At 73.8% G+C, this 57,671-nt stretch carries 41 protein-coding genes, 1 tRNA gene and 2 pseudogenes (1 of these 44 running past the window's edge); 18 read left to right on the plus strand and 26 right to left on the minus strand.

Going from position 1 to position 57,671, the window contains the following annotated elements:
- Positions 1–422: 422 nt before the first annotated feature.
- Positions 423–1,934, minus strand: a complete 1,512-nt coding sequence (gene rox / locus LZF96_RS01715) for a rifampin monooxygenase (protein ID WP_233864984.1) — start codon at positions 1,932–1,934, stop codon at positions 423–425.
- A gap of 873 nt (positions 1,935–2,807) precedes the next feature.
- Positions 2,808–5,087, minus strand: a complete 2,280-nt coding sequence (locus LZF96_RS01720) for an MMPL family transporter (protein ID WP_233864986.1) — start codon at positions 5,085–5,087, stop codon at positions 2,808–2,810.
- A 621-nt stretch (positions 5,088–5,708) separates the two neighbouring features.
- Here LZF96_RS01720 and LZF96_RS01725 point away from each other — a divergent pair.
- Together LZF96_RS01725 and LZF96_RS01730 are read left to right on the plus strand one after the other, a co-directional pair.
- Entirely contained in the window at positions 5,709–9,758 is a 4,050-nt protein-coding gene (locus LZF96_RS01725; protein ID WP_233864988.1) for a S41 family peptidase, read from the plus strand.
- A gap of 133 nt (positions 9,759–9,891) precedes the next feature.
- Positions 9,892–10,146 carry a hypothetical protein gene (locus tag LZF96_RS01730; RefSeq protein ID WP_233864989.1) on the plus strand — a complete coding sequence of 85 codons (255 nt, stop codon included), beginning with the start codon at positions 9,892–9,894 and terminating at the stop codon, positions 10,144–10,146.
- Positions 10,147–10,621: 475 nt separating this feature from the next.
- On the opposite strand, the gene LZF96_RS01735 is transcribed toward LZF96_RS01730, so the two are convergent.
- From LZF96_RS01735 to LZF96_RS01745, 3 genes are read right to left on the minus strand one after another with little or no spacing between them, the layout of a single operon-like run.
- Entirely contained in the window at positions 10,622–11,635 is a 1,014-nt protein-coding gene (locus LZF96_RS01735; protein WP_233864991.1) for an SDR family oxidoreductase, read from the minus strand.
- The gene (locus LZF96_RS01740) at positions 11,635–12,762 is read right to left on the minus strand and encodes an alpha/beta fold hydrolase (RefSeq protein WP_233864993.1); all 1,128 of its coding nucleotides are present in this window, start codon (positions 12,760–12,762) and stop codon (positions 11,635–11,637) included. The genes LZF96_RS01735 and LZF96_RS01740 overlap by 1 nt, the downstream gene beginning before the upstream one ends.
- Positions 12,759–14,276, minus strand: a complete 1,518-nt coding sequence (locus LZF96_RS01745) for an NAD(P)/FAD-dependent oxidoreductase (protein ID WP_233864995.1) — start codon at positions 14,274–14,276, stop codon at positions 12,759–12,761. The genes LZF96_RS01740 and LZF96_RS01745 overlap by 4 nt, the downstream gene beginning before the upstream one ends.
- A gap of 101 nt (positions 14,277–14,377) precedes the next feature.
- Here LZF96_RS01745 and LZF96_RS01750 point away from each other — a divergent pair, with 101 nt between their 5' ends.
- Positions 14,378–15,337, plus strand: a complete 960-nt coding sequence (locus LZF96_RS01750; RefSeq protein WP_233864997.1) for a MerR family transcriptional regulator — start codon at positions 14,378–14,380, stop codon at positions 15,335–15,337.
- Between the two features lie 62 nt (positions 15,338–15,399).
- On the opposite strand, the gene LZF96_RS01755 is transcribed toward LZF96_RS01750, so the two are convergent.
- On the minus strand, positions 15,400–16,077 hold the full coding sequence (locus LZF96_RS01755; protein ID WP_233864999.1) for a TetR/AcrR family transcriptional regulator: 678 nt from the start codon (positions 16,075–16,077) through the stop codon (positions 15,400–15,402).
- Between the two features lie 206 nt (positions 16,078–16,283).
- On the opposite strand from LZF96_RS01755, the gene LZF96_RS01760 reads away from it, so the two are divergent.
- Positions 16,284–17,255 (plus strand): ABC transporter permease, encoded by a 972-nt coding sequence (locus LZF96_RS01760; protein WP_233865000.1) that lies wholly within the window; start codon positions 16,284–16,286, stop codon positions 17,253–17,255.
- A 136-nt stretch (positions 17,256–17,391) separates the two neighbouring features.
- On the opposite strand, the gene LZF96_RS01765 is transcribed toward LZF96_RS01760, so the two are convergent.
- Positions 17,392–17,871, minus strand: coding sequence for a GNAT family N-acetyltransferase (locus LZF96_RS01765; RefSeq protein WP_233865002.1), 480 nt, complete (start codon positions 17,869–17,871; stop codon positions 17,392–17,394).
- Between the two features lie 345 nt (positions 17,872–18,216).
- Between LZF96_RS01765 and LZF96_RS01770 the strand changes: the two genes are divergently transcribed.
- Entirely contained in the window at positions 18,217–19,017 is an 801-nt protein-coding gene (locus LZF96_RS01770) for an exodeoxyribonuclease III (protein WP_233865004.1), read from the plus strand.
- 252 nt (positions 19,018–19,269) lie between these two features.
- Here LZF96_RS01770 and LZF96_RS01775 read toward each other — a convergent pair whose 3' ends face one another.
- Together LZF96_RS01775 and LZF96_RS01780 are read right to left on the minus strand one after the other, a co-directional pair.
- Complete coding sequence (locus tag LZF96_RS01775) at positions 19,270–19,533, minus strand: hypothetical protein (protein WP_233865006.1); 264 nt, start codon at positions 19,531–19,533, stop codon at positions 19,270–19,272.
- Between the two features lie 253 nt (positions 19,534–19,786).
- Positions 19,787–21,025 carry an LLM class flavin-dependent oxidoreductase gene (locus LZF96_RS01780; RefSeq protein WP_374203058.1) on the minus strand — a complete coding sequence of 413 codons (1,239 nt, stop codon included), beginning with the start codon at positions 21,023–21,025 and terminating at the stop codon, positions 19,787–19,789.
- A gap of 409 nt (positions 21,026–21,434) precedes the next feature.
- Between LZF96_RS01780 and LZF96_RS01785 the strand changes: the two genes are divergently transcribed.
- The gene (locus LZF96_RS01785) at positions 21,435–21,671 is read left to right on the plus strand and encodes a hypothetical protein (protein WP_143624391.1); all 237 of its coding nucleotides are present in this window, start codon (positions 21,435–21,437) and stop codon (positions 21,669–21,671) included.
- Between the two features lie 840 nt (positions 21,672–22,511).
- On the opposite strand, the gene LZF96_RS01790 is transcribed toward LZF96_RS01785, so the two are convergent.
- From LZF96_RS01790 to LZF96_RS01800, 3 genes are all read right to left on the minus strand, one after another.
- Complete coding sequence (locus LZF96_RS01790) at positions 22,512–22,736, minus strand: hypothetical protein (RefSeq protein ID WP_233865008.1); 225 nt, start codon at positions 22,734–22,736, stop codon at positions 22,512–22,514.
- 218 nt (positions 22,737–22,954) lie between these two features.
- Positions 22,955–23,836, minus strand: coding sequence for an ADP-ribosylglycohydrolase family protein (locus tag LZF96_RS01795; protein WP_233865217.1), 882 nt, complete (start codon positions 23,834–23,836; stop codon positions 22,955–22,957).
- 134 nt (positions 23,837–23,970) lie between these two features.
- Entirely contained in the window at positions 23,971–25,068 is a 1,098-nt protein-coding gene (locus LZF96_RS01800) for a phosphotransferase family protein (protein ID WP_267940324.1), read from the minus strand.
- Positions 25,069–25,274: 206 nt separating this feature from the next.
- Here LZF96_RS01800 and LZF96_RS01805 point away from each other — a divergent pair, with 206 nt between their 5' ends.
- The 4 genes from LZF96_RS01805 (at position 25,275) to LZF96_RS01820 (ending at position 29,924) form a co-directional block, all read left to right on the plus strand.
- Positions 25,275–26,477 carry a hypothetical protein gene (locus LZF96_RS01805; RefSeq protein ID WP_233865010.1) on the plus strand — a complete coding sequence of 401 codons (1,203 nt, stop codon included), beginning with the start codon at positions 25,275–25,277 and terminating at the stop codon, positions 26,475–26,477.
- Between the two features lie 286 nt (positions 26,478–26,763).
- Positions 26,764–27,303: a hemerythrin domain-containing protein gene (locus LZF96_RS01810; protein ID WP_233865221.1), complete on the plus strand. Its 540-nt coding sequence runs from the start codon at positions 26,764–26,766 to the stop codon at positions 27,301–27,303.
- A gap of 288 nt (positions 27,304–27,591) precedes the next feature.
- Positions 27,592–29,466 (plus strand): cytochrome c oxidase subunit I, encoded by a 1,875-nt coding sequence (gene ctaD / locus LZF96_RS01815; RefSeq protein ID WP_374203065.1) that lies wholly within the window; start codon positions 27,592–27,594, stop codon positions 29,464–29,466.
- Positions 29,467–29,483: 17 nt separating this feature from the next.
- Entirely contained in the window at positions 29,484–29,924 is a 441-nt protein-coding gene (locus LZF96_RS01820; protein ID WP_233865012.1) for a hypothetical protein, read from the plus strand.
- A gap of 186 nt (positions 29,925–30,110) precedes the next feature.
- On the opposite strand, the gene LZF96_RS01825 is transcribed toward LZF96_RS01820, so the two are convergent.
- A complete protein-coding gene (locus tag LZF96_RS01825; RefSeq protein ID WP_233865014.1) occupies positions 30,111–31,211 on the minus strand; it encodes a TerC family protein in 1,101 nt (366 codons plus the stop codon).
- Positions 31,212–31,312: 101 nt separating this feature from the next.
- Entirely contained in the window at positions 31,313–32,371 is a 1,059-nt protein-coding gene (locus LZF96_RS01830; protein WP_233865016.1) for a DMT family transporter, read from the minus strand.
- Positions 32,372–32,495: 124 nt separating this feature from the next.
- On the opposite strand from LZF96_RS01830, the gene LZF96_RS01835 reads away from it, so the two are divergent.
- Positions 32,496–33,461, plus strand: a complete 966-nt coding sequence (locus LZF96_RS01835; protein WP_233865018.1) for a LysR family transcriptional regulator — start codon at positions 32,496–32,498, stop codon at positions 33,459–33,461.
- A 45-nt stretch (positions 33,462–33,506) separates the two neighbouring features.
- Here the strand turns inward: LZF96_RS01835 and LZF96_RS01840 are convergent, their stop codons facing one another.
- Positions 33,507–34,520, minus strand: coding sequence for an SDR family NAD(P)-dependent oxidoreductase (locus tag LZF96_RS01840; protein WP_233865020.1), 1,014 nt, complete (start codon positions 34,518–34,520; stop codon positions 33,507–33,509).
- A 93-nt stretch (positions 34,521–34,613) separates the two neighbouring features.
- A complete protein-coding gene (locus LZF96_RS01845) occupies positions 34,614–36,515 on the minus strand; it encodes a hypothetical protein (protein ID WP_233865022.1) in 1,902 nt (633 codons plus the stop codon).
- 223 nt (positions 36,516–36,738) lie between these two features.
- Between LZF96_RS01845 and LZF96_RS01850 the strand changes: the two genes are divergently transcribed.
- Positions 36,739–38,877 carry an ATP-binding domain-containing protein gene (locus LZF96_RS01850; protein ID WP_308294126.1) on the plus strand — a complete coding sequence of 713 codons (2,139 nt, stop codon included), beginning with the start codon at positions 36,739–36,741 and terminating at the stop codon, positions 38,875–38,877.
- Between the two features lie 213 nt (positions 38,878–39,090).
- Here LZF96_RS01850 and LZF96_RS01855 read toward each other — a convergent pair.
- The 7 genes from LZF96_RS01855 to galU all read right to left on the minus strand — a co-directional run bounded on the left by LZF96_RS01855 (position 39,091) and on the right by galU (position 44,999).
- A tRNA-Ala gene (locus LZF96_RS01855) sits at positions 39,091–39,164 on the minus strand.
- A gap of 177 nt (positions 39,165–39,341) precedes the next feature.
- On the minus strand, positions 39,342–40,484 hold the full coding sequence (locus tag LZF96_RS01860) for a hypothetical protein (protein WP_233865024.1): 1,143 nt from the start codon (positions 40,482–40,484) through the stop codon (positions 39,342–39,344).
- A gap of 129 nt (positions 40,485–40,613) precedes the next feature.
- Positions 40,614–41,360, minus strand: coding sequence for a GNAT family N-acetyltransferase (locus LZF96_RS01865; protein ID WP_233865026.1), 747 nt, complete (start codon positions 41,358–41,360; stop codon positions 40,614–40,616).
- Positions 41,357–42,013 (minus strand): molybdenum cofactor biosynthesis protein B, encoded by a 657-nt coding sequence (locus tag LZF96_RS01870; protein WP_233865028.1) that lies wholly within the window; start codon positions 42,011–42,013, stop codon positions 41,357–41,359. The genes LZF96_RS01865 and LZF96_RS01870 overlap by 4 nt, the downstream gene beginning before the upstream one ends.
- On the minus strand, positions 42,010–42,501 hold the full coding sequence (gene moaC, locus LZF96_RS01875; protein ID WP_233865030.1) for a cyclic pyranopterin monophosphate synthase MoaC: 492 nt from the start codon (positions 42,499–42,501) through the stop codon (positions 42,010–42,012). Before moaC ends, LZF96_RS01870 begins: the two co-directional genes overlap by 4 nt.
- Before the next feature lie 238 nt (positions 42,502–42,739).
- A complete protein-coding gene (glp, locus tag LZF96_RS01880; protein ID WP_374203059.1) occupies positions 42,740–44,098 on the minus strand; it encodes a gephyrin-like molybdotransferase Glp in 1,359 nt (452 codons plus the stop codon).
- Entirely contained in the window at positions 44,073–44,999 is a 927-nt protein-coding gene (galU, locus tag LZF96_RS01885) for a UTP--glucose-1-phosphate uridylyltransferase GalU (protein WP_233865034.1), read from the minus strand. The genes glp and galU overlap by 26 nt, the downstream gene beginning before the upstream one ends.
- 318 nt (positions 45,000–45,317) lie before the next feature.
- Between galU and LZF96_RS01890 the strand changes: the two genes are divergently transcribed.
- Positions 45,318–46,079 (plus strand): 5-formyltetrahydrofolate cyclo-ligase, encoded by a 762-nt coding sequence (locus LZF96_RS01890; protein WP_267940326.1) that lies wholly within the window; start codon positions 45,318–45,320, stop codon positions 46,077–46,079.
- Positions 46,080–46,704: 625 nt separating this feature from the next.
- Here LZF96_RS01890 and LZF96_RS01895 read toward each other — a convergent pair.
- Complete coding sequence (locus LZF96_RS01895; RefSeq protein ID WP_233865035.1) at positions 46,705–49,551, minus strand: penicillin acylase family protein; 2,847 nt, start codon at positions 49,549–49,551, stop codon at positions 46,705–46,707.
- Positions 49,552–49,742: 191 nt separating this feature from the next.
- Between LZF96_RS01895 and LZF96_RS01900 the strand changes: the two genes are divergently transcribed.
- The 4 genes and pseudogenes from LZF96_RS01900 to mscL form a co-directional block, all read left to right on the plus strand.
- Entirely contained in the window at positions 49,743–51,323 is a 1,581-nt protein-coding gene (locus LZF96_RS01900; protein WP_233865036.1) for a potassium/proton antiporter, read from the plus strand.
- Positions 51,324–51,533: 210 nt separating this feature from the next.
- Positions 51,534–51,869, plus strand: coding sequence for an FmdB family zinc ribbon protein (locus tag LZF96_RS01905; protein WP_233865037.1), 336 nt, complete (start codon positions 51,534–51,536; stop codon positions 51,867–51,869).
- Positions 51,866–52,696 carry an S-methyl-5'-thioadenosine phosphorylase gene (locus LZF96_RS01910; RefSeq protein WP_233865038.1) on the plus strand — a complete coding sequence of 277 codons (831 nt, stop codon included), beginning with the start codon at positions 51,866–51,868 and terminating at the stop codon, positions 52,694–52,696. Before LZF96_RS01905 ends, LZF96_RS01910 begins: the two co-directional genes overlap by 4 nt.
- Positions 52,697–53,722: 1,026 nt before the next feature.
- A pseudogene (mscL, locus tag LZF96_RS01915) lies at positions 53,723–54,256 on the plus strand (large conductance mechanosensitive channel protein MscL); the annotation flags it as partial.
- A gap of 200 nt (positions 54,257–54,456) precedes the next feature.
- On the opposite strand, the pseudogene LZF96_RS01920 reads toward mscL, so the two are convergent.
- Positions 54,457–54,825: pseudogene (locus tag LZF96_RS01920) on the minus strand (AMP-binding protein); the annotation flags it as partial.
- A 110-nt stretch (positions 54,826–54,935) separates the two neighbouring features.
- On the opposite strand from LZF96_RS01920, the gene LZF96_RS01925 reads away from it, so the two are divergent.
- Positions 54,936–56,093 carry a P1 family peptidase gene (locus LZF96_RS01925; protein WP_233865039.1) on the plus strand — a complete coding sequence of 386 codons (1,158 nt, stop codon included), beginning with the start codon at positions 54,936–54,938 and terminating at the stop codon, positions 56,091–56,093.
- Positions 56,094–56,469: 376 nt separating this feature from the next.
- On the opposite strand, the gene LZF96_RS01930 is transcribed toward LZF96_RS01925, so the two are convergent.
- Positions 56,470–57,671: the 3' portion of a fructose-specific PTS transporter subunit EIIC gene (locus tag LZF96_RS01930; protein ID WP_233865040.1), read on the minus strand. The gene runs 994 nt beyond the window's last position; only the last 1,202 of its 2,196 coding nucleotides appear in the window; its start codon lies off the right edge, out of view — the gene reads right to left on this strand; it ends in the stop codon at positions 56,470–56,472.

Here is a 57,671-nt window from a genome sequence, read left to right on the forward strand (position 1 = left end):
GGGTGGGTGGGCGGGTGGGTTGTTTCCCTCCCCGTACTTGAAAAGAACCGCAGGAAAACCGACCGGCGGAAAACCGCCCGCCGGTGAACCGACCACCGGCCACCACGACACCGGGGCCGGGAAAGGGACGCCCGTACAGCCCTCCGGAGACACCCCGGCGGCCTCCGAAGGGCCGCTGCCGGGGTCGTGCAAAGCCGACGCCACCGACCGCGTCGAGGCGAACGGGGCGGCAGGCCACCGGCCTTCGATCGCGAGGCGTACAGGCAACGCGACACCGTCGAGCGCCGCGCCACCGCATGGAGCGGTGACACGGCACCCCCACCCGCTACGAGAGGACCGCGCCCATCCGTCCGGCGGAACCGCACGTCGCGGGCGTCCTTCCCCTGGTCCACCCGATGATCCGAACGAACCGGCCCGGCACCTCAGTCGGCCCCTTGGCTCCCGGGGCGGCCCACGGCTTGACTCCCGGGGCGGCCCACGGCCGCGCCGAACCACCGGGGCAGCCGGTCGAGCAACTCCTGCTGGTCCTCACCGACCCACGCCACGTGACCGTCCGGCCGCAACAGCACCGCGGGCACGTCCGGTTCCCCGCCGACGTCGACGACGTGGTCGACCCGATCCGCCCAACCCTCCACCGAGAGCCGACCGGTCCGGTCGAGCAGCAGTCCGCGACCGCCGTGCATCAGCCCGTAGAGACGACCGCGCCTCAGCTCCACGTCCCGCATCCTTCGGCCGAGCAGTTCGTGGCCCTCGCCGAAGTCGTAGCGGACCCCGACCCCGGTGATCATTCCGGTCACGTACCGGTTCACCTCCTCGATGTCCATCAGCTTCGAGAACAACTCCCGCAGCGCGGTCGCACCCGGATCGGTCCCCAGCAGCGTGATCTGCGCGCGGGTGTTCTCCAGCACGGCGGCGCCCACCGGGTGCCGTTCGGCGTGGTAGCTGTCCAGCAACCCCTCCGGTGCCCAGCCGTTGACCGCGGCGGCCAACTTCCAGCCGAGGTTGAACGCGTCCTGCACGCCGAGGTTGAGCCCCTGACCGCCGGTCGGCGGGTGGATGTGCGCCGCGTCGCCGGCCAGCAGCACCCGGCCGACCCGGTAACGCTCGGCCTGCCGGGTGGCGTCGCCGAACCGGGACAGCCAACGCGGCGAGTGCGCTCCGAAGTCGGTGCCCGCGAACACCCGCAGCCGCTGCCCGAACTCCTCGATGGTCGGCTCGGCGGTACGGTCCTCGGCCACACCGTCGGCGGGCACGACGACGCGGTACACCCCCTCGTTCCCGTCCACGTCGGGAATGGCGCCGAACCGTGGTTGGGTCCTGCGGACTTCCTCGACGACGGCGGCGACCGTCGCCGGATCCCCGGTCAGCTCCATATCGCCCAACAGTGTCTCGACCTTGGCCGGCTCGCCGGGGAAACCGACGCCGAGCAGCTTGCGCACCGTGCTGCGGCCGCCGTCGCACCCGACGAGGTAGCGCGAGCGCAGGCGCGTACCTCCCCCTCCCCCGGAGGTGGCGTCTTCACCGGCCGGTTCGACGGTCACCCCGTCCTCGTCCCAACTCAGCCCGATCACCTCGTGGCCCCGCCGGATCTCGGCACCGAGTTCGAGGGCACGCTCGGCGAGCAGCCGCTCGGTGACCGGCTGCGGGGTGGCGAGACCATACGGGTGAGCCGTGTCCAGCCGGTCCGGCCACGGCTTGAGGACGCCGCCGAAGAAACCGCCGACCCGGAACTTCTCACTGACGGCGAGGAACCGGTCCAGCAGGCCGCGCTGGTCCAGCATCTCGACGCTGCGCACGTGCAGACCGCGCCCGCGGGAGTGCCCGCTCGGCTCCGTCAACTTCTCCAGCACGACCACCCGCACACCGTGCAGCCGCAACTCGCAGGCCAGCATCAAACCGGTCGGTCCGCCGCCGACCACGATCACATCAATCATGAAACCCCCCACTGAACCCACTGAACGAAATCGGACTTCGGCCAACCCGCGACGCGCGATCTCGCGGCACGCACACCGGCACCTCCGCCGCCGAGTGCCCGCGACCGCACCGCGGGCCCACCGGCGGTTCGACGTGCCCGCGCACCCCATGGGCCGATACATGGGTCATACATGGGTCGACAAAGGCACACGAACTTCTCGAATCCGCCATTTCCACGGATCCCGGCCTTGGCCGGTCATTCTGCGACACCACCCGGGCCTTGCCGCAAGCCCCCGGGTGCGCTATATGTTGAGAGTGGCAAGGAGTCGACGACCTCCTTGCCTTTGCCTTTTGTCGTCCGCTGTGGACGGACGGGCTCCTCCCGAGGCGGGTGTGCCGTACGGAGTGACGCGGGCTCGCCGGTGGGCCCCTCTTCGCGGCGTTCCGACCACCGGCTCTCGCACGTCGCCGGCCATCCATCGGTTCCCGTCGCGGCACGCCGGGCGGGAAGCGGGGGTCACGGGCGGGGCAGCGTGCGGCGATGGCCTCGGGGCCCGGCGGGCGATGAAGAAGCCGGTCCCGACGCCCTCGGCGAGGTGGCGGCGCCCACCCCTCGCGATCGGGCCGCGCGGGCCGTCCCGGTGGACCGCAGCCGAGCGGGCAGCCGCCCGGGGCGGCTCCCGGCGCCTCCGGCACCGTCGGACTTCCCCGGCCACGCCCCGGCGTACGTCGGCCGGGTCGGGCCACGTGAAAAGGGCCGGGCCCCGCACGGGTGATCCGTGCGGGGCCCGGCCCGGAGGTGCCGGCCCGGGACGCCCCGTCGGGGGTCTCGGCACGGCCCGCGCCGGCGGGGTGGCCCCCGGTGGGGCGCAGGGCCCGCCGGCGCCGCCGGTTCAGCCCACCGGCTCCGGCTGCCGTTCCGGCGCCGGCGGTCCGCCGGCGGCCGGCGGGAGGGCGCCGGCGGGGGAGTCGTTGTCCCGCAGGTGCTTCTCCAGGCGGGAACCCTCCACGTCGACGTTGGGCAGAATCCGCTCCAGCCACGCCGGCAGCCACCAGGCCCGCTCCCCCAGCAGCCCCATCACGGCGGGCACCAGGGTCATCCGGACGACGAAGGCGTCCAGCAGGATCGCCACCGCGAGGCCGAAGCCGATCATCTTCACCATCGACTCGCCGGCGGTGATGAAGCCGGAGAAGACGCTGATCATGATGATCGCGGCGGCGGTCACCACCCGGGCGTTGAGGTCGAAGCCGGAGACGACCGACCGCGTCGGGTCCTCCCCGTGGACGTGCGCCTCCCGCATCCGGGTGACGAGGAAGACCTCGTAGTCCATGGCCAGGCCGAAGATCACGCCGATCAGGAAGATCGGCATCATGCTGACGATCGGTCCGGTCTCGGCGACCCCGAACAGGCTCGCGCCCCAGCCCCACTGGAAGACCGCGACCACCGCGCCCAGGGCGGCCAGCACCGACAGCAGGAAGCCCAGCGCCGCCTTCAGCGGAACCAGCAGCGAACGGAAGACCAGCATCAGCAGCACGAACGCCAGGCCGACCACGAGGGCCAGGTACGGGACGAGGGCGTCGTCCAGGACCTTGGTGAAGTCGCTCTCGGCGGCGGTCTGGCCGGTGACCAGCACCTGTGCCCCGGTCTCCTCGACCACCAACGGCGCGACCTCTCCGCGCAGTTCGGCGACCAGGGAGGTGGTCTCCTCCTCGGAGGGACCCGAGGTCGGGAAGGCGACCATCTGCGCGACGTCGCCGGCCTCGTTGAAGGCGGCGGGGGTCACCGCCACCACGCCTTCCAGCTCGGAGACGTGCTCGGCGGCACGCTCGGCGGCGGCCTCCGGGTCGTCGGCGTCCCGGGCGTCGAGGACCAGCAGCAGCGGGCCGTTGAAGCCGGGGCCGAAGCCCTCGGAGAGCATGTCGTACGCCTGACGCTGGGTGGTCTCCTCCGGCTGGGTGCCGTCGTCGCCCATGCCCAGTCGCATGTCCGTGACGGGCAGGGCCAGGATGCCCAGCAGCGCCACGCAGGCCGCCAGCACCGGCACCGGGCGACGCAGCACGCCGCGCGCCCAGCGGCTACCGAAGTTCTCCCGGTCGGAACGGGAGAAGGTGGCCGGGGCGACGGCCGGGACTCCGCCCCGGTCGGCGTTCGCCTTCCGCACCCGACGGCCGAAGATCCGCTTGCCGACGAAGCCGAGGGTGGCGGGCACCAGGGTCAGCGCCACCATCACCGCCACGGCGACGGTGGCGGCGGCGGCCAGGCCCATACGGGTGAGCATCGGGATGTTGACCACGGCCAGGCCGGCGAGGGCGATGATCACGGTCAGACCGGCGAAGACGACCGCCGAGCCGGCGGTGCCGACGGCCCGGCCGACGGCCTCCTCGGGCTCCAGGCCGTTGGTCAGCTCGGAGCGGTAGCGGGAGGCGATGAACAGCGCGTAGTCGATGCCGACCGCCAGGCCGATCATCATGGCGAGGATGCCGGTGGTCTCGGTGAGCCCCAGCGTGACGCTGAGGGCGGCGATCCCGGACATGCCGATGCCGACGCCGATCAGGGCGGTCAGCAGCGGCAGGCCCGCCGCGATCATGGAGCCGAAGGTGATCAGCAGGACGATCGCCGCGACGGCGATGCCGATGATCTCGCCGTGTCCGAAGTCGGCCTCGCCGTAGGTGACCTCGCCGCTCGCCTCGACCACGAGGCCGGCGTCACGGCCGGCGTCCAGGGCGGCGAACAGTTGGTCGCGCATCTCCGGGGTGACGTCCGCCCAGGTGACGTTGTAGTCGACGGTGGCGTAGGCGACCGTCTCCTCCTCGTTGACGGCGTTGCTCTCGAAGGGGTCGGCTATGCCGACGACGCGGTCCGCGCCGTCGAGCATCCCCAGCACCTCGTCGATCGCGGCCCGGTTGGCGGGGTCGGTGAGGGTCTCGCCCTCCGGGGCGCCGAAGACCACCCGGGTGGCGACGGCCTCGGCGTCCTCGCCGGGGAACGCCTCGTCCAGGAGTTCGAAGGCCTGCTGGGTCTCGGTGCCGGGAAGGGCGAACTCCTCCTCCACTTCCCCGGTGACGCCGGCGGCGGCTCCGCCGATGGCCAGCAGCAGCGCCAGCCAGATGACGACGACCCGGCCGCGACGCCGGAAGGCGGCGCGGCCCAGTCGGTACAGGAATGTGGCCACGGGGTGTTCTCCTCCGCTCGCCCCGGAGGGCGGTGGATGGTCGGGGGTGGGTCGGATGGACAGGGGCGTGTGCGCCGGGTGCGGGGAGGCGGGGCGCGCGTGCCGGGAGAAGCGGGGGCGGAAATGCGGACAAAGATCACGAAAGAACGGGTCGGGGACTCACGCGTTCGACCCATCCGTCGGGCGTCGACGGCGCGAAGCGGCGCGCCGTCGCCCGGGGCGGGACGCGGGGTGGTGCGGGGACATGTCGGGGCACGGCGGGACCCCTCGGGAACGGGGAAGCCGGAAAAGCGCCGGGGAGTGGCACTTCACGGGCTCGGACACCACCGACACCCGGGGGTGCCGTCCGGCGGGGAGGAGCCGGGGATCCGAACGCCCGCGCCGATTCCGAGGAGGGAACAGCCGGGACGGGGAGCGAGAACGACGCGCGGGATCCGTGGGGAGACGGGTCCGTTGCCCTGCACCCGCACAGACGCCGACTTCCCCGGAAGGGATGACACCCCATCCGGAATGTGCTCCGGATCACATGAAATACCTGTGACGTTCACCCCGCCCGCGCCCCACCGGCGCCGTTTCCCCGAACGGGTTGCCCACCGGCCCATAGCGTCGAAGCATGGAGGGGTGATCGACGAACGGACCGGACCACCCGCCGACGGGGGCGGCGGCTACCCCCGCTTCCCCCACCTCCACGGGGAGCTGACCTGCTTCACCGCCGAGGACGACCTGTGGGTCGCGTCCCTCCCCGACCCGGGCCCCGCCGCCGCCGGGGACGGCGACGGAACGCTCACCACCGGCCGGGCCTGGCGGCTGACCGTGGACCGCGTCCGCCCCGGCACCCCTCGCTTCTCCCCCGACGGCCGGCACATCGCCTTCACCAACGGCCTCACCTACGACCCCGAGGTGTACGTCGCCGACGTGGACGGCGGGCCGGCGCGTCGGCTCACCCACTGGGCCGCTCCGGACACCGCCGTCCAGGGCTGGGACGGCGATCGGGTGCTGGCCACCGGGTCCCACGGACAGCCCTTCTCCTGGTTCACCCGGGCCCACCGGGTGCCGATGACCGGCGGCCCCGGCGAGGAACTGCCGTGGGGGCCGGTGAACGGCATCGCCGTGGGCCCCACCCCGGCGGGCGCCCCGGCCCCCGCCCCGCACCCGGTGCCCGGCGCGGGCCTCGAGGCGGGGCGCAGCACCCTGCTGCTCACCGGGAAGGCCCCGCACGAGCCCGCCGCCTGGAAGCGGTACCGGGGCGGCGGCACCGGACGGCTCTGGCTGGACGGCCGCCGACTGCTGCCGATACCCGACGGGAGCGGCCACCTGGACTGTCCGATGCTGGTCGGCGACCGTATCGCCTTCCTCTCCGACCACGAGGGGGTGGGCAACCTGTACTCCTGCCGCCCCGACGGCTCGGAGCTGTGGCGGCACACCGACCACGACGCCTTCTACGCCCGGCACGCCGCCACCGACGGCCGGCGGGTGATCTACCACTGCGGCGGGGAGCTGTGGCTGGTCCCGGAGCTGACCCCGGGAAGTCGCCCGCTGCGGCTGCGGTTGCGCCTCGGGGGACCGCGCGCCGGCCGCCGTGCGCACCAGGTGCGCACGGCGGGCGCGATCGACGCCCTCGCCGTGGACACCACCGGGCGGGCCTCGGCGGTGTGCGTGCGCGGTTCGCTGCACTGGCTGACCCACCGGGACGGTCCGGCCCGGGTCATCTCGGCGACGCCGGGCGCACGGGTGCGGCTGCCGGTCATGCTCGGCGACACCGGCCGGATAGCCCGGGTGACGGACGCGGCCGGCGAGGACGCGCTGGAGGTCTCCACGCTGCCCCGGGCCGGTGGCGAACGGCCCCCGATCCGTCTGGCGACGGGCCGGCTGGGCCGGGTCCACGAACTGGTCGCCGCCCCGGACGGCCGCACGGTCGCCGTGGCCTCCCACGACGGGCGACTGTTGCTGGTGACGATCCCCGACGAGCCGGAGCCGGAGCCGCTTCCGGCGCCCGCGCCGGGGCCCGCGCCGGGGCCCGCGCCCGCGCCCGCGCCGGGGCCCGGGCCCGCGCCGGGGCCCGTGCCCGACGCCGACGTGCCCGACGCCCCGGGGTCGGCCGACGGCGGCCCGGAACCCGAACCGGTCGACACCGCCGAACGGACCCCGGGCACCGGCACCCCCGGGGCGCCCGGCGCCACCGGGCCGGACACGGTCGGAACGGGTACCGGCGGAACCGGACCGGAACCCGACACCGCCGAACGGACCCCGGACACCGGCACCCCCGGGGCCACCAACCCCGGGGGAGGCATCGGCTCCACCGGGACGGCGGCTCCCGGCATCGGCTCCACGGGCGAGCGAGCGGGCGTCGTGACAGCCGGCGGGGACGCCGGGGGCGACACCGCCGAAACCGACGGGGGGACCACGTCCGTCGGGGGCACCGAGGCGGGCCGGGGGTCGGCCACGGCACACCCCGGTGGGGTGGACGGCACCCGGGAGACGACGGAAAACCCCGGTGGGGACGCCGGCGACGCCGGGGAAAGCGGGAGCGCCGACCCCACCGGCGACGCCGGGAACACCGGGAGCCCCGGCGACGCCGATCCCGCCGACGCTCAGGAACCCGAGGTCCTGGAGTTGATCCGCTCGATCAACGGCCCCGTCCGCGACCTCGCCTTCTCCCCCGACTCGCGCCGGCTGGCCTGGGCCCACCCCGGCGTGGGCCGCTCCCTGAGTCAGATCAAGATCGCCCGCCTCTCCGCCGACGACCGGACGATCCTGGACGTCACCGACGGCCGGTTCGAGGACGAGGAGCCGGTCTTCACCCGGGACGGCCGCTACCTGGCCTTCCTCTCCTGGCGCGGCTTCGACCCGGTCTACGACGTGCACACCGGCGACCTCTCCTTCCCGCTGGGGTGTCGCCCCTATCTGGTGCCGTTGTCCTCGGCCACGCCCTCACCGTTCGCCCTGACCGCCGAGGGGCGGCCGGCGGCCGGTGGCCTGGACCCCGCCGACGCCGAGGTCGGCGGGGAGGAGGGCGCGGTGTCGGTGGAGGCGGAGGGGCTGGCCTCGCGGGTGACGCCGTTCCCGGTGGCGGCCTCCAAGTACTCCTCGCTGCGACCCGTCAGCGGCGGCGGGTTGGTCTGGTTGCGGTGGCCGATCTCCGGCGCGCTGGGCGAGACCTTCGCCGACCCCAACCACACCTCGGGGAAGCCGACCCTCGTGCACTTCGACCCTGCCCGGGGCCGCAGCACCGACCTGACCACGGAGGTGGACTGGTTCGAGGTCAGCGGCGACGGCACCCGCCTGGTGGTGTGCGAGGACGAGGAACTGCGGGCGGTGCCCGCGACCGAGACCGCCGACTCGGACTCCACCGTCTGGCTGGACCTGCGGCGGATCGTGCAGTGGACCGATCCGCCGGCCGAGTGGCGGCAGGCGTTCGACGAGGCCGGGCGGCTGGTCCGGGACCTGTTCTGGGAACCGGGTATGTGCGGGATCGACTGGCCCGCCGAGCTGGACCGGTACCGGCCGCTGCTGGACCGGGTCACCACCCCGGACGAGTTCGCCGACGTGCTGCGGGAGACGCTGGGCGAGCTGGGCACCTCGCACGCGTACGTGACCGCCTCGCGTCCCAACGAGGGGCCGGTCCACTACCGGCGGCCCCAGGGCCTGCTCGGCGCCGACCTGGAGGCGGACGACGCCGGCGGGTGGCGGGTGACCCGCATTATGCCGGGTGACTCCTCGGACTCGCGGGCGCGTTCCCCGCTGGCGGGGACCGGCGTGCGGGAGGGGTCGGTGTTGGCCCGGGTGAACGGGCGGCCGGTGGATCCGGTGACCGGCCCGTGGCCCCTACTGGCGGGCACCGGCGGGACGACGGTCGAGCTGTCCTTCCTCGACCCGGGCGACGGCGACGGCACGGGCAGCGGCTCCGGCACCCGGCCGGGCCGGTACCGGCGGGTGGCGGTGATGCCCCTGCTGGACGACCGTCCGCTGCGGTACCAGGACTGGGTGGCGCGTCGCCGGCGGGCGGTCCACGAACTGAGCGGGGGACGCTGCGGCTACGTGCACATCCCCGACATGGGCGGTTCGGGGTGGGCGCAGTTCACCCGGGACCTGCGGATGGAGTTCTCCCGACGGGCACTGGTGGTGGACGTGCGGGGCAACGCCGGCGGGCACATCAGCGAACTGGTGGTGGAGAAGCTCACCCGAACGGTCCTGGGCTGGGACCTGCCCCGCGACGCCCAGCCCGTGAGCTATCCCTCGGACGCCCCACGCGGCCCGATGGTGGCCCTCGCCAACGAGGCGACCTCCTCGGACGGTGACATGATCACCGCCGCCTTCCGGCTGCTGAAGCTGGGGCCGGTGGTGGGCACACGGACCTGGGGCGGGGTGGTGGGCATGGCCGGCCGGCACCGCCTGGGGGACGGCACGGTGATCACCGTGCCGAGGAACGCAGCCTGGTTCGACGCCCTGGGGTGGGACGTGGAGAACCGGGGGGTGGAGCCGGATCTGGAGGCGGAGCGCACGCCGCTGGAGTGGGCCGACGAGCGGCCGGCGGTGCTGGAGACGGCGGTGAGGCTGGCACTGAACCTGCTGGAGCGGCGGCCCGCGCACTCCCCGCCGGGGTACGAGCGGATCCCGGATCGGCGGCGCCCTTCGTTGCCCCCACGCGGTGGTGGGGCCCCACCGGGGTGAGGTGCCGGGCGGGGTGAGGTGCCCGGGGCGGGAAGCGCACCGAGAGGGCGATCCGATATGCGAGAAATATCAAGCGGTGACACGCTGGTGCGATCCACCCCTTTCATCCCGTTTCGAAGGAGCGACCATGGGGATGTCCGACCGATTCGGCCAGTTCAAGGACAAAGCGCAGGAGGCGGCCCAGCGGGCCAAGGGGCACCTCGACGAGAGCCGCGAGAAGAAGTCCGACCGCTCCCGCGAGACGGACACCGGCAAAGACTCCGGCGCGGGTGGCCGGACGGGTAAGCGGGGCATGCGCGGGCGCGCCGCCGACAAGGGCGGGCAGGGCAAGGCCCGGGAGCAGGCGCAGCGGGACGAGATGCGCGAACGCGGCGAACGCGGCGACTGACCCGCCCACCCGTCCCGACCACGACCGCCCCGCGCCCGCCCCGGGCGCGGGGCGGACCGTCCGGTACCGGGCCTGACCGTGCCGTGCCGTGCCGTGCCGAGTGGCACCGTAGCCCGCGCCGGCCGGGCCCGCACCGCCCCGGTACCGCGAAGCCGGGGCCGGGGTGGCACCGGGTCCCGCGCCGGCACGAAGACCGCACCGACCGGGGCCGGAGTGGGACCGAATCCGCACCGTCCGCGCCGGGCAGCCCCGAGCCCGCATCGGCCGGGTCCCGGGCCGGCACGAAGACCGCACCGGCCGGGGCCGGAGTGGGACCGAATCCGCACCGTCCGCGCCGGGCAGCCCCGAGCCCGCATCGGCCGGGGCCCGGGTGGGACCGAATCCGCACCGGCCACACCGGGAGCGGGTCCGCGCCGGGCGGCGCCCGGTGGGGCCGAGCCCGCGCCGGCCGGGGCCGGGTCGGAGCGGCCCCCGGTCAGGCGTCCGGGCGGGGCTCCGGGGCGGCCTTCGCGCCGGCGCGCTCCCGGTCGTCGGCGGCACCGCCGGCGCCGACCAGCCCGGGGGCGGGGCCGGCGGCCGGGGTCGGCCCCGAGCGGGCCACCTCGCGGGCCCCCAGCGTGCCCATCACCGCCGGCAGCAGGGGCCGCACCAGCTGCATCCCGCGCAGCCACCGCTGCCCGTACACGTGGGCGGCGCGACGTTCGATGCCCGCCACCAGCCGGTCCACGGCGGGCCCGGCCGGATAGGTGCGGTTGGCCGGCCACGGCAGGTTGCTCCGCCGGCCCCCCAGTACCGGGTCCGCGTCGGCGCCGCGCACCATGTCGGTGTCGGTCCAACTGAGGTAGCCCACGCCGACGTCCACCCCCAGAGGGCCGACCTCCGCCCGCAGGGCGTGCGCGAACGCCTCCGCCCCGGACTTGGAGGCGCAGTAGGCGGTCATCATCGGCGCGGGGACGATCGCCGCCAGCGAGGCCACCTGCAGGAAGTACCCACGGCTCTCCACCAGGTCCGGCAGGAACGCGCGGCAGGTGGCGGCCGAGCCGATGAGGTTGACCTCGATCACCCGGCGCCAGGTCGCGTCGTCCGACTCGGTGAAGCGTCCGCCGGTGGCCACGCCGGCGTTGGCCACCACCACGTCCACCCGGCCGAAGCCCTCCCGGACCCGCAGCGCCGCCTCCCGCATCGCGGCGGGGTCGGTGACATCGGCCGGCAGGACCAGGGCGGGGCCGGGCAGGGAGTCGGCCACCTCCCGCATCCGCTCCGGCTCCAGGCCGACCAGCGCCACCCGCAGGCCGCGCCCCGACAGCTTGCGGACCAGCAGTTCGCCGATGCCCCGGGCGGCGCCCGTCACCACCGCGACCCGGGCCCCCGGCGCCGCACCGGTGGCAGCCGCCGCACCCGCGCCCGTGTCCCGGTCCGGGAGGCCGTTCGGTCCACCCTCCGACCCACCCTCCGACCCACCGTCCGGAACCCCGTTCCCTCCGGCCATCACGCCTCCTCCCCGGTCCCGGACCCGGTCCGGCCGCCGGTCGTCGTGGTATCCGTCTCCCGACCGGCGGCGGCGACACCACCGCTCTCGCCGGCACCGTCGGCCGGACCGGCGCCATCACCGGCGCCCGCCGGCGCGCCCCCGACATCCCCTTCCGTACGGGACGCCTTCGCGGACGCGCCTCCCGGCGGATGTTCGCGCGCCAGGTCCCGCAGGATCCCCGCGATCCGCTCCGGGTCCTCCATCGGGGTCATGTGCCCGAGCCCGGAGAGCATCACCGGTTCCCCCGCGTTCGGCACCGCCCGGGCGATCCGGTGGGCGTGCACGGGCGGGGTGAGGAGGTCTTCCGTGCCGTGCACGACCACCGTCGGCACCGTGAGCAGCGGCAGCTTCTCCCGCAGGTCGAGGGAGTGGAGCACGGCGGCCCAGTCCGCGCGGGAGCGGCGCGGACAGGCGTGCGTCAGCCGGGCCACCTCCCGTCGCAGCCGGCGATCGGCGCCGGGACCCAGCGTGACGCGGGCCAGCGCCCACTCGGTGAGCGGGGTGATCGGGCCCAACGGCAGTGCCGAGCCGAGCATCAGCCGTTGCGCCCGGGTGCGCGGGCCGACCGATCGGAAGGGGGTCAGCCGGGCCTCGGCGGTCAGTCGGTCGACGCCGGTGCTGCAGAGCATCGCCGCCGCCGCCCGCTCCCGGAACACCGGCCGGTCGGCGGCGGCCACGATCGACATGGCGCCCATCGAGTGCCCGCCGACCACGGCCCGTTCACCGTCGGGCACGGTCGCGGCGAGCACCGCGCACAGGTCGTCGGCGAGCCGGTCGGGAGCGCACCCACGCCGGACGACCGGGCTGCGGCCGTGGCCGCGCTGGTCGTAGCGGACCACCCGGTGGTCGGCGGGGAGGTGCTCGAGGACCGCCTCCCAGAAGGAGACGGCGCAGGTCCAGCCGTGGGCGAGGACGATGGTCGGCGCCGGGTCGGAGGGGGCGGCGCCGGCGGGTCGGGCCGGTTCCCGGACCACGGTGTGCAGTCGGGCGCCGCCGGTGGATTCCACCATCAGCTCCCGGGTGCGGGGGGCCGCCGAGGGGTCGGCGGTGTCGGGGCGGGGGTCGGTGTCGGGGCGGGGATTCACAGGGTGGCTCCTTCGGGGACCCGGGTGTCGAGGCGGCTGCCCAGCACCTCGTACTCCGCGGGTTCCAGCCGGCGGGTGACGCGGCGGAAGGCCGCGGTGGTGTCGGGCCACACGGTGGTGTTGCGGCCGTTGGCGTCCAGATACCAGCTGACGCAGCCGCCGGTGTTCCACACCGAGCCGGCGATGCGCCGCTGGAGCGCCTCGTTGTAGGTGTCCACCGCCTCCCGGCGGGGCACCAGGGCGACCGGCCGACCGGCCCGGCGGGACAGTTCGGCGAGCCGGTGGGTGAAGTCCGCCAGGTAGGAGAGTTGGGCCTCGATCATCAGGACCATCGAGCTGTTCCCCAGCCCGGTGTTGGGGCCGATGATCGTCATGAAGTTGGGGAACCCGGCGACGGTGGAGCCGCGCAGCGCCGCCATGCCGTCCCGCCACTCCTCGGCCAGCGTGAGGCCCCGGGCCCCGGTGATCCGGTGCGCGATCGGCATGTCGGTGACGTGGAAGCCGGTGCCGAGGACGATGGTGTCGGCCTCCGTCTCCGTGCCGTCGGCGGCGACCAGGGTCGAGCCGCGCACCTCGCGCAGCGATGAGGGCACCAGGTCCACGTGCGGCTCGGCGAGGGTGGGGTACCAGTCGTTGGAGAGCAGGATCCGCTTGCAGCCGAGCCGGTAGTCCGGGGTCAGCGCGCGGCGCAGGTCGGGGTCGGGGATCGCGCGGCGCAGGTGGGCCAGCGCGAACCGTTCGACCAGCCGCATCCGCTCCGGGTGCCGGGCGAAGTTCCCGACCTGCAACTCCCTGAGCAGCCAGAGCAGTTGGCGTCGCAGGGCGGCGATCGGGGGGACCCGGGAGAGCAGGGTGCGCTCCGCCTCGCCGATGGCGCGGTCGGCGCGCGGCAGCACCCACGGCGGGGTGCGCTGGAAGACGGTCAGCCGCAGCACCTCCGGGGCGATGGCGGGCACGATCTGGATGGCCGAGGCGCCGGTGCCGACCATCGCGACCCGGGCGCCGCGCAGGTCGTGGTCGTGGTTCCAGCGGGCGGAGTGGAAGACCGTGCCGGGGAAGTCGGCCAGGCCGGGGATGTCGGGGAGGGCGGGGTCGGAGAGCGGCCCGGCGGCGGAGACCAGCAGATCGGCGGTGAGGGTGCCGGAGGCGGTCTCGACGACCCAGCGCAGGGCGTCACCGTCCCAGCGGGCGGCCAGCACCTCGGAATCGAAACGGATGTGCGGACGCAGGTCGAAGGTGTCGGTGACCCATTCCAGGTACTCCAGGATGTCCGGCTGCCCGGAGAAGCCGCGGGGCCAGTCCGGGCGCCGGGCGAAGGAGAAGGAGTACAGGTGGGAGGGGACGTCGCAGGCGCATCCCGGATAGGTGTTGTCCCGCCAGGTGCCGCCGATCCCCTTCGCCCGTTCCAGCAGTACGAAGTCCGTGACGCCCTGCCGGCGCAGGCACACGGCGGCCCCGAGCCCACCGAAACCGGTGCCGATCACCGCCACCCGGACGTGTTCCCGTTCACTCATCCGACCTCCTCGACGCATCATGCCAGTCATCACTGGCACGATGGGAGCGTAGGGCAGGACCCTACCGATTGGTAGGTGCGTGCGCGCTTTAACCTGACAACATGACGGATGAGCGGCCGGTGCGGCCGAAACCCCACCCCCCGGGGGACACCGCGCCCGCTCGCCCCGACACGGACGAGCGCGCCGGCACCGCCGGCGGGTACCGCACCGCCGAACTCGCCGAGGCCGCCGGGATCACCGTCCGCACCCTGCGCTTCTACCGCGAACGCGGCCTACTGCCCCCGCCCCGCCGCGAGGGACGGCTGGCCTGGTACGACGACCACCACCTGTCCCGGCTGCGGACCATCGCCGCGCTGCTGGCCCGCGGCCACACCCTCAACGGCATCGCCGAACTGATCGACGCCTTCACCCGGGGCCGCGACGCCGGCGCCACCGCCGAGCTCCTCGGCATGGCCGACCACCCCTGGCCCCCCGCCGAGGAGGAACCCGTCCGGCCGACCCCCGAGGGGCCGGCCGCCCGCCTCGACCCGTCCGGCCGGCCGGACGCGGACACCGCCGTGAACCCGGCCACCGCCATGGAGATCGGCCACATCGCGGTGGACGGGAACGGCCTGGTGCCCACCGGTCGCACCCTGCTGGAGACCTCCTCCGCCCTGGTGCGGGCCGACCTGCCGCTCTCCTCGGTCCTGGCCACCGGCCGGCGGGTGCGCGACCACGCGGAGGAGTTGGCGGAGAGCTTCACCGAGCTGCTGCGCGCCCACCTGCTGGGCGACGTCCCGGGTTGGAGGGGGGACGGACCGCTGTCGGAGGCCGACCTCGAGAAGGCGTCCGGGGTGATCGAACACCTGCGGCCGCTGGCCGAGCAGGTGGCGTACGCGGAGGTCTCCCTCGCCCTGGACCGGCGCCTGCGGGCGGAGGTGGAGAGCCGGCGCGCGACGGCCGGCGCCACCGGGGAGGCGGCGACGGTTGACACCACCGGCGCGGCGGACGGCCGGGACGGGGTCGGCGCCGGGGACGCGCCGGAAACGGAAGCCGGTCGGGGTGGGAACCTCCGGGACTGACCGCGCGGTGGACACGACCGCCACCGACCGTTTCCGAGGCACGTCGGAGGGCACGGTCGGGGTCAGCTCTCCCCGTCGCCGGTCACACCCTCCGCCGGGGCCGGGGTCGGGGTCGGGGTCGGGGCCGGGGTCATCGCGACCAGGGCCGCGATCCCCTCGCGCAGCACGGCCGCGCCCTCCTCGGGATCGTCGATCGGTGGTCCGAGCAGCGCCCCCTGGAGCAGCAGACCGTGGGCACAGCCGATCATGGCCCGTGCCACGCGGTCGGATCGCACGTCGGCGGGGAGCCGTCCGGCGGCGCGGTAGCGATCGATGATGCGTTCCCAGGCCCCGATGACCTCGGTCACCCGCTCGGTCAGCATGTCGCGCAGCAGGGGGGTGCGGGCCGCTTCCGACCACGCCTCCACCACCAGGGTCAGCGGTATGCCGCGCGAGGCGAGCAGGTGCCGGGTGCGCAGGAAGACCCCGGCCACCACCTCACCGGGCTCCGGTGGGTGCTCCTCCTGCGCCACCTCGGCGAAGGCCGCCCCCACGGTGCCCACGACCTCGGCGAGGATCGCCGCGATCATCTCGTCCTTGCCTCGGAAGTACCGGTAGACCGCGCCGGCGGAGAGTCCCGTCTCGGCGAGGATGTGCTGCATCGAGGTGCCGTGGAAGCCCCTGCGGGCGAAACAGGCGGTGGCGCCGTCGAGGATCTGACGGCGGCGGGCATCGAGGTGTTCCCGGGAGACGCGGGCCATGCCGACAATCGTAAAACGAACGTTCATTCTTGACAAGTTCCCATCGGCGGAGGAGCGTGGGTCGCACGTAAAACGAACGATCCTTCTCTTTGGAGGTCCTCGTGTCCACCGCCCTCTCCCCCGACGACCCCACCACGCCGGATCCGGCTCCTCCGGGGACCGGACGCCTCCGGTTCCGACCCCCGGCCCCCGGCTCCCGCCGGGCCGTGATCCCCGTTCTCCTACTGGTGCCGGTGCTCGCCGGCTGCCTGTTGTGGGCCTTCGCCTGGCCCGCCGCCCGCACCGCCCCCCGGGACCTGCCGCTGGGGGTCGTCGGCCCGCCGGCGGCCGTCGAGACCGTGACCGGGGCCCTGGCCGGTGCCGGCGAGAACGCCTTCGACCCGCGCGGCTACCCCGACCGGGACGCCGCCGCGACGGCCGTGACCGACCGCGAGGTGAGCGGGGCGATCGTCCTCGGTCCCGACGGTCCCGAACTGCTCGTCGCCTCCGCCGGCGGTCCCGCCGTCGCCCAACTGCTGGAGCAGGGGGTGCGCGCCGGCCTCGCCGAGGCGGACGCCGGTACCGGGACGGCGACCGTGGTGACCGTCACCGACCTCGTGCCCACCCCGGCCGGGGACCCGCGCGGTGCCGCCTTCGCCGCCGGGCTGCTCCCGCTCGCCCTGGCCGGCGTCGCGGCGGGCGCCCTGATCACCCTCCTCGGGCTGCGCGGCACGCGGGGCGCGATCACCCTGACCGGGGCGTGCGCCCTGGTGGGGATGGTCGCGGCCCTGCTGCTGCACGGTTGGCTCGGGGTGCTCGGCGGCGGTTGGTGGGCGGCGGCGGCCTCGCTCGCCCTCGTCGTCCTGGCCTGCGGCGCGCTGCCCGCAGGGCTCGGTGCCCTGCTCGGCCCGCCCGGAGTCGGGCTCGGCGCCCTGCTGGTCATCGCCTTCGGCAACCCCTTCTCCGGCGCCGCCTCCTCCCCCGACCTGCTGCCCGGCGCGATCGCCGGTCTCGGCCAGGCGTTGCCACCGGGAGCGGGGGCCTCGCTGCTGCGGTCGGTGGCCTTCTTCGACGGTGCCGGCGGCGCGGGGCCACTGCTGATCCTGCTGGGATGGGCGGCGGTGGGGTTGGCGCTGCTCGCGCTCGCCGTCCGGAGGCGGGCTCCGGAACCGACCACCGGCGCCCCCGCCGGCGGCTGACGGCTGCCGTCGGGGCGTGGGGCCCGGGGTGCCGGGCCGGGGCACGCCGGACCGGGTCCGGCGGGAATTCGGTGGGTGACACGGACACCGACACCGGGGCCCGACCGCGCCGGGCGGGGGCCGGCAGCCGCCTCGACTACAGGGCCTTCACATAGCACCGGCTGTTCTCGGAACAGCGGTAGACCCCGAACTTGCGCTCCGCCGGCACGTATCCGGCCGACACGTAGAGCCCTATCGCCTCCGGCTGCTGGTCACCGGTCTCCAGGACCATCCGGACGCGGCCGGCGACGCGGGCCGAGTCCTCCAGCATCCCCAGCAGGTGCCGGGCCAGGCCCCGGCCCCGGACATGCCGCATGACGAACATCCGCTTGATCTCGGCGTCACCCGGCTCGTAGCACTCCTCCGGGTCCTCCATCGCGCGCCAGCCGGCGGTGGCGATCGGCGCGTCCGTCTCGTCGTAGACGAGGTGGAAGATCCCCCGGGGCGGGTCGAACATCTCCGGCGCGAGGGGGGTGACGTCACCCCCGCTGCCGTACCGCTCGGCGTACTCGGCCTGGACGATGTCGTTGAGCTTGCGCGCGTCCGGGTGGTCGAAGCGCGCGGTGACGATCCGCATGGCGCCATCGTACGACCCGCCCCGGACGCCCCCGGGCGGCCGGGCGGCCTTCGCCGATCGAGGTCGCGCCCCGACCGGGAGCACCTCGTCCGGACGGCGCCGGCGGCCCCGTCCCCGCCCGGGACCGCGCCCCGACCTGCCGGAAGCGGGCAGGAACCGGTGACGGTGCGGGCCCGGCCACGGTGGTCGTCCCCGCCCGGGACCGCGCCCCGGGCGTCCCGGGGCGGCGCGGTACGGTGGTGCGGCGCCCGGCGCGGGCACCGGTCCCCGTCGCGCACCGTCCCGACCGGCCGGCGCCCGATCCCGGCCGGCGCCCGACCGCCGCGAACAGTCCCGGAGACCCCCGTGTTCACCGTCAGCACCGTCAACGTCAACGGCCTGCGTGCCGCCGACCGCAAGGGTTACCGCGACTGGTTGGCGGGGACCGACGCCGACGTGGTGTGCCTGCAGGAGGTGCGCGCCGAGCCCGAACAGCTCGCACCGGAGGTGCTGAACCCCGAGGGTTGGCACGCCCACTGGGCACCGGCCGCCGCCAAGGGGCGCGCGGGCGTCGCCGTGCTCTCCCGAAGCGCGCCGGACGCGGTGCGGATCGGCTTCGGTTCGGCCGAGTTCGACACGTCCGGCCGCTGGCTGGAGGTGGACCTGCCGGGCGTGACCGTGGCCTCCCTGTATCTGCCCTCCGGCGAGGTGGACACCGAACGGCAGGACGAGAAGGAACGGTTCATGGCCGAACTGCTCCCCCATCTCCTGGACCTGCGCAAGCGCTCGGCGGACGAGGGGCGCGAGGTGCTGGTGTGCGGGGACTGGAACATCGCCCACCGCGAGGCCGACCTGCGCAACTGGCGGACCAATCGGAAGAAGGCCGGCTTCCTGCCGGAGGAACGCGCTTGGCTGGACCGGGTGTTCGGCGAGGAGGGCGGCTGGACCGACGTGGTGCGCGCCCTGCACCCGGAAACCGAGGGCCCCTACAGCTGGTGGTCCTACCGGGGCCGCGCCTTCGACAACGACGCCGGCTGGCGCATCGACTACCAGGTGGTGACCGCCGGACTGGCCGCGCGCGCCCGGAAGGCGTACGTGGAGCGGGCCGCCGACCATGCCTCCCGGTGGTCCGACCACGCGCCGGTGACTGCCGTGTTCGACCTGTAGGGCGGCCCGCCGGGCCCGTCCGGACCCGGGCGGCGAACCCCCCGGGTCGCATGGGCCGCATGGGCCGCATGGGCCGGGGCACCGTGCGAGAGGTGGGGCCCGGTCGACCGTGCGCCCCGCCCTCGGAGCGGTGGGCCGAGCCGGTTCGCCGGCCGACCGAGCCCCGGAAGCGGGGAGGGGCGGGTGCGGGGATGTGATCATCCCCGCACCCGCCCCTCGTCGTCACCGTCCGCCCGCCCCGGCGACCGGGGCTCACTTCAGGAAGTCGTCACCGTGCTCGGTGATGTGGTCCTCCAGCGCCTTCACGATCGCGCCGACCTCCTGCTCGGAGCCGGTGCCGTGCTCCTTGCGGTAGTACGCGGCACCCAGCGAACGCAACAACTCGTTACCGGCGCGCTGCGCCTGAACGTCGTTCAGCTTGTCGCGCCCCTGCTCGATGCCCTGCCCCAGCCTCTCCCTGCCGGTGCGGTACCCCTTCTGGGCCTGCTCCTTCGCGCGGTCGAGAAAGCCCGACATGCCGTTCCCTCCTTCTCCCGCCGCCCCTGCGGCGGGTGCCGATCCATCGGCCCATCGCGGGCGTCGCGCCTTCGGGCCCCGGCGGATCCGGGGCCGGGCCGGGGTGTCCGTGACACACCGCCACGATCATCCCCCGGGGTGATGTCCTCTCACGACACCTGCCGTACGCGACGCTTCCGCCGCGCACCCGGTCTCCCCCGCACACCTGCCCCGGAACGCCCGGGTTACGCGTCCGAACGGCCGCGCGACGGGTTCATTCCCCGGTGGGAGGGGTCACCGGCCCGGGCACGGACGCGCGAACCCCGCTTTCCGCCGGGAGCGCGCCCTCGGCGCCCGGCAGTCCGTAGGCGCGGGCCAGGAGCGCGTAACCGCGCAGACGCGCCCGGGCGCCGTGCACCATCGTGGTGATCATCAGTTCGTCCGCTCCGGTGGCGGCGACCAGGGAGTCGAGCCCCTCCCGCACCGCGTCGGGGGTGCCGTGCACCGTCTCGGCCAGCCGACTGTCCACCACCTGCCGCTCCAGCGGCGTGTACGGGTGGTCCTCCGCCTCGTTGGGCGTCGGCACCGGACCGGGGCGCCCGCCGCGCAACCGCAACATCGCCAACGCGCCCGTCATCACCTGCCGACGGACCTCCCCCTCGTCCTCCCCCGCCAGCGCCGACACCGCGATCATCGCGTAGGGGGCGTCCAGGACGGCGGAGGGCCGGAAGGAGGCCCGGTACAGCTCCAGCGCCGGCCCGGTGTGTCGGGCGGCGAAGTGGTGGGCGAAGGCGAACGGCAGCCCGAGCCGACCGGCGAGTTCGGCGCTGTACCCGGAGGAGCCCAGCAGCCACACCGGCGGGCGGGCCGGCGCCCCCGTCACCGGCCCGGGCACGGCGTGCACCCGGGCGTCGGGACGCGCCCCCGGCACCGGCGGCGGATCGCCGTCCAGGAAGGCGACGAGTTCGGCGAGCTGCCGGGGGAAGTCCTCGGCGCCCTCGTGCAGCCGGTTGGGGCCGCGCAGCGCGGCGGCGGTCAACCCGTCGGTGCCCGGCGCACGGCCCAGGCCCAGGTCGATCCGGCCCGGTGCCAGCGCCTCGAGCGTGCCGAACTGCTCGGCGATCAGCAGCGGCGCGTGATTGGGCAGCATCACCCCGCCCGAGCCCAACCGGATCCGGGAGGTGTGGGCGACCAGGTGGGCCAGCAGCACGGCGGGCGAGGAGGAGGCGACACCCGGCATACCGTGGTGCTCGGCCACCCACAGACGGTGGTAGCCGCTCGCCTCGGCGACCCGCGCGGCCTCCACGGCGTCCAGCAGGGCCCGCTCGGGCGTGATCCCCTCACCGACGGTCGCCAACTCCAGCAGCGAGAGCGGGAGGGGGGCGTTCCCGGCGGCCCGGCCGCGCACCGCGCCGGGCGCCACGCGCGGGGTGCCGGGCGCGCGCTCCTCCCCGCCCCCGGTAGCGGGGGCGGGCGAAGCGGAACCGGCGGGGGGCTGCGGCTGATCGGGCACGGTGAACGGGTCCTTTTCCCGGCGACCGGGGAGATCTTCCGGTCGCCGTGTCAACGGCGGTGGGCACCCCGCGTCCCCGGTCCGAACGGGAACGCGGCACGCGTCGCCGACCGTCCGAGGGCTCCGGGCGGCCGGAAGGGGTAAGGGGCCGCGAGGAGCCGCCGGACGGTGCGGACGCGCCCTGCGGGGCGGGACGACGCACGACGCCGTCCGTGATGGCCAACCGGCGACTCACCCGGAACATTCCGCCGTCGGGGTGAGCGCCGGGCGTGCCGGGACGCGGTACCCGGGGATCGCGCCGGAACGGACCGATCCTGCTGCGCGGAGGCGGTCGGCGCGCCGAACCCGGCGAACCGACCGAAAGGCGTCGGTGGCGGTGAACGACACCGACAGCGGAGGAGTGATCGACATGGCGGCCTGCGAGGTCTGCGGCAACGAGTACCGGATGGCGTTCGAGGTGCACGCGGCGGGGGCGGTGCACGTCTTCGACAGCATCGAGTGCGCGGCCCAACGGATGGCACCCATCTGCGAGAACTGTCAGTGCCGGATCCTGGGGCACGGCCTGGAGACCGAGGACGGCCACTTCTACTGCTGCGGGCACTGCGCCCGGGCGCGCGGCCACGCCCAACTGGTGGACCACGCCTGAGCCACGCGGCGTTCCGGGCCGGGGTTCGGACGGGGGCGGCCGGGATCCGGTACCGGTCGGGGACCGGCGCGGTACGTCCGGGGACGGGGTCCGGTCTCCCGGTGGGAGACCGGCCCGGACCCCGGGGTGGATGCCGTGACGGGGGTCGTGGACCGGGCGTGTGCGGAAACGGGCCCCGCCGGACCCCGGGACCCCCGGGTGCCCTACGCCCGGCCGCCCGCGGAGCCGGGGCCGGAAGCGCCCCCGGAGCGGGCACAACCGACACGGGAGCCCGCCGCACCGGCCGCCGGCCGAGTGGGCGCGGTGGCCCCAACGGGCACGGTCGGTACGGCGGGCACGGCGGCCGGTGCGACGGGCACGACGACCGATGTGACCGGTGCGGCGGACACGCCCCGCCCGGCGGGTGGGACGTACCCCGCCCATGCGACCCACTCGGTGGGCACGACCACCACGTCGGTGGGCACGACCACCACGCCCGGTGCGGTGGGCACGGCCGGTGGGCCGGGCACGCCCGGCGCGGTGGAGGACGACCCGTACACGGCGACGACCCTCGACGCGCCCTGGACCGCCGATCCGGAAGGCGGCACCGGCCCCCGGGAACGAACCGACGACACCCCCGCCCGGTGGGTGCCGGCCCCGCGCCGACCCCCCGACACCGATCCCGGCATCGGCACCGCCCCGGAACCCCGGTCCGCGAGGGGCGCGGGCACCCCGTCGGAACCATCCGGGGCGGAGGGCCCCGGCGAGGTGCTGCGGTTCGGCCCCGGCGTCCCCTACCGTCGCTCCGGCGACGGGGACCGCATCGCGCCGGCGGACGCCCCGGGCGCCCGCCGGTCGGGGTCAGGGCAGCAGCCGCTCCACGGCCGCCGGCCCCTCCTCCTCCAGCTTCCTCCGCGCCCTCTCCAGTCGTTCGGGGGTGGGTTCCCTGCCGGTCAGGCGGACCAGGTCCTCCGGGTCCACGGGCCGTTCGCCTCCCGTGTGCAGGAGTCGGTCGGGCGTGGGACGGTTCTCGTCGAGAGGCTCGTTGCGCTCGGTCCCGCGCGAGGGCTCGTCCGATGTGCTCATCCGCTGTGCCTCTCTGTTCGCCGGTCCCCCGGGCCCGGGGCGGGGCCCGTCGTTGTCCTCACCGTAGAACCGGCGGGTACCACCCGCATCCGGAGTGATCGCCCCGTGGGCCCGACGGCGCACGGGTCGGGGGCGGGAAGCGGTGGCGCGGACGCCGCCGACGCCCGGCCCGTGGTACCGGCGCTCTCCCGCGTTCGCGCGACCGGCCGGCCGCCCCGCTACCGGGCGAACGGCGGCGGCAACGGCTCGCGGCGTTCCAGCCACTCCGGCGGCGCCCCGGCGACTCCGGTGCGGGCCGCCACCACCCCGCCGACGATGGCGCAGGTGGTGTCCACGTCACCGAAGCCGGCGGCGGTCGTCCACAGCGCCTCGGTCAGATCGTCGGCCCGGTGCGCGGCGCACCACAGCGCGAACGGCACCGTGTCATCCGCCCGGACGCGGTCCCCGCTGCCCAGCAGTGCCGCCGCGCGCAGCGGGCCGGCGTCACCGGGGAGGTCGGCCGCGCGGACCAGTCCGTCCCGGACCTCCCCCGCCGACAGGTGTCCGGCCACCACCGTCAACAGTTCCGTGCCGGTGGGCGCGGCGTGGTCGTCCCCGGCGAGGATCGCCGTCGCCACGGCCACCGCCACCGCGCCCGCCACCCCCTCGGGGTGGGCGTGGGTGACCCGGGCGGAGAGCACGGCCGCAGCGGCGGCGGCCGACGGGTCGCCGGCGTACCAGGCGCCGAGGGGCGCCACTCGCATCGCGGCGCCGTTGCCCAGACTGCCCTCGCCGCCGAACAACCGGCGGGACGCGGTGGGCCAGGCGGTGGGGTCGACCGCGAGTTCCGGCAGCAGGAGGTGCATCCCGGACCCGTACCCGCGATGGGCGTCCGCCGCGAAGGTCCCGGCGAAGAGTTCGGCCAGCCGGTCGGGACGCACCTCGCCGTGCTCGTGCAGGACCCGCAGCACGCTCGCCGCCATCGCGGTGTCGTCGGTCCAGCGCCAGGGTGACTCGACGGGCGACTCCCGCCGGGCGATCTCGGCCGCGGCCCGCTCCCGGGGCCGGAAGGTGTGGAACCAGCGCTCGCCGAAGGAGTCCCCCAACGCCAGGCCCTCCAGACTTTCGAGGGCCCGCGCGACCGGACCGGCCGGACCGGCCGGTACCCCGCCGTCCCGCCCGCCGGCGGGGTCGCCCTCCGCGCCGCCCTCCGCGCCGCCCTCCGCCCCGGCGCCGGTGCCCGCCCCGATGTCCGTCACGTTCCCACCCTTTCCTTCGCGTCCCCTGTTCCCGTGGTTTCCCCGCCGCGGTGCTCGTCCGTACCGCCACCGGGCCGGCGCGTCGGGGGCCGATCGAAACGCTCCAGGAGGGCCGCGAGCCACTCCTCCAGACGGGCGGCGGCCCGCTCCGGGGTCAGGTCGGGGCGACCGGCACCGCGCCACACCGTGGCGACCTTCTCCGCGTCGGGGGCGAAGGCCAGGGCGTCGAGCAGGTGCCAGTACAGCCGGTCGGCGGGGTCCGCCGCGAGGTCACGGCCGCCCTCGCGGAGGTAGTGCTCGGCGAAGCCGAGCGCGGTGTCGGGGCCGTGCAGCAGGGCCAGGGAGGTCGAGCAGTGCGCCACATCGAGGTCGGCGGGCCCGGTGGAGGTCTCCACCCAGTCGACGACACCGGTGATCCGCTCCCCGCCCGGTCGACCGTCCGGCGAGTCGGAGAACAGCACGTTGCCGGGGTGGTAGTCGCGGTGCAGGAAGCACGGCCGGTACGTGGCGGGGTCCGGTTGCTCCCGTCGGATCAGCTCCACCGCCCGCCGCCACAACCCCGGGCGGGTCGTGTCGGCGGGGACCCGCACCCGGTCGGCGGCGGTCCACGCCTGCCAGGCACGGGGGCGGTCGGCGGGGGCCGGCTCGAAACGGTGGATGTCGGCGAGCTGCCGGGCCAGTAGCCGCACCCGGCGGTCCACCGCGCTCTCCGGCTCCTCGCCGGCGGGCGCGCCGAGACGCAGCCCACCGGGCAGCAGGGTCATCAGCAGGGAGGGGTGGTCGGTGTGTTCGCCGGTCGGGTCGACGGCCAGGAGACGGGCCGCCGGAACCGGCCCGGGGGCGAGCAGTTCCAGGACCCGGGCCTCGCGTCCCAGCAGGCCGGGGGCGTGCGCGCGGAAGAACTCCCGTACGAGGGAACGCAGCACCACCCCGCCGCGCGCGCCTTCCGGACCGACCGTCTCCAGGTGCCACATCTCGGAGGTCCAGCCACCGCGCAGGCCACGGGCGCCGACGACCCGGGTGTCGGGAGGCAGGTTCCGGGCGACCCATCGCGCCGTCCGTTCGCGTCCCGCCGACCACTCCACCGTGTCCATGTCCCGACCCTATCGGCCGGTCGCACCGTTCCCCGTGCCCTTTCCCGCCCCCCTTTTTTCGGCCATGGGATGGAAATCCCGGATATCCGCGGGAGGAACGGCCTCGTGGGGGTACCCGTGGGCGGATTCCGCCCGACGGATCCGCCCACGGAGACCCGACGGGGCCCCGAGCCCGCCCCTTCCCCCACGGAGAGCAGGAAGCAGTCATGCCGTTCAACCCCCTCGAGCAGCAGGGCATCCCCCTGGACCGTCAGATCCGCAACTGGCGCGAGCTCGACGTCACCCCCTTCGATCCCGACCACTGCGACCCCTACACCCGCTGCCGGGTCATCGCGATGAACGGCGTCGAGGTGGAGGCGATCATGTTCAGCCACCACATGGCGCGCCACTGCCCCGATCCCGACGTCAAGCGGCGACTCGCCGAGGTGCGGTACGTCGAGGCCCAGCAGCAGAAGGCGGTCAACTGGCTGCTGCCCGGCGTCTCCTCGGTGCTGGAGACCACCATCGCCTACGAGCAGGTGGCGGTGGACCTGACGGCCTGGGTGGCTCGGATGGAGCCGGACCCCTATCTCCGACAGGCTTACCGGTTCGGGGTGTTGGAGGACTTCGACCACCTGTACCGGTACGCGAACCTCTACGAGATCATCGAGCACCGCAAGGCCGAGGCGATCGTCGACGGTCTCACCGAGGTCATGCCGGGACGGCCCACCCGGCAGCAGCACCGCCACCCCGCCGACAACGTGCGCGACCCCTACGACCGCACCGGCGTCGATCCGCTCTCCCGTCTGCACGCGCTGACGATCATGTCGACCGAGCAGCAGACCATGAACTTCTACATGAACGTCGGTCCGACGTACATGGAGCCGATCGCGCGGCAGCTCTACCAGGAGATCGGGCTGATCGAGGAGGAGCACGTCACGCACTACGAGTCACTGGTGGACCCGGGCGAGTCGTGGTGGGAGCAGTTGGTGCACCACGAGTACAACGAGTGCTACCTCTACCACTCCTTCATGGAGCAGGAGCCCGACCCCCGGATCCGGGCGATCTGGGAGCTGCACCTGAACATGGAGCTGGAGCACCTGCGGATCGCCTGCGAGCTGATGCGGCGGCACGACGGACGGGAGCCGGCCGAGGTGCTGGCCCCGGAACTGCCGAACGTCATCACCTTCGAGCCGAACAAGGGGTACGTGCGCGACCTGATCGCCGACGAACTCGACCTGACCACGCTGGGCGCCGGATACGTGCGGGACGCCCATGAGCGGTTCGAACGGATGCAGGAGAAGCTCAACGGCGAGGTCGCGCCCCCCAGCGACCGGGTCATCGACGAGCACGAGGAGATGTTCGGCCGGCAGTACCGGCTGGAGACCGAGGGCGAGCACCCGGTGGCGGCGCTGCGGGAGGGGCGATGACCGGCCCGGGGTTCCCCTCCGCTCCCGTCCGCCCCTCCCGCGCCCCCGCTGTTCCGCCCGCCCCTCCCGGCCCGCCGGGACATCCCCCGACAGGAGGACCGTCGTGAACGCACGCCCCACCGGGGATCACGGGGACACCCCGGACGACCGTGCCCCGAATGACCGCGCCGCTGCCAACCGTGCCCCCGACGATCGTGTCGACGCCGCCGGTGGCGGCGGTGGGTCGCCACTCGACGAGCGCGACTCCCGTCGGGCCGAGTCCGGCAGCGCCTTCGCCGAGGACGACGTGGTGGCGCTCCTGACGCGGCAGCACGGGGACATCCGCAACCTCTTCGACGAGGTCGAGCGGACGAATGGTGACGGACGCCGGGACGCCTTCCGCCGGCTGGTGCGTCTGCTGGCGGTCCACGAGACGGCCGAGGAGGAGGTGGTCCACCCGTACGTGCGGCGTTCGGTCGAGGGCGGCGAGCGGATCGTGGCGGATCGCCTGGAGGAGGAACGGGAGTCCAAGGAGGCCCTCTCCCGTCTGGACGGGATGGATCCGGAGGACGACGAGTTCCTGCCCGGGCTGCTGCGACTGCGGATGGCGGTGATGGAACACGCCCGCGCCGAGGAGCGGTACGAGTTCACGCATCTGCGGCGTTCGGCGGAGTCGAGGGAGCTGATCCGGCTGGCCAAGGAGGTCCGGGCCGCCGAGGCGACCGCCCCCACCCGCCCGCACCCGGGAGTGGAGTCGGCGGCGGGGAACCTCGCGGTGGGGCCGATGGCCGCCGTGACGGACCGCACCAGGGACGCGGTCCGCCGGGCGATGGGCCGGGACGGCTGACCGACCGTCCCGGGCCCGTGCGAGCGGGGAGGAGGGAACCGGGGAGAGGGGTGCCGGCCCGGAGGACGGCGCCCCTCTCCCTCTTTTCCGAGTATCGCTGTTTTTCATGATGAAATTCCTATGAAAAAACGCCACTCCACACCCCGCGCACGCCTTCACGAGGACTTCTCAACACGCCCATCCGGGTGAATTCCCGCTCTTCACGGAATCCCGGTGCTACACCATCGGAGAGCGCGAAAGGGCGACACGTTCGCTCCCCTCACGAACAGAGAAGAGAAGTCCATGGTGATGTCATCCGAACGCACCACCATCATCGACGAACCGAAACCGAAATCGGTGGGTGCGCTCGCCGTCGCCTGGCTGACCACCACCGATCACAAGAAAATCGGTTCGCTCTACATGGTCAGCGCCTTCGGCTTCTTCGTGATCGGCGGCGTGATGGCGCTGTTGATCCGGGCGGAACTGGCCCGCCCCGGAAACCAGATCCTCTCCAACGAGCAGTACAACCAGATGTTCACCATGCACGGCACGGTGATGCTGCTGCTCTTCGCGACCCCGCTCTTCGCGGGCTTCGCCAACGCCATCATGCCGTTGCAGATCGGCTCCCCCGACGTGGCGTTCCCCCGACTGAACGCCCTCTCCTACTGGCTGTTCTTCTTCGGCGGCCTCATCGTCGTGGGCTCCCTGATCACCCCGCAGGGCGGCCCGAGCTTCGGTTGGTTCGCCTACACCCCCCTGTCCACGGAGGTGCACTCACCCGGGGTCGGCGCCGACATGTGGGTGATGGGTCTGGCCCTGAGTGGTTTCGGCACCATCCTGGGCGCGGTCAACTTCATCACCACGATCATCTGCATGCGCGCGCCGGGCATGACGATGTTCCGGATGCCGATCTTCACCTGGAACATCCTGCTCACCAGCGTGCTGGTGATCCTCGCCTTCCCCGTCCTGGCCGCCGCCCTGTTCGCGCTGGCCTCCGACCGGGTCCTCGGCTCGCAGGTCTTCTCCCCCGCCAACGGCGGTCCGATCCTGTGGCAGCACCTGTTCTGGTTCTTCGGCCACCCCGAGGTGTACATCATCGCGCTGCCGTTCTTCGGCATCGTGTCCGAGGTCATCCCGGTCTTCAGCCGCAAGCCGATCTTCGGTTACGTGGGTCTGGTGGCGGCGACCATCGCCATCGCCGGCCTGTCGGTGACGGTGTGGGCGCACCACATGTACGTGACCGGCGCGGTGTTGCTGCCGTTCTTCTCGTTCATGTCGTTCCTCATCGCGGTTCCGACCGGTGTGAAGTTCTTCAACTGGATCGGCACCATGTGGCGCGGCTCGCTCAGTTTCGAAACACCGATGCTCTGGGCGGTCGGCTTCCTGGTCACCTTCCTCTTCGGTGGCCTGAGCGGCGTCATCCTGGCCTCGCCGCCGCTGGACTTCCAGGCCTCGGACTCCTACTTCGTCGTCGCCCACTTCCACTACGTGGTCTTCGGCACGGTGGTGTTCGCGATGTTCGCCGGGTTCCACTTCTGGTGGCCGAAGTTCACCGGAACCATGCTCGACGAGACCCTGGGGAAGATCCACTTCTGGACGCTGTTCATCGGCTTCCACTCCACCTTCCTGGTCCAGCACTGGCTGGGCGCGGAGGGCATGCCCCGCCGGTACGTGGACTACCTGGCCGCGGACGGCTTCACGGGCCTGAACACCTTCTCCAGCATCGGGTCGTTCCTGCTGGGCCTGTCCACCCTGCCGTTCATCTACAACGTGTGGAAAACCGCCCGCTACGCGCCGCGCATCACCGTGGACGACCCCTGGGGCTACGGTCGGTCCCTGGAGTGGGCGACCTCCTGCCCGCCGCCCCGGCACAACTTCGTCACCCTCCCGCGGATCCGCTCCGAATCCCCCGCCTTCGACCTGCACCACCCGCAGGTCTCCGCGCTCGGCGAGGAACACCTGGCGGGCGGCCGGGACGCCGTGGACACCGACGAGGCGCTGTTCGACCGACCCGGTGCCCCCGAGGACCCGGAGGACGTCGCCGGGTCGGGGCGCGCCGACCGGCCCCGCGGGTCCGGCGGGTCCGGCGGGTCCGGCGGGTCCGGCGGGTCCGGCGGGTCCGGCGGGTCCGGCGGGTCCGGCGGGTCCCACCGCAGCGACGAATCCGGCCGCGAGCGGCCCTGATCACACGGGGGATCACCGTGCCGGACGACCGCGACATCGCCTCGGGAATCAACCAACTGGAGGGCTACCTCCTCGTCCAGTCCGAACTGCGGACCGCCCGCGTCGAGGGGGAGGCCCTGGCAGACCGGATGCCCTGGCTCACCGGGGAGCGGCGAGAGGAACTGATCCGGCTTTACGCCGAGGAGCGCATGGCACTGACCCGGCGCACCCTGCGGGCCGTCACCGAGCGCTGCCACGAGCTGCGGGCGGAGTACACCACCCGGTACCGGCAGTTGCGTCGGCGGGTGGTGTGCGCGGCGCTCGCCGTCGTGCTCGGCGGGCTCACCCTCTCCGCCTGTCCGGCCGGCCACCGGGGCACCGTCGACTCCCGGGGTTCCGGGTCGGCCCGGACGGGATCGGTGACGGTGTGCGCGCCGGAGGCGTGCGTCGCCCCGGAAACGACCGCGCCCACCTCCTGACCACGCCCGGAGCCGCGCCGACCGGGGTTCCCGGCGGCCCCCTCCACACGGCCGCCCCGCGCACCGGCCGACAGCCGATGCGCGGGGCGGTTGCGCACACGTCCCGCCGTACGGGGCACGTGCGTCGGGCGCGTCATCCCCGGGGACACGGTGACCCCGTCGGGCGCGGGCTTCCGGGAGTCGTCCTCAGCCCGGTGGGGTGCGGGGCCCGGGCGCGCTCAGCCCGGCGGGCCCCTCCGGGTCCCCGGAACCGTCGGCGGTGCGCAGCCCCTTCCCATCGGACCCGGAGTCGTTCGCCGTGTCATCCGCCGGGGCGCCGGCGGCGCCCTGCCCGTCCCCGGCGTCCGGACTCCCGCCCCGCCCCCGGGTGGCCAGCAGGGACCAGACAATGGAGATCCCGAGGGCGACGACGATGACCCCGAGCGTCAGCGGGATGGGCAGCTTGCCCACCGGGGTCTCGGAGAGGATCAGCTTCACCCCGGCGAACGCCAGCACCACCGACAGCCCGTAGTGCAGGTACTCGAAACGCCGCAGCAGCCCGGCCAGACAGAAGTACAGACTGCGCAGGCCCAGGATGGCGAAGGCGTTGGCCGTCCACACCAGGAAGGTGTGGGTGGTGATCGCCAGCACCGCGCCCACCGAGTCGACCGCGAAGACCAGGTCGCTGGCCTCGACCGCGATGAGGACGACGAACAGCAGGGTCGCCGTCCGGCGCCCGTTCAGTCGGACGAAGAACCGGGCACCGTGGTACCGGGGATCGGTGGGGATGATCCGCCGGACCAGCCGGACCACCGGGTTGCGCTCCGGGTGCACCTCCTCGTCCTTGGAGACGAGCATCTTCCACGCCGTCCACACCAGGAAGCCGCCCAGCAGGTAGGCGGTCCAGAAGAAGGCGTTCAGCAGTTCCGCGCCGAGGAAGATGAAAACGAACCGCGCCACCAGGGCCCCCACCACGCCCCAGAACAGCACCTTGTGCTGGTAGCCGGCGGGCACGGCGAAGAAGGTGAAGATCAGCGCGAAGACGAAGATGTTGTCCACCGACAACGCCTTCTCCAGCAGATACCCCGCGTAGTAGGTGCCCGCGACCTCGCCGCCCTGCCACGCCCACAACACCAGGCCGAAGGCGAGACCGACCGCGATCCAGACACCACTCCAGATCAGGGCCTCGCGGAACTCGATGACGTGGTTGTCACGGTGCATGAAGAGGTCGATGGCCAACATCACGGCGATGGCCGCGCTCACGGCCACCCAGACCCACAAGGGCACGGCGAAGGAGAGTTCCTCCATCGGAAGCGGTCGTCCTCTCTTCCGTCGTCGTCCGGCACGGGTGGCGGATCGTCACGCCACAAGGCCCCCCGGCCGCCCGGACGGCGCCCGTCGTTCCGTCGCTACCCGCTCATCGTCGGGGCATTCCTCCCCGGGCGTCGAGGGAAGGTCCGATAAACGCCCCCTTTACGGCCGGTACCCGCCGAAGGGCTTCCCGGGGAGGCGTCCGGGGGACCCACCGTCCGCGCGGGACGCGAACGGTGACGGATCATCGCCACGGCGAGCAGCACCACCGCGGTGCCGAGCACCATCCGTGGTCCGATCTCCTCACCCAGCACCGAGGCCCCCAGCAGCACCGCCACCACCGGCAGGAGATACCCCACCGCCGCCGCGTCCGTGGCCCCCTCCCGGGCGATGATCCGATAGGTCAACAGGAAGGTGACGGCGGTGCACGCCGTGCCGAGGACGAGCACGGCGAGCAGCGCCGTCGCCCCGACACCACCTCCCCCGCCCCCGGTCGGGCCGCGCCACCCCTCCCCCGTGAGCAGCGCGAGGGGCACCGCCGCGACCGTGGCGGCCAGGAGTTGGGCGGCGGCCAACGCCGGTACCGGCACCCCCCGGCCCACCAGTCGACGGCTCATGTACACGAAGGCCAGGGCGTAGGACAGCGCCGCGCCGAGCACCGCGAGGGCTCCGGGCAACGACGTTCCGCCGCCCCGCCACGGCGCGAGGATCAGCGCCACCCCCGTTAACCCCAGCACCACTCCGCCCACCCGCACGGGTCCCGGTCGTCGCTCCGTTCCCACCAGCAGCGCGAGGAGCAGGGACCACAGCGGGGTGGTGGCGTTCAGCACCCCGGCGACCCCGGAGTCCACCTCCTGCTGCCCCCGGGCGAGCAGCAGGAACGGCAGCGTGTTGCACAGTGCCGCCGCCACCGCGATCGCCCCCCACCTCCCCCGGCCGCGGGGGAGCCGCGACCCGGCACGCCGGCACCACACCAGCAGCACCCCCGCCCCCAGCGCGCACCGCAGCAGGGTGATCCAACCGGGGGTGAGGTCGGTCAGTGCGAGGTCGATCCACAGGAAGGTGGACCCCCACAACAGCGCGAGTACCCCCACCCGCGCCACACCGGAACGCGACGTGCCCGGCCCGGGGGGCGCTCCTCCGTCGTCGCCGCCCATGGCCGTCCCCCTTCGCCCTCGTGGCACGGCCCGACACCCGATCCCGACCGCGTCCCTCCACGATGTCGAGGACAACCCGACAGCACCAGCGAAAAGTTTCACTGTCATCGTTAAGCTGAGCTGCATGATGGACGTGCGGCGCCTGCGAACGCTGCGGACGGTGGTCGCCACCGGTTCGATCACCGCCGCCGCGACCGAACTGGGGTACACCCCCTCCGCCGTCAGCCAACAAATCGCGGCGCTGGAACGGGAGGCCGGCTCCCGCCTGTTGGAACGGATCGGCCGGGGCGTGCGGCCCACCGCCGCCGGGCGCCTCCTCGCCGAGCACGCCGTGGCGGTGGAGGAACGCGTTCTCGAGGCCGCCGAGGCCCTCGCCGACCTGCGTGCCGGGCGCACCGGACGGTTGACCCTCCATCACTTCGCGAGTGCCGGGACCACGTTGGTGGTCCCGGCGCTGCTGCGGATGCGGCGCGACCATCCACGGATGCGGGTCGTCCCCGAACCGGCCGACCCCACCGATCCGACCGCCGCCCTCGACACCGGCGCGGCCGACCTCGTCCTGACCGTGCGCCCCGAGCACGTCCCACCCCGGCCGGGGACCCGGGTCGTGCTCCTGCGGCGCGATCCCTACCGGGTGGTCCTGCCGGTCGACCACCCCCGGGCCCGCGAACCCACCGTCTCCCCGGCCGATCTGGCCGACGAGCCGTGGGTGTGCGCCGAACCCCCCGGCCCCTGTCTGGACCCGATCCTCGACGCCTGCGCCACGGCCGGCTTCCGCCCCGACCTCGCCGTGAGGGCCGAGGACCACGCCACCGCGCAGGGCTTCGTCGCCGCCGGGCTCGGCCCCGCCGTCATGCCGCTCCTGGCCCTGCGCCATCGGCACCCGGGGGTGGTCGTGCGGCCGGTGCGGGGACCGGAGCCGGTGCGCGCCATCTCGGCCGTCGTCCGCGACTCCGACGGTGAACACCCGGCGCTGCGTTCGCTGCTCGCCGCCCTGCGCGCGGAGGCGGCGGCCGGCGTGCCGGGCACGGAGCCGGATGCCGGTGGAGGCGTCGGGGAACCGGCCACGACGACGGTCGAAGCCGGGTGACCCCACCGGTCACCCGGGCCGGGGCGCGGCCCGGGTGACCGCCGCTCAGCGGAAGGCGTCCACGCCCGTCAACTCCGCGGAGAAGGCCCACAGTCGCTCGGCCTGCCCCGGGTCCACCGCGTGGTCCGCGACCCCGGCCGCCGGGGGCTCGGCCCGGTCGGCGGGCACCGCGACGTCGCAGTCCTCGCAGTACAGCCCGCCGAGGTCCGCCAGGTGCGGCGAGGTCGCCGCCCACACCTGGGTGGCCGCGCCCTGCTCGGGCGTCTTGAAGGCGGGGTTGATCCCCCGGCCCTCCTCGTCGATCCACCCGGCCACCACCATCTCCTCGTGCGGCAGGTGCCGTTGGAGCGGGGTGAGGATCGCGCCCGGGTGCAGCGAGAACGCCCGCACCCCGGCGTCCCGGGCGAGGGCGTCGAGGTGGACGGCGAACAGCACGTTGGCCGTCTTGGACTGCCCGTAGGCCTCCCACTTGTCGTAACCGTCCTCGAACCACGGGTCGTCCCAGCGGACCGGCGAACGGTGGTGCGCCGCCGAGGAGACCGAGACCACCCGGGTCCCGTCCTCCGAGAAGGCCGCCCGCAGACGGTTCACCAGCACGAAGTGCCCGAGGTGGTTGACGGCGAACTGCCGCTCCCACCCCCGCCCCCCCCCCCCCCCGGGACAGGCCATGACCCCGGCACCGTTGATCACCGCGTCCACCCGGCGCCCCGAGTCCACGAACCCCTCGGCGAAGGCCGTCACGTCATCGAGGTCGGCGAGGTCCATCCCCGCCACCTCCACCGTGCCGCCGGCGCCCCGATCCCCGAGGCCCGCCACCGCCTCCCGGGCCTCCTCCGGGCGACGGGCCGGCACCACGACGCGCATCCCGGCGTCCGCCAGGGCCCGCGTCGTCTCCAGACCGATCCCCGAGTAACCGCCGGTGACGATCGCGGTCCGGCCGACCACGTCGATGCCGCGCAGTACCTCCTCCGCCGTGCTGCGGGCGCCGAACCCCGAGCCGATCGGCTCCTGCCTCCGGACGGTTCCGGCCGTGTCCGATGTTCCGGGTGTTGTCGTCATGTCAACCGACGGTAGGGGCCGGAGCGCGCTCCACCGCAAGACACGCGGGCGGGGAGGGCAAAGGGCGGACAACAGCCCCCGGAATGCCCGACGTCACCACCACATCGCGCCCACCACACCCACCACCACGCCGAGAAGCACCACCACCGGCCCCATCGGCATTCCCCGCCAACCGACATCGGCCTCCCGCACCGGCCGCAGTTCGGGTCGGCGCCACATCGCCTCCACCGCCCGGGTCCGCTCCCGTACCCCGGCCACCCGACGCAGCACCCGCTCCTCCACGGCCCCACCAACCGGTAGCAGAAGTTCCCTGCCCTTCGAGTCGACCACCCGGAGCGTGTCGGCGTCCCAATGGCGAACCATCCGGATGTCCTCCCACGGGATCAACGACGTGCTCCACAGCCGGGTCACCCACAATCCCCGACGTTCCACAGTCACCCGCCACAGGGCGGAGGAGGCGAAGAAGAACAACGACAGAACGCCGAAGAGGGGAACAACCGACCGCCACTGCACGACCTCCGAAAGTGTCACCCCCGCTATGTGTCCTCCAAGCGCCACCAGGGAGAACGCCACCATTCGACGGAAGAGCGAGGGAAGCGCCACCAAAGGCTCGCCCACCGCCCGTTCCGCCATCTCCTCACCCGCTCCACGGGCGAGGAGATCACGCCGCCGACGCTTCAGGGCACGGCCACTGCCATGGGGGCCGTAGGGCCGGGCATCGGGGTTCCGGGCGTCGGGGAGGAGCGCCCTCGCCCGCACCGGGGTGACCCCGCACTCCACCAGGCCGTCGCGGACACCGTCGGGTCCCGTCACCAGCACCGCCTCGGCCCCCTCCGTGACCGCGCCGTACAACACGGCCTCCACGACATGGGACCCCTTCATGGCCTGCCCCGTGGCCCGCTCCGCGACCTCCCGGAAACCGGGCGGTTCCCCGCCGTCCGGATCGTCATCGACGCCGGGCAGGTCCCGGGCGGTGGGCGGCACCGTCATCAGCGACAGCGCGGGGCGCCGCCCCCGGGGGTCGTCCGCCGCGAACACCCGGGTGCGGACCCGGGGGCCGGGGTTGTCGGCGCGCACCCGCAGGACCGGAACCGTCCCCTCCGTCATCCGACGCCACCGGCTCCGGGCGGCGAGCCCGTTCACCAGCAGGGCCACCCCCGGTAGGCCGAACAGCAGCATCAGCATCTGCCACCCGAACGCGTCATAGGGCTCGGCGACCAACCGCACCCGATCCCCGTCCCCGTCCACGAACACCGCGGTGGACCGGCCCGGTTCGTGACTCGCCGGGAAGAACGCGTCCACCACCCGGATGTCCCCGTCGGGGAGCCGAACGGTGACGGAGTCCTCGCCCCGGTCCACCACCTCAACCGTGAGCCGCTGGGCGCGGGCGTCCCGGGCGTTCTCCCGGGTCTCGGCCGCGAGGCCCTGCCACAGGCAGAGGCCCGTGACGGCCAACAGCGTGCCGGCCACCACCAGGGTGGTCCGACCCCGCGGGAACATCACCGCCGAGGCGGGCAACGGGTGACGCTCCGGTCCGGCCGCGCGCTCGATCACCTCCCGCTGCCGACCCCGGGCGGCCAGCCGTTCCCACAGTGCGAGCGCGGTGAACACCACGGCGGCCGTGACACCGAGTCGGGCGGGACCCGGGGCGGTGGCCAGGGCGGCGGGAGAGGTGAGTTGGAGGATGGTGACCGGCGCCACCAGGATCAACGCGAGGGTTGGTCGTCGCCACACCCAGTACACGCCCAGCAGTGCCGAACAGGCGAGGAACATCCCCCACCAGTCGGGGCCACAGGGGTCGGCGGGGGTGCAGAGAGGGTCGGGGGTGGCCATGATCGCCCACACTCCCGTGGCGACCAGGGCGAGGCAGGACCACAGCGGGTGGGCCCACGCGGCGGGGCCGGCGGTGATCCACCGGTTGACGTCATCGGTGCGCCAGGGGCGCGCCCCGGCGGGTACGCGCTCCGCCGACGGCGGGGGCAGGGGCTCGCTCACCGCCGCATTATGGCGCCCCGACCGTGGCCGCGCCCGGCCCGATGGCCGGAAACCGCCCCGCCGTGCCCCGGAACCCCGGCCATCGAAACCACGCCACTCGAATCCGGATTGCCGTACGGTGTACGACGTGGGTCACGGTGGAAGGTGTGGGATGGAGCGGATCACCGAGGTGCGGAATCCGGAAGAGTCGCGGTCGGCGGATGGGAAGGGAGGCGGTGATCCCGTGGCCGACCGGTCCGCGGGTTCCTCCCCGCGGGGCGAGGTGACGGATGGTTCCCGCGAGCGGCAGGTGGAGGTGGAGCGCGCGGCGGTCGACACGATGTACCGGCGGCTGGACGACGACCTGGCCCGGGCACTCGAGGACCGCGACCGGGCACTGGCCGTCCGGCCCGAAAGCCCCGGTGAGCGGTACGCCCGTGACCTGGAGGTCGATCGCCTCTCCCGGATCGTCGGGGAGCTGCGGGCGGCCGAACGCTCGCTGTGCTTCGGCCGCGTCGACACCACGGCCGGCGCCTCGTTGCGCATCGGCCGCATCTCGCTGCGCGACGAGGACGGTGATCTGCTGCTCATCGACTGGCGCGCCGATGCCGCGCGTCCGTTCTACGCCGCCACCGCCGTGTCCCCGTTGGGCCTGCGGCGCCGCCGGCACCTGCGCCTGGCGGGCCGCACCGTCACGGGTGTCAGTGACGAACTCCTCGACGGATCCGTGCCGACCGACGAGGACGTGGTCGGGGACGGCCCTCTGGTCGAGGCCCTGGGCCGGGCGCGCACGGGCCGGATGCGGGAGACCGTCTCGACCCTCCAGGCCGAGCAGGACTCCATCGTCCGCTCCCCCTCGCGCGGCGTGACGGTGGTGCGGGGCGGGCCGGGAACCGGCAAGACGATCGTCGCCCTGCACCGGGCGGCCTACGTGCTGTACGCGTTCCCGCGAGTCGCCGAACGGGGAGTGCTCGTGCACGGCCCGAATCGTCGCTTCCTCGACTACATCGGCGACGTCCTGCCCTCACTCGGGGAGAACGACGTGCGGCTCGCCACGGCCGCCGACCTCGTCGGGGTGACGCCGACCGACACCGAACCGACCGCCCTCGCCGAATGGAAGGGGCGGGCCGAACGCGCCGGGGAACTCGCGGAGTGGGTGGGCGCGCGTCGCCCCCACGGCACGTCGCTGACCGTGACCATCGGGCACGACACCATGACCCTGGACGCCCCCCTGGTGGACGGCTCGCGGCGGGCCGCCCTGCGGGACACCTCCGGCCACAACCCCGCGCGGGAACACTTCAAGGAGTACGTCGTCGACGACCTCGTCGACCTGATGGAGGAGCGTGCCGCCGCCGCGCTCGACGCCATCGACGCCGAGGTGGCCGAGGTACTGGGCATCGACCCCGATCGGGCCACCGCCGCCGACCTGCGCCGACTCGGGGTCGATGGCCCGGGCCCCGGCGGGGGGCAGCCGGAGTTCGACCGGGAGACGGTCCGGGCGTCGCTGATCGACGACCCGGGCATCGAGACGCTGATCGAGCGGGTCTGGCCACGCCTGGAGCCGGCCGACGTGCTTCGGGACTTCCTCGCCGACGGGGCTCCGCCCGACTCCCCCTCGTCCACGTGCCCGCCCGCATCGGCGCCGGAGGGGAGGACGTTCCCCACGGGGGGTCCGGACGACGCCTCCACCACCGCCGACCTCGCACTCCTCGACGAGGTCCGGCACCTGATCGACGGCCCGCCGGAGGACGTGTTCGGCCACATCGTGGTCGACGAGGCGCAGGAACTCACGGAGATGGAGTGGCGGATGCTGATGCGCCGCTGCCCGTCCCGCTCGATGACGATCGTCGGCGACTTCGCGCAGGCCGGATCGGCGACCGGGATCCATGACTGGGAGGCGGCCCTCTCGCCATTCGTCGGTGATCGGTTCGAGGTGCACACCCTCACCGTGAACTACCGGACCACCGCCGAGATCCTGCGGGCCTCGGCCCCGCTCCTCGCGGAGGTGGCACCGGATCAGCGGCCCTCCCGCTCGATCCGGCACGGCGAGACCCCGCGCACGATCGGGACCACGGAGGCGCTGCTCCCCGCCCTGCTCGGCCGGCTCGTCGACGAGGAGCGGCGGGCCCACCCGGGTGAACTCATCGGCGTCATCTGCCCGTCGGCGCGTGTCCGGGGCCTCGAGGCCTTCGTGCGGGGCGAGGGCACCATGGTGGTACCGGCCGCCGAGGCGCGCGGCCTGGAGTTCGACGCGGTGCTGCTCGTCGACCCCGAAGCCGTCCGCGCCGCGCGCCCCGCCGGCGCACGCGACCTGTACGTGGCGACGACCCGCGCCACCAAACGCCTCACGGTCGTCGAGGTCAACCCCGGCAACGGTGATTGAGCCCCGACGACCGGCTGCCGTCCACCACCCCGAACGACCTCGAACCACCCCGAAATCCTCAGGCCGACGACCGCCGGGCAACCGACTCCGGCACGGACCCCGGTCGGACAACACCTCGAACGGACCCCGGAAACGCCGAGATCCCGTCCGATCGATCAGATCGGACGGGATCTCGTGAACTCCTCCCGAGTGAACTCAGGAGCAGTCGTCACGTGGACCTGAGGGGATTTGAACCCCTGACCCCCTCGTTGCGAACGAGATGCGCTACCAGGCTGCGCTACAGGCCCTTGCGAACGAGGAAGACTTTAGCACCCGGGAGACGCGGAGCCGAAATCGGCGGGATGAGGCGGGCCGTCCCGCTCGCCGGTCCGGACCGGCGAGCGGGCTCCGATCCGACCCCGGAACGCCGTTCGTCCGCGCCGACAGCCGGTCGTCGGCGACCACCGCGTCGTCCCACCGGTCGGTCACTCCCCGGCGGCGCGGGGGCGATCCGGGTCGGCGAACTGGTCGAACAGCGGCGTGCGCTGCGGACCGCGTGCGACGGGAGGCCTGCGCCGGGGCGCGTTCTCGTCGCGGTCGCCCCGGTCGTCGCGGGCACCGTCGCGCTCCGCCGGGCGGGGCTCGGCGGCGGAGGGTACGGCGTTCCACGGGTTCGGGGCGTCCAGGTCGGCACCGGGGTGACGGCCGTCCCGGGGCGCCACGGGGGCGTTGAGGTAGGTGGGCAGGGGCACCGGAGCCGGGTCCCAGCGCTCGACCTCCTCGCAGAGCTCGGAGCGGCTCCGCTGGCGGTCCAGCCATTCGGCGTGGTCGGTCTGCTCGACGATCGCCCGGTGACGTTCGGCGGACCGGAGGGCGGGCGGGGTGCGCTGCTCGCGGTGCGGTTCGCGCCCCGGCTCCCGGCGGGCCGGGGGCTCCTCGACGGCCCCGGCGGCGGCGATGATCTCGGCCTGGCGCTCGCGCAGCGCGCGCGCGGCCTCCTCGGCCCGGGCACGGTCCAGGGTGACGCTCTGCCGGCGGCGCTCCTGGGCGCGGATGCGACGCAGGTAGGCGATGAGCAGCACGGCCGGCACGGCGGGCAGCCAGATCCAGGCCCGCCCGCCGGCGGCGGTGATCACCCCGCCGAGCGCGAAGCAGCCCAGCAGGACCATGGTGGTGCGGCGACGACGGGCCAGCACCCGGGCCCGGGCGACCGGGAGCGGTGTCGCCGCGGAGGCGGCGCCGACGGCGGGGGCGTCCTCGACGACGGACCGGTCGGCGGGGTCGCCGGGATGGCCGGGCCGGTCATCGCCGACGGCGTGTACGGCGGTGACCGGGTCGGCGTAGGCGCGCAGGTCGGTGGCCCGGATCTCGGTCTCCCCGGCCGGTGGTCCGGTGGTGACCGGATCCCCGGCCGGGGATCCGGAGGGGTCGGAGGGATCGGCGTCGGGTTCCGCCGGCCGCTTGCGACGGCCGGTCAGGGAGCGGCCGGACAGCAACCGGATGGCCGTGCTGAAGCGTTCCGTCGGTCGGGAGTCGTTCAGTTCGTCGTGCCGGCGGAGCCACATCGGCACGAGATACGCGGCCCAGGCGCCGACGATCATTGCGAAGATGAGCCCACTGCTGTTCACGCTGCCACCGTAGAGGGATGGGCGCGACTCCATCTGCCAAATGGCGCGGTGTGTTGCCCGATTGGCTTCACCATCCGGTCATTTCCTCGGATTGTGAGGAAGCCCTACCGGGGAAATCGAAAATCTGTGCTATTTCTGCGGGGCGGGAAAACCGAATCCCGGCTTTCCGGCCCCCTCCGCCGGAGGCGGGACGACACGGCCGGCCGACGACACCGCCTCGCGCCCGGGCCCATCGCGCTCCGGGCCGGCGCTCCCCGGAGCGGCACCCCCCGACCGTCGACCGTGCCAGCGCTCCAGCAGGCTCTCCGGCGCCTCCTCCGCGGTCAGGGCGAAGATCAGGTGGTCGCGCCAGTCACCGTCGATGTGCAGGTAGCGGGGACGCAACCCCTCCTCGCGGTAACCGAGCTTCTCCACCACCCGACGACTCGGCCCGTTCTCCGGCCGGATGCAGATCTCCAGTCGGTGCAGACCCACCGTGCGGAAGCAGAAATCGGTGACCAACGCCACGGCCGTGGGCATCACCCCGCGGCCGGCGACCTCCCGATCGATCCAGTAACCGATGTGCGCCGAGCACATCGAACCCCACGCCACCCCGGCGACCGTCAACTGACCGACCAGGCGCCCCCGGTACTCGACGACGAAGGGGAACATCCGCCCGGCGTGCGCCTCGACCCGCAGGTGACGGACCATCTGCCGGAAGGTGGGCCGACGCGGCGCCAGATGGCCGGGCGGGGGCGGCGGAACCGTCGCCTCCCAGGGGCGCAGCCACTCACGGTTGCGGTGATTGGCCTCACGCCAGGAACGGTGGTCGCGTTGTCGTATCGGACGGAGGACGATGTCGCCGTCCACCAATTCGACCGGCCAGTGGTGATTCATCGCGGGTCCCCGTACTTCCTCGTCCGACCGGGATGGTCGGACTCCCCACCCGCCTCCGGCGCGGGCGCCACCGGTCGGGGATGATCCCCGCCCCCGATCTGGTCGACTGCGTGCCGCAGGAGGGGCTCGAGGACGGCCAGTCCGTCCCGTACCCCTCCCGTGGAACCGGGCAGGTTCACAATCAGGGTACTCCCGGCGATTCCGGCGAGTCCCCGCGAGAGAGCCGCGGTCGGGACCTTCGGGACACCGGCGGCCCGGATCGCCTCGGCGATGCCCGGCACCTCACGGTCGATGACCGCCCGGGTCGCCTCGGGGGTGCGGTCGGTGGGGGTCAGACCGGTGCCGCCGGTGGTGAGGACGACCGCGTACCCGGCCTCGACGGCCGCGCGCAGCGCCGCCTCCACCGGTTCGCCGTCCGGCACCACCTGCGGACCCTCGACGGCGAAGCCGAGCCGCCCCAGGGCCGCGACGATGATCGGACCACCGGTGTCCGCGTAGATACCGGCGGCGGCGCGGTTGGAGGCGGTGACGGCGAGGGCGCGTGGGGGCGCGGCGGGGTGCGCGGCCTCCACCCCGGTGCCTCCGTTGTCGGGGGTGCCGGGGGCACCGGCGCCGGTCGGGGCGGACGGTCCGGGTGGCGCGGATCGGCTCATCCGGGCCGTCCCCAATCCCCGGAGGCTCCTCCGGTCTTCTCCTCCACCCGCACGTCGCCGATCACGGCGCCCCTGTCCACCGCCTTGACCATGTCCACCACGGTCAGCGCGGCGGTGGTCACGGCGGTGAGTGCCTCCATCTCCACCCCCGTGCGGCCGGTGGTACGGACCGTGGCGGTGATCTCCACCGCGTCATCGGCCACCGCCAACTCCACACTCACGCCGGAGACGTCCAGCGGGTGGCACAACGGGATGAGGTCGGGGGTCCGCTTGGCACCCATGATGCCCGCCACCCGGGCGACGGCGAGCACGTCGCCCTTGGGGAATCCGACGCCCCGCAACAACTCCACCACACGAGGGGAGACCAGGACCCGGCCGGTGGCCCGCGCCGTGCGGACGGTCACTTCTTTACCGGAGACATCGACCATCCGGGCGGCGCCCGTCTCGTCCAGGTGGGTGAGGCCGCCGGGGGAATGCGCACTGCTCATGAGGCGCAACGGTACCGCTTGCCCGTGGCGCCGCCGCCGACGGCGCCACGGGAACGGAGGGCCGGCACCGATCCACCCCGCGTGGACGGACGACACCCGGCCGCGGCGGGGTCCGCGTGGTCCAGCGCCGCCCTCCCCCGGGCCCCGGTGGAACGGCCGGGGGCGGCGCCGGACGGGTCGTACCGCCGGCACCGGCCGGGCCGCGCACGACGCCGTCACCGAGCCGACCCCACCCCGTTCAGTGGTCACGGTCCAGGAGGACGACCTCCACCTCGGTTCCCGGCACGACCTCCGTGACGTCCTCGGGAACGACGATCAGACAGTCGGCACGGGCCAGGGCCGCGACCAGGTGGGAGCCGGCTCCCCCGACCGGACTCACCGCGAACCCGCTCACGGCACCGCCGGCGTCGGCGGGGGCGCCGTACGCCGTCCCGGCCGACAGACCGCGCAGGAACTGCCGTTTGCCCGCCGGCGAGACCAGCGGTTCGTCGGCGACGAGCACCGCGCGAACCCGGGGGCGGTGCAGGTCGGAGCGACCCGCCAGGGCCCGCAGCGCCGGCCGGACGAACAACTCGAAGGAGACGTAGGCGCTCACCGGATTCCCCGGCAGCGCCAACAGCGGCACCCGCTCCCCCGCCGCGCCCACCAACACCCCGAAGCCCTGGGGCTTCCCCGGCTGCATGGCCAACCGGTGGAATCCCACCGAACCGGGCGGCGCCTCCGGCCCGCCCAACGCCGCCTTCACCACATCGAAGGCGCCGCCACTGACACCACCGGTGGTGACGATCAGGTCGGCGCGACCCGGTTGCTCGGTGAGCACCGCGCGCAACTCGGCCGGGTCGTCGGCGACGGCCGCGATCCGGTAGGGCTCGCCGCCGGCGTCACGGGCGGCGGCGGCCAGGGCGAAGCCGTTGCTGTCGTGGATCCGGCCCGGGCCCAGCGGACGACCGGGCGGCACCAGTTCGCTCCCGGTGGAGATCACCGCCACCCGGGGGCGGGGGCGCACCGGTACCGAGGCCCGGCCGATCGCGGCGAGCAGGCCGATCCGGGGCGGGGTCAGCAACGTGCCGGCGGCCAGGGCCAGGGCACCGGCGGAGACATCGCCGCCGCGCCGCCGCACGTGCTGCCCGGCGGCGACCGGGCGGTGCACGCGCACCTCACCGCCGACGACCGGCCCGTGGCCCTCCATCGACTCCGCCGGGCCGCCCCCGGTACCGCCGTCGGTCCACTCCACGGGAACCACCGCCTCGGCACCGGGCGGCAGCGGGGCACCGGTCATGATCCGCACCGCCCGACCGGGGGTGACGGCCGGGACCGGCTCCCCACCACCGGCCGGTGCGTCACCGATCAACTCCAGGACCGCCGGATAGCGCTCGTCGGCACCCTCGACGTCCGCGACCCGCACGGCGTAGCCGTCCATGGAGCTGTTGTCGAAGGGTGGGAGCGCGACGGGCACGGTCGCGTCCTCGGTGAGGACGCAACCGTGCGCGTCGGACAGCGGCAGTTCGATCGGCTCCAGCGGGCGAACCGTGGCCAGGATTTCCGCCAGATGCTCCTCGACCGACCGGATATCAGCCAAGTTCGCGCATCTCCCCATTGACGTACTTGGTCAGCCAGTCGCGGAAATCCGGGCCCAGGTCCTCGCGCTCGCAGGCGAGGCGGACGATGGTGCGCAGGTAGTCGCCCCGATCCCCGGTGTCGTAACGGCGGCCCTGGAAGACCACGCCGTGCACCGGCCCGCCGATGGAGGGATCGGCGGCCATGGTCTGCAGGGCGTCGGTGATCTGGATCTCGCCGCCGCGCCCGGGCGGGGTGTTGCGCAGCACCTCGAAGACGGCCGGGTCCAGGACGTAGCGGCCGATGACCGCGTAGTTGCTGGGGGCGTCGGCCGCTGCCGGCTTCTCCACCAGGTCGGTGACGCGCTTGACGCCGTTCCCGTCGGTCTCCTCCACGGCGGCGCAGCCGTAGAGGTGGATCTGACCGGGATCGACCTCCAGCAGGGCGACGACGCTGCCACCGTGCCGCTCTCGCACGTCCATCATCGTGGTCAGCAGCGGGTCGCGGGCGTCGATGAGGTCGTCGCCCAGCAGGACGGCGAAGGGCTGGTCGCCGACGTGCGGGGCGGCGCAGAGGATGGCGTGTCCCAGACCCTTGGGGTCGCCCTGGCGCACGTAGTGCATGGTCGCCAGACCGGTGGACTGCTGGACACGCGAGAGGCGGCTCTCGTCGCCCTTGGCGCGCAGCACCTCCTCCAGTTCGTAGTTCCGGTCGAAGTGGTCCTCCAGCGGGCGCTTGTTGCGGCCGGTGATCATGAGGACATCGGTGAGGCCGGCCCGGGTGGCCTCCTCCACCACGTACTGGATCGCCGGCTGGTCGACAACCGGCAGCATCTCCTTGGGCGTCGCCTTGGTGGCGGGAAGGAATCGGGTACCGAGGCCGGCCGCCGGGATGACCGCCTTGGTGAGGATGGGGCTGTTCCGGGGGCGTGGTGAAGTCATGACGGTCACTTTAACCATCTGATCGGTTCGCCCGAGGGGGTTTCAGGGGGCGCGTCCGGGTGGGCGCATTTCGGGGAGGATGGACATGCCGTGGGCACGATCCGAGGCGGGAAATTCCCTCGATACCAACGTTCGCGGAACCACTCATGAGGGAACTCGAACAAACAGGTGAACGCGTGCCCCGGGAGTCCCCGAGGCATCGGGTGCCCCGGGCCGCCGGGCCCGTGACGCCACGCGGACAACACCGGGCGGGAAACCGCGCCACGACGGACCATACGGCGAAGGAGCACGGGTGACGGAAACGGACGGCGGGATCGCATGAGGAACTTCCCGGAATCCGATGGGACGGCCGGGGCCCGCTCCCCCGGGGACCCCTCTCCCACGACTGCCTCCCCCGCAGGGTCCGGCCCCCTCGTCACGGCCGGAGGCGAGGAGGACACGACCGCCGAGCGCAAACGCGAGGTGCGCCGGGACCTGCAGGCGGTGCGCGCCGCGATGGCCCCCGAGGAAGCCCTGGAGGCCGCCGAGTCGCTGGCCGGCCGGGTGCTGGCCCTCCCGGAGGTCGCGGCCGCCCGCACGGTGGCCGCCTACGTCGCGGTGGGACAGGAACCGGGCACCCGGCTCCTGCTGGAGGAACTGCGTCGTCGCGACGTCCGGGTCCTGCTCCCGGTACTGCTTTCCGACGACGACCTCGACTGGGCCGGGTACGAGGGGCGGGAGTCCCTGCGGGAGACCGAGCACGGGAATGGCCGGATCAGGCTCTTCGAACCGGCGGGCGAACGGCTGGGCACCGGGGCCGTCCGCGAGGCGGAGGTCGTCCTGCTGCCCGGTCTCGCGGTGGACGCCCGGGGCGTGCGCCTGGGGCGCGGCGGCGGCAGCTACGACCGCGCGCTGACCCGGCTGATCGGCGGAAGCCTCGAGGGCGGACCGGCCGGCGGCGGCCCGCTGCTGGCGGTGCTGCTGTACGGACACGAGGTGATGGACGAACTACCCTGCGAGCCGCACGACCGCCCGGTGCACCTCGCGGTGACCCCGGAGGGGATCCACCGCTTCTCCGGTCCCGGCTCGGCGGCGGGGTAGAGGGCACCTGCGGGTGGAACGACGGGGAACGGGCCGGACCTCGGCGCCGGCACCCCTCCCCCGCGTCGGAGGGGCCATGTGCGTGCCCCGCGCGGACAGCCCGGCCCGGAGTACGCCCCGTGCACTTGCCTGAGCGCCTGAGCGCCTCGTACCCGGGGCCCGGGGCCCCGGGTACGAGGCGCTCAGGCGCTCAGGCGCTCAGGCGCTCAGGCGCTCAGGCGCTCAGGCGCTCAGGCGCTCAGGCGCTCAGGCGCTCAGGCGCTCAGGCGCTCAGGCGCTCAGGCGAACGGTCGGTACCCGGGCCGGTGTCGCCGAAGCCCGGGGCCGGGGCCGGGGCCGGGGCCGGGGCCGGGGCGAACGATCGGGGCTCCGGCCGGTGACCGCCCCCGTCCCGCCCGTGGCCCCGGGCGGGCTCGGGCCCCGGGGCCCGCACCGGCACCTCGCCCCGGGGGCGAGTCGGGTACCGCGCCCGGCCGGAAACGCACGGAAGGGAAACGCGCGACGGCGGCCGCCGGGGAACCGGCGGAGCCGATCCCGGGGCCGCCGCCGTCGAGGCGTGTCCGGGCGGGGCGCGACGACGTGTGTCGCACGGTGTCCCGGGGCGACCGGCGCCCCGGGAGGGCTGTCAGGGCAACAGGGCCATGGTGTTCTCCGTGGCCTCCTCGACCGCCTCGTCGGTCCACGCCCACGGCAGGTACTCGCCGTCGGCCCACAGCCGCGTCTGGTCCGTGTAGTTGGTGTGGTGGGCGTGCCCCGAGGCACCCGACAGGTTGATCCACACCGACTGGTCGAAGTCGGCCAGGTTGACCACCATCCGCATCGACGGCACCCAGGTCACCCCGTAGCCGCCGGCCGCGTTCCACCCGGTGGCGTTCACCGCGTCCTGACCGCCGGAGATGCTCCACGGACCACGGTTGAGCAGGGTCCGCACCACGCCCGGACCCGCCGTACCGAGGGTCTGGTTGGTCAGCTCCAACTGGTGCAGCCGACCCCAGCTCCAGGTGGAGATGTCCTTGCCGAGCAGCGAGGTCAGCTCCCAGCGGGCGTCCTTCATCGCCTTGGCCAGCAGCTCGTCCCGGTCACGGGAGGAGGGGGTGCTGCGGTTCCCGGAGGAGACCCACCACTCGCTCTCCGGCTCCTCGAGCAGGATCCGGACCACCTCGAACCAGCGGTCGCCGCCGTCGGGCTGGGCGCTGTCGGGAGTCCGCTCACCGCACTCGGTGACCAGGCGGGCCCGGCCGTGGGCGTCCTCCAGCGGGCCGGAGTCGTCGGCCGGGCGCACCCGCAGGCACTGACCCTCGACCCGAACCTCCTTGGGGAGCTTGTGCCCGAAGGCGAAGCGCAGCACGTGCCGCCAGACCGCGTTGTAGTAGGCCGCCGCGGCCGAATCGGCGTCCTGGGTGTAGTCCCAGCCCTCCAGGAGCTCCTGGGCCTCACGGATGTAGGGGTCGTCGATGTCGATCCGCAGCAGGTACGGCACCAGTATCTTGGCCATCTCGTTGCTGTCGTCGAGCTGTATGGACCGCATGTCGCCCATGGAGATCTTGCCGCCGTCGCGGATCTTGGCCTCGATGAGGTCCTCGACCCGACGGGAGCGGGTGCCGTAGCTCCAGTCGTCGGTCAACGTGTAGGGGTACGCCTCCGGGTCTATGACGGCCTGGTTGGCGGTGACGATGTAGCCGCGCTCCGGGTTGTACTCCCACGGCAGCTCGTCCTGCGGGATCCAGCCCTCCCAGTCGTGGGCGGAGTCCCAGCCGGGGGCGGGATAGCGGCCGTCGCCCTCGCCGCGCACCGGGATCCGGCCGGGGGCCTGGTAACCGATGTTGCCCTCGGTGTCGGCGTACAGGAGGTTCTGCGAGGGCACGGCGAAGTCCCGGGCAGCCTCGCGGAACTCGGTGAAGTCGCCGGCGGCGTTGAGCTTGAAGACCGCGTCCATGGTCTTGGAGGGCTCCAGGGCCGTCCAGCGCAACGAGACGGCGTAGCCCTGACCCCGGTCGGGGGCGCCGGCAGTCACGGGTGCCAGCACGCCGGCGTCGCGCATCTCCTCGCTGCGGTCCGAGATGATCGGGCCGTTCGCCGTGGAACGGATCGTGATCTCGCGGGGCTCGCCGCCGGCGACCTCGATCACCTCGCGGCGGGTGCTGTAGGGGAACTGCTCCCCGTCGCGCAGGTAGGTTCCGTCGCTGAGCTTCTCCAGGTACAGGTCACTGACGTCGGCGCCCAGGTTGGTGAAGCCCCAGGCGATGGAGTCGTTGTGTCCGATGACGACACCGGGCATTCCGGAGAAGGTGAAGCCGGCCACCTCGAAGGGGCAGTCGGGGCCGACATCGGTGCAGTGCAGGCCCATCTGGTACCAGATGGAGGGCAGCATGGGCGCCAGGTGCGGGTCGTTGGCCAGCAGGGGTTCGCCGGTGGTGGTGTAGTCACCGGAGATCACCCAGGAGTTGGAGCCGATGCCGCTGCCGTTGGGACCGAGCAGTGCGGGGATGTTGTCCAGGATGTCGGCCACGCCCGCGAGTTGGGTGGTGAAGCCGTCGCCCTCGTCCGTGCCCTCCTCCGGGTCCCCGGTGCCGGCGTCCGCGCCGGTGCCCGTGTCGGCGTCGGCGTCGGCGTCGGGTGATGTCCCCGGCGTGCCGTCGGCGCTCTCCCCGGCCTCGCCGGACGCACCGGGCCCCTCACCCTCCCCGGATTCGCCGGCGCCCCCTCCCGCCGGGATGCCGGAGGTGTCACCGGCGGGGGCGTAGGCCCCGTCGCTCACCACCCCGTCGGCGACGATGGGCCGGTTCCGGTCGAAGGGGTAAGCCGGGTACAGGTCGTCGATCTGCTCGGTGGACAGGCGCCCGGCCAGGAGCGAGCGATCTATCTCCTCCTGCAGGTTGCCGCGCAGGTCCCAGGCCATGGCCTTGAGCCAGGCGACGGAGTCCACCGGGTCCCAGGGCTCGGGGGCGTAGTCGCCGATCAGGCCGAGCACCGCGTACTCCACGGAGAGTTCGGCGCCGTCGTGCTCCCCGAGCCAGGCGTTGACGCCCTCGGCGTACGCCCGCAGGTAGGTCTTGGTGTCCTCGTCGAGGAGTTCGTCGTACTCGCGCTGGGCGACATCCCGCCAACCGAGGGTGCGCAGGAAGGCGTCGGTCTCCACCTGCTCCTCACCGAACATCTCCGAGAGCCGACCGGCCGTCAGGTGGCGGCGGACGTCCATCTCCCAGAAACGGTCCTGGGCGTGGACGAACCCCTGTGCGCGGAAGAGGTCCTCGGCGGTGTCCGCGTACAGCTGCGGAATGCCGTTGGCGTCACGCCTGACGGTGACGGGGGCACTCAGCCCCTCGATCTTCACCTGGCCGGTGACCTGCGGGAACGATGCCCGCACGGTCTGCACGGACCAGAAGGCACCGGCGGTGAGACCTCCCAACAGCAACAGGACAACCACGATCGCGAGCAGCCGAACGCGTCGCATGGATTTGGAGGCGGGCATCGCTGTCCTTCAGGGCCAGATGAGCGGGCTGCAGCAACCATAGACATACCGCCGGAGGGGTGGACCCACGGGGAGTGGCCGCCGGGGCCCACGAACGGCCGAGATGGTAAATTTCCCGTAAAGGAGCCGAAGCCATCTGCCTGTAGCCTGCAAAAAAGCGGCCGGATCGGCGATCCCCCACCCCGGGCCGGGTGGCCGCCACCCCCGAAGGGAGTGACCGACCCCTGACCGTTGATCGCCTCAACCTGTTGCTGCTGTTGTGCACACTCGTACTGCTCGTCGCCGTGGCGGCGGTGCGTCTGTCGGCCCGCAGCGGCCTGCCCACCCTGCTCATCTACCTCGCCATCGGCATGGCCCTGGGCCAGGACGGCCTCGGTATCGACTTCAGCGACGCCGAACTGACCCAGGTGCTCGGCTACGCGGCGCTGATCGTCATCCTCGCCGAGGGTGGTTTCAGCACCCGATGGAAACACATCAGACCCGCGGTTCCGGCAGCCGCCGTGCTGGCCACCCTCGGCGTGGCGGTCAGTGTGGGCGTGACCGCCGCGGCGGCCCACTGGTTGTTGGGGCTGGACTGGCAGATCGCCCTGGTGATGGGAGCGGTGGTCTCCTCGACCGACGCCGCAGCAGTGTTCTCCGTCCTGCGGAAGGTGCCGCTGCCGCGTCGGTTGAGCGGGGCGCTGGAGGCGGAGTCCGGCTTCAACGACGCCCCCGTGGTGCTCCTCGTCGTCGCCTTCGCGAGCGTGGGCGCCATGGACCGCTCGGCCGAGTCGTGGCTGGTGCTGCCCGCGCAGATCCTTCTGCAGTTGGTGGTCGGGGCACTCATCGGACTGCTCATCGGGCGACTGGGTTCGTACGTGCTGCGGCAGGTGGCGCTGCCGGCCTCCGGCCTGTACCCGATCGCGGTACTGGGCCTGACCGTGCTGGCCTACTCGATCGCAGCCCTGACCTACGGCAGCGGTTTCCTCGCCGTCTACATCGCCGCCCTGGTCCTGGGTAACGCCGGCCTCCCGCACGGCCCGGCGACGCGCGGTTTCGCGGACGCCATGGCGTGGGTGGCCCAGATCGGGCTGTTCGTCCTGCTCGGGTTGTTGGTCAACCCCGGCGAGCTGCTGGCCGACTTCTGGCCCGCCATCATCATCGGCCTGGCGCTGACCCTGGTCGCCCGACCGCTCTCGGTGGTCCTCTCCCTGTTGCCGTTCCGCAGGCCGTGGCGGGAACACGTCCTGATGTCCTGGGCGGGCCTGCGCGGCGCGGTGCCGATCGTGTTGGCGACCATCCCCATGGTGAGCGGGGTGGAGGGCAGCGACCGGGTCTTCAACATCGTCTTCGTGCTGGTGGTGGTCTTCACCCTGGTCCAGGGCCCGACGCTGCCCTGGCTGGCCCGCCGGCTCCGCCTGGGCGACAGCGACCAGGCGCGGGACGTGGACATCGAGTGCGCCCCGTTGGAACGGCTGCACGGTCACCTCCTGTCGGTCTCGGTGCCGGGGCGATCCCGGTTGCACGGCGTGGAGGTCGCCGAGCTGCGGCTTCCCTCGGGGTCGGCGGTCACCCTGATCGTGCGGGAGGGCACCAGCTTCGTCCCGCAGCCCACCACCGCGCTGCGGCGCGGGGACGATTTGCTGGTGGTCGCGACCGATCGGGTGCGGGACGCCACGGAGCGCCGTCTGCACGCCGTCAGCCGAGGCGGCAAACTGGCCGGCTGGCTGCGCCGGGAGCCCGCCCCGGGGCCGAGCCGGACGGTGGAGACCGAGCAGTTGGGCGGTGGCTGACCACACCGCGCCCGGCCCGGCCCGATGATCGGGCCGGGCCGGGGACCGTCGGCACCCGGCCTCCGGAGTGGGCCGCGGCCGGAATCCCCGGCCGGCAGTGGTGTGACGGTGACCACCGTGACACCGGGACCCGGTGGACTACGGGCCCGGAATGTTGCACGATGGAGCGTCGTTAGCACTCATCACGAAAGAGTGCCAGGAGGAACAGACGTGCCGACGTACCAGTACCAGTGCACCGCCTGCGGGGACGGCCTCGAGGTGGTGCAGAAGTTCACCGATGACGCGCTCACCGAGTGCCCCGCCTGCGACGGTCGGTTGAAGAAGGTGTTCTCCGCCGTCGGGATCGTCTTCAAGGGCTCCGGCTTCTACCGCAACGACAGCCGCGGCGCCACCTCCGGTAGCGCTCCGAGCGGCGGCGAGAAGAAGACCGGCGCCAAGGAGACCACCTCCTCGTCCTCCGACTCCTCGTCGGCCCCGACATCCCCCGCGGGGTCCTCCTCGACGTCATCGGCCTCCTCGACCCCCGCCTCCGCCGGAGCCGCATGAGCCCCCGCGCGGAAATCGGCGTCATCGGCGGCTCGGGGTTCTACTCCTTTCTGGACGAGGTGACCGAGGTCACCGTGGACACCCCCTACGGGCCGCCGAGCGACGCCCTCTTTCTGGGCGAGGTCACCGGCCGCGCGGTGGCCTTCCTGCCGCGGCACGGCAGGACCCACCGCCTCCCGCCGCACCGCATCAACTACCGGGCCAACCTGTGGGCGCTGCGCAGTCTCGGCGTCCGTCAGGTCCTCGGCCCGTGCGCCACGGGGGGCCTGCGCCCGGACCGGGGGCCGGGGACCCTGGTGATCCCCGACCAACTGGTGGATCGCACGAAGAACCGGGTGCAGACCTTCTATGACGGGGAGCCCCGGGCGGACGGGATCGCCCCCAACGTCGCGCACGTCACCTTCGCCGACCCGTACTGCCCCTCCGGACGGGCCGTGGCCCTGGCCGCCGCCCGGGGGCGGGAGTGGGAGCCGGTGGACGGCGGCACCATGTGCGTGATCGAGGGTCCGCGGTTCTCCACCCGCGCGGAGTCCCGCTGGCACGCGGCGCAGGGGTGGGATGTGGTCGGGATGACCGGTCATCCCGAGGCGGTCCTCGCCCGCGAACTCGAACTCTGCTACACCTCCCTGGCTCTGGTGACGGACCTGGACGCGGGGGCGGAAACCGGTGAGGGGGTCTCCCACGCCGAGGTGCTGAAGGTCTTCGCCCAGAACATCGACCGACTGCGGGGCGTGGTGCTCGACGCGGTGGCGGCCCTCCCCACCGATCGGGACTGCCTGTGTGTCGAGGCCCTGCAGGGCTGGGACACGGGCCTCGAGCTCCCCTGAGCCCTCTTCCTCGTCCCCTCCACCGCCCTCGGTGAGCCCCCGGCTCACCGAGGGCGGTGGGCGTGGGGGACCGATGACGCCGCGGTGGACGGGGAGGGCCCCCTCCCCGGTCCCGCCCGGGGCGGATGGAGCGGGTGGGGGGGGTGGGGCGGGTGGGGTGGGTGGGGAGCGGAGGACGGAAGAAGGCCCGACCGGTGGCCGGAGCGGGGGCGACACCGCCGGAGGAGGGATCGGCGGGAATCGGGACGGCGGGGGTGCCGGGGCCCTCCGGCGGCGAGAGCCGCGGCGGCGGAACTCGGGAGCGGCGGCCGGGTGTTCACCGCCCCGAACGGGCGGGGTTCACCGCGTTCCCCGCGGGAGCGGACCGGGACGAACGCGACGTGATCGATGTGCCCTGCCCAAAACCCCTCACACCTCCCGGCCTCCTCTCTCACACCTTCGGGTGAGGAAGTTTTCCACAAGCCCCGGGTTGTCCCCGGGAACGACGACGTTTCCCCCTTCGGACGCCCCCCGGGTGCAGGGTGTGCGACATGAACCGTCTCCACCACAGGAACCGTGTGAACCGGGCCCATGGCGCCGCCGTCCCGCTCCCGGCGATTCCCCGCCGCCCCGCGTCCCGCCGACGACCGGCACCGCCGACGCGACCTCCGGTCCCGGGCCTTCTCCCATCGGGCCCGGGATCGAACAGCAGACGAGCGGAGCGGCCCGTACCCGCCCCCGCAACCGGGGCCCCGCGCCGCCCCCACCCGACCGGGCCCACCTCCGACACCGCGACACCGGCACCTCCCGGACCGGGGCCCGGAAGAAACCGGGGGCGGCCGAACCCCCGGCGCCGGCGGAGGACACGGAAGGGGATGGTCACCGGTCCCCGCACCGGGGACACTGTGGCGGGCGTCGGGATCGAGGTGGTCCCGGCCGGGTCGGGACGCCCTCGGGAGAGCCCGGCCCCCGGTGGTGATCCGGTGACACCCGCCCTCCCGCCACGTATCGGCACCGGGATGTCACCGGGAACGGAAAGGCAGCGCGTTGAGCAAGGAACAGCAGAGCGTCCTCGGGGGCTTCAGGGAATTCCTGATGCGCGGCAACGTGGTCGAACTGGCCGTGGCCGTGGTGATCGGGGCCGCCTTCACCAACATCGTGAACTCGGTGGTGGAAGGCGTCATCAACCCGTTGGTGGGCGCGTTCGGAACGCAGGACCTGGATCACTACCAGTCCTGCCTCAAGGGCCGGTGCGAGATCAACGGGGCGGGCGAGATCGTCTCCGGCATCCCGATCCGATGGGGGACGGTGATCAGCGCCGGTCTCACCTTCCTCATCACCGCCGCCGTCGTCTACTTCCTCATGATCATGCCGCTCGCCCGGTACAAGGCCCGCCTGGAGGCGCGCAATCCGAAGGACACCGCCCCGCCCATGAAGACGGAGCTGGACCTCCTCACCGAGATCCGCGACGAGTTGGTCGCCCGGCGGAGGGCGGCGGAGAAAGACGGCGGCGTCGGGGTCGGGGCCCAGCGCTCATCCGGTCCGGACGCCACGACCGGGGATGACCCTCGGGGCGCGGGCGGGAGCACGACGGGCTCGACCCCGGCGACATCACGGTGTCCGCCGTCGGGGTCCCCGCCGGACGGGAGGGAGGTCATGCCCCCAGGGTACGGCCACAAGCGGGCCGCTCCCCGCCCGGTGAGTTCGTGCCACCAGTGATCCCGGCCGGGGGTCCAGGGCACCGGTCGGGCGTGGTGGTGGACCACCACCACACCACGCACCGCGGGGCAACCGGCCAGCGCACGCTGCAACAACGCCTTGACCGGGACCGGCCGACCGTCCCCCGCCAGGGCGTCGGGGGTGATGACCACCGTCGCCCCGGAGGCCCGCAGTCGGTGCGCCATGCGGGCGGGCGGCTCCTCCCCGGGGAGGGAGACGCGCACGGCCTGGAGGTGGACACAGGCCAGGGTGACGACGACCGATTCCAGACCCATCGGAAGGAGGACCGCGACCCGGGAACCGGCCCGCACGCCGAGCCCGGCCAGGGCCCGGGCCGCGCGTCCTCCCTGGTCCAACAGTTCGGCGTGGTTCAGCACATCCGTCGGTCCCGGATCCTCCGGTCCCGACTCCCCGTGGTGTTCTACAGACATGCGCGGAGCCTGCCGCAGGGTGATTGACGTCCGATAAACGCCCCTGTCCGGGGCCGGATCGCCGCCCCGTGCTCCCGGCCCCGTGCCGACCCGCGTGGTATGCGTCCCCCATGCGGGAAACAGAGCGGGAAACAGGACCGGAAGCGCGACGGGGGCGGGACGACCGAGGAATCCGGAAGGCGGGCGCCGGCGGAACGGCGGACTCGGAGGGCTCGCTGACGGATGTGGAGGGGCTGCTCGTGGGGCACGCCCACCGGCTGGACGACGGGTGGTTGAGCGGCACGACGGTGGTCCTCGCGCCTCCCGAGGGGGTGGTGGCCGGGGTGGACGTGCGCGGGGGCGGCCCGGGCACCCGGGAGACCGACGCCCTGGATCCGGGCAACCTGGTGGACCGGATCCACGCGATCGTGCTCTCCGGAGGCAGTGCCTTCGGGTTGGCCGCCGCCGACGGCGTCACGGGGTGGCTGGCCGAACGCGAACGGGGCTATCCGGTGGGCCCCGCTCCCCACCAGGTGGTGCCGGTGGTTCCCGCCGCCGTGCTGTTCGACCTCGGACGCGGCGGGAAGTGGACGGCGCGTCCCGACGCGGCCCTCGGCCGGATCGCGGCGGAGGCCGCGGGTGTCGGGTCGGCGGAGGGCAACGTCGGGGCCGGGGCGGGCGCGGTGGCCGGCGATCTGAAGGGCGGGGTGGGTACCGCCTCCACCCGGCTGCCGTCCGGGGTCACCGTGGCGGCCCTGGTCGCGGTCAACCCGTCGGGCTCGGTGGTGGACCCCGGGACCGGGGCGTTGTGGGCCCAGCCGCTCCGGGTGCCGTCGGCCGAGGTGCACACCGCCGCCCGCCGAACCATGGAGGAGGCCCGCCGGGAGACGGAACGGCTCACCCCCAACACCCTGGCCGCCCCGTTGAACACGACCCTTGCGGTGGTGGCGACGGACGCCGCCCTGGACCCGGCCGGGGCGAGGAAGTTGGCGACGACCGCGCACGACGGGTTGGCCCGGGCCATCCGCCCGGTGCACCTGCTCAGCGACGGTGACACCGTCTTCGGGTTGGCCACCGGGGCGCGCGCCCTGCCGAAAGGGGAAGCCGCCCGGTTGGCGGAGACCAACGCCGTGCTGGCGGCGGGGGCCGACGTGCTGTGCCGGGCGGTGGTGCGGGGAATCCTGGCGGCGGAATCGGTACGCACCCCGGGCGGCGTCTTCCCCTCCCACCGTGAGCTGTACGGGGCACGGGGCCCCGGCGGGGAGACGGCTCGCCCCGGGGCGGGTTGATCCCGTGCTCTCCCCCGGCCGGAGGTTCGTGTGCCGACGCGGCGGACACATCGGAAAAGGGCCTCGGCGGACCGGCTCCCCGGGTCCTTCACCGTCCCCGGGAGGGCACTGCCCGGCCGGGCCGAACGAAAGGGTCGATCCTGTCGCCCACCACCCGTCCCCGTCCCCGGGCGAGCCGTGCGCGCCGGGTCGGACCCCGCCCCGGGACGGGCACCCGGTGAGGGGGTCGCGGCGGTCGCCCCCGCCGCCGACCACGCTCCATCGGCCCCGGCCGGAAACGCCCCCGTCCCGTCCCGGATGAGGGGGACGGGACGGGGGCGTTCCGGCCGGGACGGGTACGCGGGCGGCACCGGCGCCCCCGCCATGACGGCGCGGATCAGGGAGCGGGGACGGCCTCGGTCTCCACCGCCCGCTCCGCCTGCTGCGCGCCACGGGTGCCCTTGAGCAGGATCACCAGCGTCGCGGTCACGGCGGTGCCCGCCGCGATGGCGAGCAGATACAGGAAGGGGTTGCCGATCAGCGGTACCACGAAGATCCCACCGTGCGGCGCCCGCAGGGTGTTGCCGAACGCCATCGCCAGGGCCCCGGCCACCGCACCGCCGGCCATCGAGGAGGGGATGACCCGCAGCGGGTCGGCGGCGGCGAAGGGAATGGCGCCCTCGGTGATGAAGGAGGCCCCCAGCACCCAGGCGGCCTTGCCGTTCTCCCGCTCGGCACGGGTGAACAGTCGGCGGCGCACCACCGTGGCCAGTGCCATGCCCAGCGGCGGGACCATGCCGGCCGCCATGACGGCCGCCATGATCTGCAGGTTGGCCTCGGTCGGGCTGGAGACGGCGATGCCGCCGATGGCGAAGGCGTAGGCGACCTTGTTGACCGGCCCACCCAGGTCGAAGCACATCATCAGACCCAGCACGACGCCCAGCAGCACGGCGTTGGCCCCGGAGAGACCGGACAGCCAGTCGGTCAGACCCTCCTGCGCGGCGGCGATCGGCTGCCCGATCACCACGAACATGAGGAAACCGACGATCGCCGACGACAGGAGGGGGATCACCACGACGGGCATGATGCCGCGCAACACGTCCGGCACCTTGAAGCGCTGGATGCCCAGCACCACACCACCGGCCACCAGACCGGCGACCAGGCCGCCGAGGAAGCCGGCGTCGATGGTGATGGAGATGGCGCCGCCGACGAAGCCGGGCACCAACCCCGGCCGGTCCGCCATGCCGTAGGCGATGTACCCGGCCAGGACCGGGATGAGGAAGCCGAAGGCCGCACCGCCGATCTGGAACATCAGGGCGGCCCAGCTCTGGGTGTCGGTCCAGGTGAACTGGTCGATCACCGAGGGCGCGTCGGTGATCTCGTAGCCGCCCAGCGCGAAGGCCAGGGCGATCAGCAGGCCGCCGGCGGCGACGAAGGGCACCATGTAGCTCACACCGGACATCAGCCAGGTGCGCAGACGGATCCCGAAGTGGTCACCGGAGCCGGAGCCCGCGGACATCGGCGGGCCGTCACCCGCGTCGCCGCCGGAGGTGGGGAGCGGGGAGGTGCGTTCCCCGCGCTCGGCCCGGGCTCGGGCCT

This window comes from Streptomyces sp. ST2-7A (genome assembly GCF_021390475.1).
Lineage (GTDB): Bacteria > Actinomycetota > Actinomycetes > Streptomycetales > Streptomycetaceae > Streptomyces.

Excerpts from the sequence above, each read along its gene's own strand:
- moaC (WP_233865030.1), bottom strand. The coding sequence starts at position 42,501 with ATGAGCAGTGCGCATTCCCCCGGCGGCCTCACCCACCTGGACGAGACG.
- LZF96_RS01865 (WP_233865026.1), bottom strand. The coding sequence starts at position 41,360 with ATGAATCACCACTGGCCGGTCGAATTGGTGGACGGCGACATCGTCCTC.
- LZF96_RS01735 (WP_233864991.1), bottom strand. The coding sequence starts at position 11,635 with ATGGCCGGAGGGAACGGGGTTCCGGACGGTGGGTCGGAGGGTGGGTCG.
- LZF96_RS01925 (WP_233865039.1), top strand. The coding sequence starts at position 54,936 with ATGCGGGAAACAGAGCGGGAAACAGGACCGGAAGCGCGACGGGGGCGG.
- LZF96_RS01840 (WP_233865020.1), bottom strand. The coding sequence starts at position 34,520 with ATGACGACAACACCCGGAACATCGGACACGGCCGGAACCGTCCGGAGG.
- LZF96_RS01790 (WP_233865008.1), bottom strand. The coding sequence starts at position 22,736 with ATGAGCACATCGGACGAGCCCTCGCGCGGGACCGAGCGCAACGAGCCT.
- ctaD (WP_374203065.1), top strand. The coding sequence starts at position 27,592 with ATGTCATCCGAACGCACCACCATCATCGACGAACCGAAACCGAAATCG.
- LZF96_RS01750 (WP_233864997.1), top strand. The coding sequence starts at position 14,378 with ATGACGGATGAGCGGCCGGTGCGGCCGAAACCCCACCCCCCGGGGGAC.
- LZF96_RS01825 (WP_233865014.1), bottom strand. The coding sequence starts at position 31,211 with ATGGAGGAACTCTCCTTCGCCGTGCCCTTGTGGGTCTGGGTGGCCGTG.
- LZF96_RS01745 (WP_233864995.1), bottom strand. The coding sequence starts at position 14,276 with ATGAGTGAACGGGAACACGTCCGGGTGGCGGTGATCGGCACCGGTTTC.
- LZF96_RS01730 (WP_233864989.1), top strand. The coding sequence starts at position 9,892 with ATGTCCGACCGATTCGGCCAGTTCAAGGACAAAGCGCAGGAGGCGGCC.
- LZF96_RS01755 (WP_233864999.1), bottom strand. The coding sequence starts at position 16,077 with ATGGCCCGCGTCTCCCGGGAACACCTCGATGCCCGCCGCCGTCAGATC.
- LZF96_RS01765 (WP_233865002.1), bottom strand. The coding sequence starts at position 17,871 with ATGCGGATCGTCACCGCGCGCTTCGACCACCCGGACGCGCGCAAGCTC.
- LZF96_RS01890 (WP_267940326.1), top strand. The coding sequence starts at position 45,318 with ATGAGGAACTTCCCGGAATCCGATGGGACGGCCGGGGCCCGCTCCCCC.
- LZF96_RS01800 (WP_267940324.1), bottom strand. The coding sequence starts at position 25,068 with ATGGACACGGTGGAGTGGTCGGCGGGACGCGAACGGACGGCGCGATGG.
- glp (WP_374203059.1), bottom strand. The coding sequence starts at position 44,098 with ATGGGGAGATGCGCGAACTTGGCTGATATCCGGTCGGTCGAGGAGCAT.
- LZF96_RS01910 (WP_233865038.1), top strand. The coding sequence starts at position 51,866 with ATGAGCCCCCGCGCGGAAATCGGCGTCATCGGCGGCTCGGGGTTCTAC.
- galU (WP_233865034.1), bottom strand. The coding sequence starts at position 44,999 with ATGACTTCACCACGCCCCCGGAACAGCCCCATCCTCACCAAGGCGGTC.
- LZF96_RS01835 (WP_233865018.1), top strand. The coding sequence starts at position 32,496 with ATGATGGACGTGCGGCGCCTGCGAACGCTGCGGACGGTGGTCGCCACC.
- LZF96_RS01830 (WP_233865016.1), bottom strand. The coding sequence starts at position 32,371 with ATGGGCGGCGACGACGGAGGAGCGCCCCCCGGGCCGGGCACGTCGCGT.
- LZF96_RS01895 (WP_233865035.1), bottom strand. The coding sequence starts at position 49,551 with ATGCCCGCCTCCAAATCCATGCGACGCGTTCGGCTGCTCGCGATCGTG.
- LZF96_RS01870 (WP_233865028.1), bottom strand. The coding sequence starts at position 42,013 with ATGAGCCGATCCGCGCCACCCGGACCGTCCGCCCCGACCGGCGCCGGT.
- LZF96_RS01775 (WP_233865006.1), bottom strand. The coding sequence starts at position 19,533 with ATGTCGGGCTTTCTCGACCGCGCGAAGGAGCAGGCCCAGAAGGGGTAC.
- LZF96_RS01805 (WP_233865010.1), top strand. The coding sequence starts at position 25,275 with ATGCCGTTCAACCCCCTCGAGCAGCAGGGCATCCCCCTGGACCGTCAG.
- LZF96_RS01785 (WP_143624391.1), top strand. The coding sequence starts at position 21,435 with ATGGCGGCCTGCGAGGTCTGCGGCAACGAGTACCGGATGGCGTTCGAG.
- rox (WP_233864984.1), bottom strand. The coding sequence starts at position 1,934 with ATGATTGATGTGATCGTGGTCGGCGGCGGACCGACCGGTTTGATGCTG.